The organism is Streptomyces sp. NPDC101178 (assembly GCF_044767965.1).
GTDB lineage: Bacteria > Actinomycetota > Actinomycetes > Streptomycetales > Streptomycetaceae > Streptomyces.
In genome coordinates, this window is sequence record NZ_JBIWOZ010000001.1 from 918,942 (window position 1) to 976,612 (window position 57,671).

Here is a 57,671-nt window from a genome sequence, read left to right on the forward strand (position 1 = left end):
GCCCTTGGCGGCTTCCTTGAGCTTCGAGCCCGCGGAGACCTTCACGCTGTAGCCGGCGGGGATGTTGATCGGGTCGCCGGTCTGCGGGTTGCGCGCGGTGCGAGCGGCACGGTGGGTGCGCTCGAAGGTCAGGAAGCCGGGGATGGTGACCTTCTCGTCGCCCTTGGCGACGATCTCACCGACGGTCTCGGCGAGCGCGGCCAGCACGGCGTCGGCGTCCTTGCGAGTCACCTCGGCGCGGTCGGCCAGGGCGGCCACCAGCTCACTGCGGTTCATGTTGTTACTCCCGTGTTCTTCTTGCCTGTGAGGCGTGAGATCGAAGCCGATGCTGCCAGGGCCCTCTGACAGTCCCCGGACCCGGGTCTGATGTCAGACCCTCGCGCCCGATTACGCATCCTGCCCCCACCTGCGGCGGGAAAGCCAATCCGGAACCCTTCAGGGTCAACGAAAAGCGCCACTGCCTGCTCGTGGTGACGTTCCGTCGGCTTCCCTTAGCGGTCCGCAGCGGATGCCGGGCCCTACAGGGCCCACTGCCCGCCCACCCTAAAGGGGCGTTTGGGGCGCCGCGACCCGCGACGCGCCGTACGGCACGGGCGGGTGCGGCCCGGGGTCTTCGGCGCGTACCCCTGATGGACCTCGCGAAACCGCGTGTCCTAGACGGTGTCGGAGGGTGCCGTTCCGGTGCCCGAGGCGGCCTTGGCGGCCGCGCGGACGGCTCCGGCGACCGCACCGGCCACCTTGTCGTTGAAGACCGACGGGATGATGTAGTTCGCGTTGACCTCGTCCTCTGCGACCACGTCGGCGAGGGCTCCGGCGGCGGCGAGCATCATCTCCGTGTTGACGGTGCGGGACTGAGCGTCCAGCAGGCCGCGGAAGACACCCGGGAAGACCAGCACGTTGTTGATCTGGTTGGGGAAATCGGAACGGCCGGTGGCCACGACCGCGGCCGTCTCGCGGGCGATCGCCGGGTCGACCTCGGGGTCCGGGTTCGCGAGCGCGAACACGATCGCGCCGTCCGCCATCGCCGCGACGTCGTCGCCGTTCAGGACGTTCGGGGCGGAGACGCCGATGAAGACGTCGGCGCCGACGACGGCCTCCTTGAGCGTGCCGGTGACGCCCTCCGGGTTGGTGTTGTCGGCGATCCAGCACAGCGGCGAGTCGGGGTCGGCGGCGACCAGGTCCTCACGTCCGGAGTGGACGACGCCGTGGATGTCGGCGACCACGGCGTGCTTGACACCGGCGGCGATCAGCAGCTTCAGGATGGCCGTACCGGCGGCTCCGGCACCGGACATGACGACCCGTACGTCCCCGATGCTCTTGCCGACCACGCGCAGGGCGTTGGTCAGGGCGGCCAGGACGACGATGGCGGTGCCGTGCTGGTCGTCGTGGAAGACGGGGATGTCCAGGGCCTCGCGCAGCCGGGCCTCGATCTCGAAGCAGCGGGGTGCGGAGATGTCCTCCAGGTTGATGCCCGCGAAGCCCGGGGCGATCGCACGGACGATGGCGACGATCTCATCGGTGTTCTGGGTGTCCAGGCAGATCGGCCAGGCGTCGATGCCGGCGAAGCGCTTGAAGAGGGCCGCCTTGCCCTCCATGACGGGCAGCGCGGCCATCGGGCCGATGTTGCCGAGGCCGAGCACCGCGGAGCCGTCCGTCACGACTGCGACGGAGTTGCGCTTGATGGTGAGGCGGCGCGCGTCCTCGGGGTTCTCGGCGATGGCCATGCAGACCCGGGCGACGCCGGGCGTGTAGATCATCGAGAGGTCGTCACGGTTGCGGATGGGGTGCTTGGACGCCATCTCGATCTTGCCACCGAGGTGCATGAGGAACGTACGGTCGGAGACCTTGCCCAGCACGACGCCCTCGATGCCGCGCAGACCTTCGACGATCTCGTCCGCGTGCGAGGTGGAGGAAGCGGCGATCGTGACGTCGATCCGCAGCTTCTCGTGGCCGGACGCGGTGACGTCGAGGCCGGTGACCGAACCCCCCGACGACTCCACGGCCGTGGTGAGGTGGGAGACCGCGGTGCCGCTCGCGGGCACCTCCAGCCTGACCGTCATCGAGTACGAGACGCTGGGCGCCGTTGCCATGGCCGAGTCCTTCACTTTCCTCAAGCTTCATTGCTTCGCATCCGGAACCCTCGTTCCGGTCACGCTTCCCGATCGTCGCACCTACCGACTGGTAGCCGGTAATGAGTGCCACCTTTCGGAAAGTATTTTCCACCATACGAGAAGTCACCCGTTCGGCGGAACCCCCAAGGGCCCTCAAGAACCCCCGAGAGCCTCAAGAACCCCGTGAACGAGAACAGACCCGCGCCACCATCAGGTGACACGGGTCTGTCTTCTTCACTTAGGTGGCACCGGCCCGCCATGCTCGCCTCGCGGCAAGTGGTCGCTCGAAGCGACGAAGGTTGGGCCCGGGGGCTTGGATCGAGCCGGTGCCAGTACCACGGTAACAAAGACCCCGGAAAAGTGATTCCCGTGCGCCGGGTTGACTCCCGAAAGCCTCCACCGTCACTCCCGCAGCAGGTCCGGCACCCCGTCCTCGTCCGGCATGTCCCGCTCGCCCGACACCACCGTCAGCTGCTGCGTGGCCCTTGTCAGCGCCACGTACAGCACCCGCAGCCCGGCCGGTGACTCGTCCGCGATCTCCGCCGGCGAGACGACCACCGTGGCGTCGTACTCCAGCCCCTTCGCCTCCAGGCTGCCCAGCGCCACCACCCGCTCCCCCAGCTCCGCGAGCCACTCGCGGGCCTGGGCGCGCCGGTCCATCGCCACGACCACGCCGACCGTGCCGTCCACCTCCGCCAGCAGCCGGCGCGCCTCCGCGCGGACCGTGGCGGCCAGGTCGCCGCCCGCCACCGGCACGAAGCGCGGCACCACACCGGTCGAACGCACCGCCGACGGCGACTCCATGCCCGGCATGGCGAGCGCCAGCACCTTCGCGGCCAGCTCCGCGATCTCGGCCGGGTTGCGGTAGTTGACGGTGAGGGTGAAGCGGCGGCGCGGCCGGGAGCCGAGGGCCTCGTCCCGGGCGGCGGACGCCTCGTCCGGGTCGGACCAGGAGGACTGCGCCGGGTCGCCGACGATCGTCCAGGTGGCGTGGCGGCCCCGGCGGCCCACCATCCGCCACTGCATGGGCGTCAGGTCCTGCGCCTCGTCGACGATGACGTGCGCGTACTCCGTACGCTCCGCCGCGAGCCGCTCGGCCCGCTCCCACTGGGTCTCCTCGCGCTGCGGCATCAGCTCCTCCAGCCCGGAGAGCTGGTCCAGCGGGTCCATCTCGCGCTTCCGCTTCGGCCGGACGACCGTGCCCAGCAGCGCCTGGAGCTCGTCCAGGAGCGCCACATCGTGTACGGAGACGGGGCCGCCGCCGTCCGCCGCGTCCAGCCGCCTGAGCGAGCGGGCCAGGCGGCGCGCCTCGCCCTGGTTGAGGATGCGCCGGGACCAGCGGGCCAGCCGCTTCTCGTCGGCCATCGCGGCCAGGACGCGGCGCGGGGTCAGCTCGGGCCACCAGGCGTTCAGGAACTCCAAAAACGGTGTCTCGGTGGAGACGTCCTCGTCGAAGGAGGACCGCAACTCCGCCACCAGCTGCGGGTCCGTGTAGCGGCCGCGCCCCGAGGACTTGCTCCACAGGGCGTCGAGCAGCAGCTTGCGGGCGCGCGGGCGCAGCAGGTTGACGGGAGCGGTGCCGCTGAGCACGTTGTGCCGGATGCGCTGGAGCTCGTCGGCCTCCAGCTCGACCCGGGCGCCGAAGGCGACGACGCGCAGCCTGGTCGGGGTGGTCCCCGAGCCGTTCTGTGCGGGTTCGTCGCCGAAGGGGAGCTGCCCGGCGCCGCTCGGCGGCTTCGGCGTCTCCAGGGCGCCCCGGGCCGCCTTGCGCAGCACGTGGAGCATCCGCGAGGAGCCCTTGATCCGGGCGATGGCCGGTTCGTCGTACGCCGTGGCGCCCTCCACGCCGGCCGCCTCATCCGACAGCGAGCCGATCGCGCGGATCGCGACCTGGCCCTCCTCGCCGAGCGAGGGCAGCACGCCTTCGGTGTACGCGACCAGGAGCGGGGTCGGCGAGACGATCAGGATGCCGCCCGCGTACCGCCGCCGGTCCTGGTAGAGGAGGTAGGCGGCCCGGTGCAGGGCGACGGCCGTCTTGCCGGTGCCGGGGCCGCCGGTGACCTCGGTGACCGAGGCGGCGGGTGCCCGGATCACCAGGTCCTGTTCGGCCTGGATGGAGGCGACGATGTCCCGCATGGTGTGGCTGCGGGCCTGGCCGAGCGCGGCCATCAGGGCGCCGTCGCCGATCACCGGGAGCTTCCCGCCGTCCAGGTACGCCGTCAGCTCGGGGCGCATCAGGTCGTCCTCGACGCCGAGGACCTTACGGCCCTTGGAGCGGATGACCCGGCGGCGTACGACGCGGCCCGGCTCCTTCGGCGTGGAGCGGTAGAACGGCGCGGCGGCCGGAGCCCGCCAGTCGATCACCAGCGGCGCGTAGTCGGAGTCCAGGACCCCGATCCGGCCGATGTGGAGCGTCTCGGCGATGTCGGCGGTGGCGTCGTCGCGTACGGCGTCGTCGGCCGGCTCGACGGAGGTGTAAGCGCCGTCCGGGCCGCGCTCACCGTCCTTGCCGAGGAGCAGGTCGATCCGGCCGAAGAGGAAGTCCTCGAACTCGTTGTTCAGCCGGTTGAGGTGGACGCCGGCCCGGAAGACCTGGGCGTCCCGTTCGGCGAGGGCGCCGGGCGTGCCGACCTGCCCGCGTTTGACGGCGTCGTGCATGAGAAATTCCGCCTCGTCGATCTTCTCTTCGAGACGGTGGTAAACGCGGTCCAGATGATCCTGCTCGACACCGATTTCCCGGTCCCGCAGCGAATCGACAGCGGCATCCTGCGCGGCCACCGAGGCCCCCTTCTGACGTGCATCGGGCAGCCGTCAACCCTATGCGAAGGGGGGCCCGGGCGCACCTGCCGTCCACCGTCACGCGTGTTGCGATTGCGCGTCGGAACCGTGGACGGCGGGTCCGCTCAGGTGCCGATCTCCACCAGCCGCTCCCCGTCGAACGTGCGCACCTCGAAGCGGTCGATGTCCGCACGGTCCATCGCCGCGCCGCCGTGCACGTACAGCGGGTTCTTCGCCGACTCGTGGGTCGAGCCCTCGATGCCGTACCCCCACTTCGGAACGGACCAGGAGGTGACGATCTCCTCCTCGCCGGTCTTGGAGACGGCGACGAGTGTGCACTTCTGCGGTCCTTTGACGTTCTTCAGCTCCAGGACCGTGTGCGTGCCCCACGCCTTCTCCTCCATGCCGACCGTCGCGCCGACCCGGGTGGTGGGGTCGGTCGCGGAGACCTTCTCCGTCATGTGCTGGAAGAAGGCGTCCTCGGCCGGGCTGGTGGGGTGCGGGTCGACGGCGGCGACGCTGCGGCCGCCCTCGTCGCCCGCCGTGACGGCGACGGCGGCGACCGGCCCGCCGATGATCAGGGCGGCGGCCGCGGCGATGAGGTACCGGCTCCGCTTCGTCCGCCGGTGGCGCCGGTGCGCCACCTCGTCCATCAGCCCGCCGAGCACCTTCGGCGCGGGCCGCTCGGGAACGTGCGGTACGGGACGGGCGCCGGGCGAGGCGGCCGGCGCCTCGGCCAGCATCGCGAGCATGGGCTCCATCCCGGCGAACTCGTCCAGATGCGCGGAGCACCGGGCGCAGCCCGCGAGATGGGCCTCGAAGGCGCTCGCCTGCGCGTCGTCCAGGATGCCCAGGACGTAGGCGGCGGCCGCGTCGTGCTCGCCGCCCTCGGGCCCACCGCCGGACGACGGCCCGGCCCCGCCGGGCCCGGCGGGGCCGACCGGATAGCCGTGGCCGTGGCCGTGGCCGGAGAGGTACGCGGGCCCTGAGGGGTGTGCAGGACCCGCGGGATAGGGGGAGTTGGAGGGGTGCGGGACGTTCGAGGGACCGGTGGACATGCGGGGTTCCGGAGGCCGGGGCCCGAAGGGCTGCCACTGCTGGTCGCTCATGCCGTGATCCCCCTCTCTTCGAGTGCGAGCTTCATCGAGCGGAGTGCGTAGAAGACCCGGGACCGCACCGTGCCGCTGGGGATGCCGAGCACCTCGGCCGCCTCGTTCACCGTACGTCCCCTGAAGTAGGTCTCGACCAATGCTTCCCGGTGCGCGGGCGTCAAATCGTCGAGCGCGTCCGACAACGTCATCAGCCACAGCGCCTTGTCGATCTCGTCCTCCGCGGGAATGACCTCCAGCGGCGACGGATCGACCTCGCGCGGCCGGGCCTGCCGGCTGCGGTGGCCGTCGATGACGATGCGCCGGGCGACCGTCACCAGCCAGGGGCGGACGGAGCCGGTGGCCCGGTTGAGCCGGCCGGCGTTCTTCCAGGCACGGATGAGCGTCTCCTGCACCACGTCCTCGGCCCGTTGGCGGTCGCCCGCCACGAGCCGGAGGACGTACGCGAGCAGCGGCCCGGCATGTTCGCGGTAGAGCGCCCGCATCAGCTCCTCGTCGGGTATCCCGTCAGGGGGCGTGGGCGGCTCACTGCGATGTCGAGCCCTGTGCGGACGGTCATCGGCCACGGCCGCATCCTTGCGCACCCGAACCTCCTGGTCGAGACCCTGAATGGAGCTCTTCGGGGAGGGATACGGGGAGGGGCGCCGGATCATTCAACGTCGCTTCATATTTCTTTCGCCGAGATCCTCCGGCGGCGGTGCCGGGCGACCCGTTCGCGGTTGCCGCAGACCTCGCCGGAGCACCAGCGGCGGCGTCCGCCGCGCGAGGTGTCCAGGTAGAGCCGGTGGCAGGCGCCGCCCGCGCACCGGCGCAGCGCCGCGCACGCCACCGGGTCGGTGAGCAGGTCCACCGCGTCCCTCGCCACGACCGCGAGGAGCCCCGCGCAGTCGGGTTCGGCGCTCAGGGTCCGTAGCAGCGCACCACCTTCGCCACGCACCGCACGCGGTCCCGGCGGGGCGTGCGCGGCAAGGGAGTTGATACGGTCCAGGGCCCTTCCGTAGGCAGAGCAGGTGAGTTGGGGTGACAGCGGGCCGATCTGCCCGCGCTCGTGGACCAGTTGGGCCGACATCAGCCGGTCCACGTCCGCCCGCAGCTCCCGGAACCGGGACAGCCAGGTGGTGTCCAGCGAGGTCAGTACGGTGCCGGGCGGGACGAGCCGGGCGGCGGTCAGCCAGTCGGCGAGCCGCGCCGGCCCTTCCAGCTGTTCCCGCGCACGCGGTGTGCCGCCGGCGGGCCCGGTGGCCACCAGGTCGAGACAGATCCGGCCGGAGTCGAACCGCCACACGTACGCGCCCCTGCCCGCTGCCATGCGCCTGTCACCGCCTCGGGGTCACCGGTCGGATGCCACCCTCCAGAGTGCCCCCGCCGGGCCCCGGCCGTAACCCCCGCTACCGTGACGGCCATGAACGATCACGGGGGAACGGCCGAAGGAACGCGGACAGGAACACACGGGGGGACACACGGGCCGGGCATCACGCTCACCGCCGGCCCGCTGCTGCTGCGGCCCTGGCACGCGAAGGACGTCCCGGCGCTGTTGGAGGCGTACGACGATCCGGCGATGCGGCAGTGGGTGCGGCTGCCCGTGTCCACGCCCGAAGAGGCCGCCCGCTGGCTGGAGTTGCAGAGCGAGGGGTGGCGGTCCGGGACCCGGTTCAGCTTCGCCGTGATCGACACCGGCCGGAGCGGGGAGCTGGTCGGCAACCTCGCGCTGAAGCGGCCGGACCCGGACGCCGGGCGGGCCGAGGTCGGCTACTGGACGGCGGCACGGGCGCGCGGGCGAGGGGTGGCGCCCCGGGCCCTGGAGGCGCTCACCGCCTGGACGTTCACGGCCTTCGCGGCAGAGGGGCTGGTCCGGCTGGAGCTGCTGCACCAGGTGGACAACGTGGCGTCGTGCCGGGTGGCGGAGAAGAGCGGCTACGCGTTCGCGGAGCTGCTGAGCGCACGGCCGCCGGAGTTCCCGCTCGACGGCCATCTGCACGTGCGCGAGGCGCCGTTGGCGCCGCTGACATCCGACGGCGCGGCCACCACTCAGTGCGCGCCCAGCGTGTCCCCCGTCGGGTCCAGCGAGAGCCGGTAGCCGCGTTTGACGACGGTCTGGATCAGGCGCGGGGCGCCCAGCGCGGAGCGCAGCCGGGCCATCGCCGTCTCCACCGCGTGCTCGTCGGTGCCGCTGCCGGGCAGGGCCCGCAGCAGGTCGGAGCGGGCCACCACCCAGCCGGGCCGGCGGGCCAGGGTGTGCAGGAGGGCCATGCCGGCGGGTGGGACGGTGCGGAGTTCGTCGTCGACCAGCACGGCGTGGCCGCGGATCTCGACGCGGTGGCCGGCGACGGGCAGGACCTTCGCGGTGGTGGGGAGTTGGGCGCAGACCAGCTGGACGAGCGGGCCGAGGCGGAAGCGTTCGGGCTGGACGGTGGGGATGGACCGGGCCTGGAGCGGGAGCGCGGTGACCGGTCCGACGCAGGCGGCCAGGACGTCGTCGCGCAGCGCGCCGAGGATCTCCGGCAGCAGTCCGCGTAGCTCCGCGCGGCCCAGGAACGAGGCGGCGGCGGGGGCGCTGGTGAAGGTGACGGCGTCCAGGGCGCGGGCGGCGGTGGCGTCGAGCATCCGGTCGAGCGGGGCGATGTCCTGCGGCGGCATCCAGCGGTAGACGGGGACGCCGACGACCTCCGCGCCCGCCGCCTGGAGGGACTCGATGAAGCCGGGCAGCGGTTCGCCGTGCAGCTGGACCGCGATGCGGCGGCCCGCGACGCCTTCGCCGAGGAGCCGGTCGAGCACTTCGGCCATCGATTCGGACCCGGGTGACCAGGCCTCGGTGAGCCCGGCGGCCCTCACCGCGCCCTTGACCTTGGGCCCGCGGGCGAGGAGTTCGACGCCGCGCAGCCGCTCCAGGAGCGCGTCACCGATGCCCCAGCCGTCGGCCGCCTCCACCCAGCCCCGGAAGCCGATCGCGGTGGTGGCGACCACCACGTCGGGCGCGTGATCGATCAACTCCTTCGTCGCGTCGAGAAGTTCGCTGTCGTCGGCGAGCGGGACGATCCGCAGGGCCGGGGCGTGCTGGACGGCGGCGCCGCGCCGCTTGAGGAGGGTGATGAGTTCCTCGGCGCGGCGGGCGGCGGTCACTCCGACCGTGAAGCCCGCGAGGGGGCCGTGCGTGGTGTCGTCGTCCTGCATGGCGTGTTCCCGGCTCTCGTGGTCCTGCTGGTACGCGATGTGCTGGTCCTGCTGGTAGGCGATGTGCGGAGGCCCGAGACTGCCAACGGTCCGTGACAGGCTCGGTTCCTCCGTATTTCCCGGCCGTTACGTCACACGTGGCCGGATCGTCGCCTTCCTGGCGGCGGCTACACCTCTGCGTAACCGACCTGGGCCTTCGCGGGTACGGGCGCGGGGCGCCGAAGGTATACCGCCCAGGTGAGCGCGGAGCACACGGCGTAGAAGGCGAGGAAGGACCAGAAGGCGGCGGTGCCGGTGCCGGTGGTCTGGAAGGACTGGCGGAACGCGAGGTTGATCGCGAGGCCACCGAGCGCGCCGACGGCCCCGATGAAGCCCATCGCGGCGCCGGAGAGCCGCCGTCCGTGCGTGGCGGCCGCCTCGCCGTCGAGGCCCTTCTCGACCGCCTGGGCGTGGAAGATGCCCGGGATCATCTTGTACGTCGATCCGTTGCCGAGCCCGCTCAGGACGAACAGGGCGGTGAAGCCGACGAGGAAGACGGGCAGGGACGCGGTGGCGGAGGCGCAGATGACGATCGCGGTGGCGGCGCCCATCGCGGCGAAGGCGGCCAGCGTGATCCGGGCTCCGCCGTGCCGGTCGGCGAGCCTGCCGCCGAAGGGCCGGATCAGGGAGCCGAGGAGCGGGCCAATGAAGGTGAGCGAGGCGGCCTGGAGCGGGGTGCGGCCGAACTGGGTCTGGAGGACCAGGCCGAAGGCGAAGCTGTAGCCGATGAACGAGCCGAACGTGCCGATGTAGAGCGTCGACATGATCCAGGTGTGCGGGTCGCGGGCGGCCTGACGCGCGGCGCCGGTGTCGTTGCGTACGGGCCGGAGGTTGTCCATGTACAGCGCGGCGCAGACGGCGGCCACCACGATCAGCGGGATGTAGACGCCGAGGACGAGGCGCGGGTGGGCGGCGCCGAGCGTGCCGATGACGAGGAGGCCGATGAGCTGGACGACGGGGACGCCGATGTTGCCGCCGCCCGCGTTGAGGCCGAGCGCCCAGCCCTTCTCGCGGAGCGGGAAGAAGGCGTTGATGTTGGTCATCGAGGAGGCGAAGTTGCCGCCGCCGATCCCGGTGAGCGCGGCGACCGCCACCAACGTGCCGTACGAGGTCCCCGGCTCCATCACCCAGAACGCGGCGAGCGTCGGGGCGAGCAGGCTCACCGCGGTGAAGATGGTCCAGTTGCGGCCGCCGAACCGGGCGACGGCGAAGGTGTACGGCACCCGCACCAGCGCTCCGACCAGGGTGGCGGTGGAGATCAGGAAGAACTTGCCGGCCGGGTCGACGCCGTACTCCGGTCCCATGAACAGGACCATCACCGACCAGAGCGTCCAGACGGAGAATCCGATGTGCTCGGAGAGCACGGAGAACCACAGGTTGCGGCGGGCCACGCGCTCGCCCTTCTCCCGCCAGAACGTCTCGTCCTCCGGCTCCCAGGTCTCGATCCAACGGCCTGCCATCACGCGCCTCCACAGGGGGTCGGGGTGGTGTCCCCGTCGCCGCGGGGTGTCGGTCCCGACGCTAGGGAGCGCGCGTTTCGGTGCGGTGCCGTGAGGTGACCGGTGGGCAACCTTGCTCTCACCGGGCAGGAGGCGGCCCGGTGAGGTGGTCCTCGGTCAGGAAGGGTTCCGCATCAGCGCCAGGTCGCCCTCCGGCAGCCAGCTGCCGGGGGGCCGTTCGAGCCACCGGTTCGCCGCGGCCAACTGGCCGACAGCGGTACGCAGCGCGTCCACACCGGGATGGTCCAGGCCCTTGCGCCGGACCAGCGCCAGCGGCGACAGCGGAACCGGATCGACGAGCGGACGCACCACCGCGCCCGGCAGTGGCGGGAAGTCCACCACCGCCAGGACCGGGTGGCCGGCCTTGGCCATGACCCGCTGGAATTCGGCCACGCCGACGGCGAGCGGAACGGGCGGTGCCAGCCGGATGTCCCACGCGGCGAAGAGCAGCGCCGCGAGCTCCGTCCACTCCCGCGTCCGCTCGTTGCCCGCACCCGCGTAGACCGTCGTCCCCGACAGCTCGGCCAGCGGGATGGCCGCGCGCCCGGCGAGCGGGTGCGTGGCGGGCAGCATCAGCGCCATCGGCTCGTACCGCACGGGCTGTACGGAGAGCCCGGCCCGCACCGCCGGAGCGAGCCCGGCGGCCCGGCCGAAGGAGACGTCCAGCCGGCCCGCCAGGATCTCGGAGGCGGCCCAGGTCAGCCCGGACTCGAACCGCGCCATCAGCTCGCACTCCGGAGCGAGCTGCCGGGCCCGCTCCAGCACCCGGGCGGCGGTCATCCCGTCCGAGTTCAGGTCGACGAGCAGCGGCCGCGCGGCCCCGCCGCCGAAGGCCGCGGCGAGCCCGGCGTGGGCGTCGAGCACGCGGCGCGCGTACGGCAGCAGACGCTCGCCGTCCGGCGTGAGCGTCACCTGCCGCGTGGTGCGGACGAACAACTCCGCGCCGAGCTCGCGCTCCAGCCGCCGGATGTCCCGGCTGAGCGCCTGCTGCGCGACGAAGAGACGAGCGGCGGCACGGGTGAAGTGCAACTCCTCGGCGACGGCGAGGAAGGCGCGCAGGAGTCGGGGGGCGGTGTCGGGGACGGGCACGCGGCGAATCTACAACGTGGCGGGCCATTCACAACAGGGGTGCGTGAATGGGCGGCGAGAAGGTGTTGGACCGGGGAGGCGGAGCGCGGCGAGGCTGGCCCCATGCCGAGATCACCCGCCCCCGCTCCCCCTGCCCGTACGACGTCCGCCCCGCTGCTGACGGTCGCCGGGAGCCAACTGGTGGCGGCCCCGCGGACGGCGCCCCGGGCCGCACGACGGCCGCCGTCCGCCAACCCCTACCTCCGGCTGCTCGCCACCCCCGGCGCCCGCGCGTTCACCACGGGCAACCTGATCGCGCGGCTCCCGATGGGAATGCTCGGCGTCAGCGCGATCATCATGATCGCCGGGTCCCGGGACTCGTACGCGCTCGCCGGAGCCGTCACCGCGACCGGCCTCGCCGCGACGGCTCTCGTCGCGCCCTTCACGGCCCGGCTGGTGGACCGCTACGGCCAGGCCAGGATCGCCGTGCCCGCGACCGCGCTCGCCGTGCTGGGATCGCTCACGCTGGTGCTCTGCGTACGGTACGAGGCACCGGCCTGGACGCTCTTCGCCGCGTACGCCGCCACCGCGACCACGCCCAACACCGGCGGGATGTCCCGGGCCCGCTGGGCCCACCTCCACCGGGGCGACCCGGCGGCCCTGCACACCGCGAACTCCTTCGAGCAGTCCGCCGACGAACTCTGCTTCATGCTCGGCCCGGTCCTCGCGGCGACGCTCTGCGGGGCGCTGTTCCCGGAGGCGGGCACGCTGGTGGGCGCGTTCCTGCTGCTGACCGGCGTCCTGATCTTCGCGGCCCAGCGCGCGACGGAACCGCCGCCGACTCCCCGTACGCGTACGGCCGTCTCCCCGCTCCGTGCGCCCGGCATGCCCGCGCTGCTGGCGGTCTTCCTCGCCACGGGCGCGGTGTTCGGAGCGCTGGAGGTCGTGTCGATCGCGCACGCCGGAGGCGCGATCCTGGCGCTCCAGGCGGCGGGGTCCGGTGCGGCCGGGCTGGTCTACGGCTCGCTGCGGCCCGCCCGGAACGTCCACGGCAGGCTCCTGCTGTGCCTGGCCGCCATGACCGCGCTGATGTCCCTGCCGCTGCTCGCCGCCACCTCCACCGCCTCGCTGCCCGTCCTGGCGCTCTGCCTGCTGCTGGCGGGCGCGGCGACGGCGCCCACCATGGTCACCGGCATGACGTTGGTCCAACGCGCCACGCCGCCTGGCCAGTTGAACGAGGGCATGACGCTCTCCGTCACCGCACTGCTGGGCGGAGTGGCGGCCGGGGCGGCGACGGGCGGCTGGCTGGTGGAACACGCGGGCACGGCCGCCGGCTACGCGGCCCCGATGGGCGCGGCGGCCCTGGCCCTGACCGTCGCGGCCGCGGGGACGGCGCTGCGGCGGCGGCCCGGTGTCAGCGGTGGCTCAGTACGTTGACCACGCGGCCGTTGGGGTCGCGGACCATGAACCGCCGCACCCCCCACTCCTCGTCCTGCAACGGATGGACGATATCCGCCCCGCTCTCCCGCACGACCGCGTACGCCGCGTCCACGTCATCGACCTCCACGCTCAGATCGGGGGTGACGGGAGCCGTGGCGTCGCTGGTGATGATGCTGATCTGTGCCGTCGGGCTGGACGGCGCGGCGAGCGTCATGATCCAGCCGTGGTTCATGACTTCCTCGAAGCCGAGCAGGCCGTAGAACTCCCGGCTCTCCTGCACGGCTTCGGACTGGACGAGGGGCATGACGCGGCGAACGGTCATCGGGACTCCCGGTGAGGCGGACAGAGATCCAGGCATGCCCACGCCTACCAGAACGCGCCCCCGGGGACCGGCATTTCAGGCCCGCTCCCGGATCCACGCGGTCAACTCGCGCACGAGTTCGGCAAAGGCGCCGCCGAGGTGGACGAGCGCCTTGTCGGTGATGGTGGGGAGGTCGCCGTAGAGGGACGGCAGGGAGAAGCCCGCCAGTTTCAGCGCGTCGGCGAGGTCATGGGCGGCCTGGCCGCCCTCCACGAGGACATCGGCGTACCGCGGTCGGTGATGCTGCACGGGGGATCAGCCTTTCGACGGTACACGGCCCCCGCCTCCACTTCGCCGCCGCCCAGTGGACCGCCTTCACCGACGGCGTGAAGAGCGACGCCTACAGGAGCTGAACCACCCCGCCCCCTGACCGGGCCGGGCCGCACGGAGCGCAGATCCGTGGGCCCGGCCCTTGTCATGGGCGGCCTTTAGGGTGAGCCGGTGGCCGCAGCGAAGAGAAGCCCGAAGAACCCGCTCGACGTCGACGCCGGCGCGATATTCGCGTTCCGTACGTCGCCGCTCCACCCCGACTCCCCGCCCGGGACGGGACGCTTCGGCGCTTTCGCGGTGGTCGGCCGGGCGCCGGAAGTGGTCGTCGTGGCGGTGTTCGACGGGGTGTGGGACCGGCTGCCGACGCTGGAGGAAGTACGGGAACACCCGGTGCTGCGGCGTCGGCGGTTCGCGCACACGGGGAGGCCGGCGGTGTTCGCGTGCGGGGTGGAGGACACGACCGGGCTGAGTGACCTCACCGCGCTGGGAGTCGCCCCTCTCACCGCCGAGCAGACGAAGCTGGCCGCCCCCTACCTCTCCCCCGGGAGCGTCGGCACGTCGTACTCCACCCCGGCCCTGGCCGACACCGACGTGGAGGGCGAGTGGCGCTGGGCGCACGACCGGGAGGCGCTGCTGCGGGAGCAGGAGGCGGTCGAGGAGCGGCGGCGGCTTGCGGTGGAGGCGGAGAAGAGACGGTACGCGGCGCGGCTGGCGAGGCTCACCTGGGAGCAGCTCCTGGCGGAGACCCCGTTCGAGCGGTGGACGCCGTCGCCGCCGTTTCCCCCGGCCGCGTTCCGGCGGGCGGCTGGGCGGCGGGTGCACAAGGCCTGCCGGGAGCTGCGGGACCTGGGGCCGAAGCCCCGGAAGCCGGCCGCGCGGAAGGTGCTGAAGTCGCTGGTGCTGTGGTTCAACACGGCCGACCAGGCGGCGGGCTGGGTCATCGAGACGGAGGAACGGGAGGACATCAGCCTCGTGCTCGAAGAGCTGGCGCATGTCGCCGGGCACCCGTCGCTCGTCATGGAGGCCGACGACTGGCGCGAGTGGTGAACGCCCGGAGCCGGAGAGCGTGAAAAAAGCCGCTGCCCCGTGAGCGAACTCACGGGGCAGCGGCCTACATGGGAATTGTGGAGATGGCGGGAATCGAACCCGCGTCCAACGGTGCGGAACCAGGGCTTCTCCGAGTGCAGTTCGCTACGCTTTTCTTGGCCCCGGAGGTCACGCGAACAAGCCTCCGACAGGCCCAGCCACTGTTTGATTTCCTTCCAGGCCCCGTGGCCGGGCCTAGAAGTTTAGATCCCTAGTTGATGCCAGGATCCGGGTCGGGATCACCCCCGGGCTGACACTCCGCAGAGTCTTCGCTTAGCTGCTAATTAGGCAGCGAGGGCGAAGGCGGAGGAATCGCGCTTGGAATTGGCGATTATTGTTTGCGACATATGGTTTACGAGATCATTGCCGCTTCCTCGACTCGCTTCCCCTGCTTCGACATCCGCTGTCGAAACCGATCATCCCCATGTTGATTTTTCAAAACGCGCACCTTCGCTGAGGTGCACGGCCCATCGTACGTGACCAACGCGGGACGATGCCAGCGTATTCCTCCGCAGGGGGCTCCTAGGCGCTGCGCTGCCGCCGGCGGGCCGCCGCGATGGCGCGGTTCGTCTCCCTCGTGTCCTGCTTCTCGCGGAGGGTCTGGCGCTTGTCGTACTCCTTCTTGCCCTTGGCGAGCGCGATCTCGACCTTGACCCGGCCGTCCTTGAAGTACAGGGCGAGCGGCACGATGGTGTGGCCGGTCTCCTGGGACTTGGACTCCAGCTTGTCGATCTCGGCGCGGTGGAGGAGCAGCTTGCGCTTGCGCTTGGCCGCGTGGTTGGTCCAGGTCCCCTGGACGTACTCGGGGACGTGGATGTTGTGCAGCCACGCCTCGTGGTCGTCGATCTGGACGAACCCGTCGACCAGGGAGGCCCGGCCCATGCGCAGGGACTTCACCTCGGTGCCCATGAGGACGAGGCCGCACTCGTAGGTGTCGAGGATGGTGTAGTCGTGCCGCGCCTTCTTGTTCTGCGCGATCATCTTGCGCCCGGTGTCTTTTTCCTTAGCCATAGTGCGGTCATTTTCGCACTACGACCCACCCCCGAGGCCACTCAATACCGTCTCGGCCCGCTGCTGGGCCCGATCCCCCGCCACCAGGTCGGGTGTGATGCCCGTGCCCTCGACGCTGCGGCCGGCCGGGGTGCGGTAGTGGCCGACGGTCAGCTCGGCCACCGAACCGCCCGGCAGCTCGCTGGGCATCTGGACCGAGCCCTTGCCGAAGGTGCGGGAGCCGACGGTGACCGCGCGGCCGCGGTCCTGGAGCGCGCCGGTCAGCAGCTCGGCCGCGCTCATCGTGCCGCCGTCGACCAGGACCACCACGGGCCGCTCGGTGTCGCCGCCCGGGTCGGCGTACAGGGCCTGCTCCTCGCCGCGTACGTCGTACGTGGCGACCAGGCCGCCGTCCAGGAAGGCGGAGGCGGCGGTGACGGCCTCGGCGACCAGGCCTCCGGAGTTGGCACGGAGGTCCAGGAGTATCCCGGCGTCCTCGGGGGCCTCGCGGACCGCGTCCCGTACGCCCTGTCCTGAGCCCTTGGTGAAGGCGGCGACCTTGACGAGGAGCGCCGAGGAGCGGCCGGTGCCCAGCCGGCTCACGGTGACCGCCTCAGAGGTCAGCCGGGCCCGCTTCAGGGTCCGCGTGGCGGGTTGTCCGTCCCGTACGAGACCGAGGACGACGCGGGTGCCTTCCCCGGCTCCCGTACCGTCACCGCGGAGTGAGGCGACGACCTCCGGGACCGGGCGCTTGTCGACGCGGCGGCCGTCGACCGTGCGGAGCAGGTCGCCCGCGCGGATGCCGGCCCGGTCGGCGGGACCGCCGGGCTGGACCCGGGAGACGGCGACGCCGCCGTCCGCGGTGCGGCGGGCGGAGAGGCCGACGCCGAGGTACGAGCCGTCGAGGGCCTGCTCGAACTCCTCGTACTCCCGCTCGTCGTACACCGCGCCCCACCGGTCCCCGCTGCGGCTGACGACCTCGCCCACCGCCTCCTTCACCGACTTCCCGTCGGCCTGCGCCTTCGCCGCCGCGTCCTCGATCTCCTCGCGGTCGACCGGGGCGTGGCGGGAGGCGACCGTACGCGCCGGGAGTTCGGGTACGGGGTCGGGGTCCTGGGGCAGCGAACCGGTCGCCGCGCCGGTGGCGAGGACACACCCGAAGACCAAAGTCAGGGTCACCCCGCGGCAGAGGCCGCGGGGCCGGAAGCGTTGCGAACAACCGGACATGGCGCCGAGTCTAGGACAAGCCTCCTGGGGCGCACGGGCAGTTGCCCGCGCGCCCCAGGAGGCATAAGTCATACCTTCAGATACTTGCGCAGCGCGAAGAGAGCGGCGACGGCCGGCATCAGGAGGCCGATCGCGAGCACCAGCGGAAGCTTCGTGAGGACCGCGTCCCAGCCGATGAAGTTGATCAGGTTCAGCTTCTCCTGGAGCGCGAGACCGCCGTCGATCAGGAAGTACCGGCCGCCGAGCAGCATCGCGCAGGCCAGCAGACCGCCGATGAGACCGGCGACGGCCGCCTCCATGATGAAGGGGGCCTGGATGTAGAAGCCGGAGGCCCCGACCAGGCGCATGATGCCCGTTTCACGTCTCCGGCTGAACGCGGAGACGCGCACGGTGTTGACGATCAGGATCAGCGCGATGACGAGCATGAGGATCATCACGTAGATCGCGACGACGTTCATGCCGTTCATCAGCTCGAAGAGGTTGTCCAGGATGGACCGCTGGTCCTGGACGGACTGCACCCCGTCCCGTCCCGCGAAGGCCGTGGCGACGACCTTGTACTTCTGCGGGTCCTTGAGCTTGACGCGGAACGACTCCTGCATCTGGTCGGGCGTGATGTTGCCCGCCATCGGGGAGTCGCCGAACTGCTCCTGGTAGTGCTTGTACGCCTCGTCGACCGTCTCGAAGTGGACCGGCTTCTGCACCGCCTCCATCTTCTCCAGATCGGCCTTGATCTGGGCCTTCTGCTCCGCCGTGACCGCGCCCTTCGCACACTTGGGCATGTCCTTGGCGTCGTTCTTGTTGCAGAGGAAGATCGAGACGTTGACCTTGTCGTACCAGTAGTCCTTCATCGTGCTGACCTGTTCACGCATCAGCAGCGCGCCGCCGAACAGGGCGAGCGAGAGGGCGACGGAGACCACGACGGCGAAGGTCATCGTGAGGTTGCGGCGGAGACCGACGCCGATCTCCGACAGGACGAACTGGGCGCGCATGGCGTCCTTTCAGTACTCGATGCTCGAAGTGCGCGAGGGGCCCGCGGGCCCCTCGGTCAGTGCTGGTAGCCGTAGACGCCGCGTGCCTGGTCGCGTACGAGACGGCCCGATTCGAGCTCGATGACGCGCTTGCGCATCTGGTCGACGATGTTCTGGTCGTGGGTCGCCATGATCACGGTGGTGCCGGTCCGGTTGATCCGGTCCAGCAGCTTCATGATGCCGACGGAGGTCTGCGGGTCGAGGTTGCCGGTCGGCTCGTCCGCGATCAGCAGCATCGGACGGTTGACGAAGGCCCGGGCGATCGCCACGCGCTGCTGCTCACCACCGGAGAGCTCGCCGGGCATCCGCTCCTCCTTGCCGCCGAGGCCGACGAGGTCGAGCACCTGGGGCACGGCCTTGCGGATCTCGCCGCGCGGTTTGCCGATGACCTCCTGCGCGAAGGCCACGTTCTGCGCGACGGTCTTGTTGGGCAGCAGGCGGAAGTCCTGGAAGACCGTCCCCAGCTGGCGGCGCATCTGCGGCACCTTCCAGTTGGAGAGCCGCGCGAGGTCCTTGCCGAGCACATGGACCATGCCCGTGCTGGCGCGCTCCTCGCGCAGGATCAGCCGCATGAAGGTCGACTTGCCGGAGCCGGAGGAGCCCACCAGGAAGACGAACTCACCCTTCTCGATGTCCAGCGAGACATCGCGCAGAGCCGGTCGGGTCTGCTTCGGGTAGGTCTTGGAGACGTTGTCGAATCGGATCACGGATGCACCACGGTCGGCCGGGAGTAGGTGAGCGTGACCATACGCGAACCGGGGTCAGGCGTGCAGGCGGCGTCCGGCAATGGGTGATTTATGGCGGATCGTCGTACGGAACGCATCGGGTCGGACCCTCCCTTGTCCGGCGGGCCGCGCCGAAACCGGCGGGAGCTGGCACAGTGGTGGGGGGAACGGTTGCGTTTCCCGGAGCGTTGTGCGGAGAGAGAGCAGTCAGCGGCTCCGCCGCGCGGGAGGAGGAATGCGCATGACCAATGACCGACTGGTGTGCGCGAACTGCGCGGCCCCCGTCAGTGAGGGGCGCTGCCGCGTCTGCCGTGCGGTCCGGCAGCAGATGCTGGAGGAGCAGGGGCAGGGCCCGCTGGCCGGAATGAATCCGGCCACGCTGATCGCGCTGATGGTCGTGCTGCTGGCGGCGCTCGCGCTGCTGGCCCACCAGACCGCGTAAGCCGGCCCGGGGCCGCCGCAGGCTCCACCGCGCCCTGAGAGGCGCCTCAGAACGTCCGCGTACGGCCGCCGGAGAGCCGGTTGGCGGTTCGGTGCGCGCAGAAGGGCCCGGGAGGCGTTGTCGGCCTCCCGGGCCCTTCCGTGTGTCACGCCGAGCCGTGTACGGGTTCAGCTGCGCCTGTACGCGGTGTTCAGCGGGTCCTGGCGGGACCCTAGGCGACCGTGCGTCCGCCGCCGACCAGACGCGGCAGGATGCGGAAGCCGATGCCGCCCGCGATCATCGTCGCGGCACCGATGACCAGGAAGCCGGTCTCGGCCGCACCGGTCTCGGCGAGCTCTTCCTTGCCCTTGCTCTGCTCGACCGGCTGGTTGCCGACGCTGTCGGTGTCCGTGTTGTCGGCGCACTCGACGACACCGGAGTCGACGGTGCAGGCGTCGTCGCCGCCACCGGTCCCCGGGACGGACGGGTCTGCCGGGTCCGACGGGTCACTCGGGTCCGACGGGTCGGTCGGGTCGGTCGGGTCGGTCGGGTCCGACGGGTCGGTCGGGTCACTCGGGTCGGTGGGCGGGTCCACCGGGTCCGTCGGCGGGTCGACCGGCGGGTCCACCGGCGGGTCAACCGGAGGGTCGACCGGCGGGTCAACGGGGGGATCGACCGGCGGGTCGACGGGCGGGTCAACGGGCGGGTCGACCGGGGGATCGACCGGTGGGTCCACCGGAGGATCGACGGGCGGGTCCACCGGAGGATCAACGGGCGGGTCGACCGGCGGGTCGAGCGGTCCGCCCGGGTTGTTCGGGTCCTCCGGGTTGGTCGGGTCGTCCTGACCGTCCTCCCCGTCGGTCGTCTGGGTCTGGACGTCGGCAACACCGGTGTCGCCACCGAAGTCCAGCGCCTGCGCCGCACCCGCGGCGGTCAGCGAGGCACCTGCGGCAATAACCGCACCAGCGGCTATCCGCGCGACGCGAATACGCGTCCTTTTCGTCATCTGTTGCTACCCCCAGTAGCCGATCTCGTCTTTGGAGCAGCCATATGCGGGCCGTGGCCCTGCGGGGAATCGCCTCGGTGCGGCCACGTCGTGTCGTGACCACCCCGCCAGCCCCCCGGTTCGCACCCGTCCCAGACATACGCATGCTGCTCCAGCACCCTTGCCAGAGTTAAGGATTCCGTCAAGGCCGTTGTGTGCAGTACGCACCCTTATAGATGCTCTTGACGACTATTCGGCAGCACGACTGTGACGCATCGGGCACAGCTCCCCCTCAACTCGCCGCAGGCGGGCACCGACGGAGAAGGGCCCGGACAGTTACCCGTCCGGGCCCAACCCTCGTACCGCTGTGGTTACTTCTCGCGCTGCTTGCGCCAGCGGATGCCCGCCTCGACGAAGCCGTCGATCTCGCCGTTGAAGACCGCTTCGGGGTTGCCCATCTCGAACTCCGTACGCAGGTCCTTGACCATCTGGTACGGGTGGAGGACGTACGAACGCATCTGGTTGCCCCAGGAGTTGCCGCCGTCGCCCTTGAGCGCGTTCATCTTGGCCTGCTCCTCCTGGCGGCGGCGCTCGAGGAGCTTGGCCTGGAGGACGTTCATCGCGGACGCCTTGTTCTGGATCTGCGAGCGCTCGTTCTGGCAGGAGACGACGATGCCGGTCGGCAGGTGGGTCAGACGGACCGCGGAGTCCGTGGTGTTGACGCCCTGTCCGCCGGGGCCCGAGGAGCGGTACACGTCGATGCGCAGCTCGGACTCGTCGATCTCGATGTGGTCGGTCTGCTCGACGACCGGGAGCACCTCGACGCCCGCGAAGGACGTCTGGCGGCGGCCCTGGTTGTCGAAGGGCGAGATCCGGACCAGGCGGTGCGTGCCCTGCTCGACGGAGAGTGTGCCGTAGGCGTACGGGACCTGGACGGAGAAGGTGGTCGACTTGATGCCGGCCTCTTCCGCGTACGCCGTCTCGTAGACCTCGGTCTTGTAGTTGTGCCGCTCGGCCCAGCGGAGGTACATGCGCTGGAGCTTCTCGGCGAAGTCGGCGGCGTCCACGCCACCGGCCTCGGCGCGGACGGTCACCAGCGCCTCACGCGCGTCGTACTCGCCGGACAGGAGGGTGCGGACCTCCATCTCGTCCAGCGCCTTGCGCACGGACTCCAGCTCGGCCTCGGCCTCGGCGAGCGCCTCTGCGTCGCCCTCGTCCTCGGCGAGCTCGAAGAGGACTCCGAGGTCGTCGATGCGGCCGCGCAGGGTCTCGGCCTTGCGGACCTCGGCCTGGAGGTGCGAAAGCTTGCTGGTGATCTTCTGGGCCGCGTCCGGGTCGTCCCAGAGGGACGGTGCCGCTGCCTGCTCCTCGAGCGCGGCGATGTCCGCCCTCAGCGCATCCAGGTCCAGGACGGCCTCGATCGACCCCATGGTCGAGGAGAGGGACTTCAGCTCTTCGGAAATATCGACGACTGCCACGGGTCCAGCGTAACGGCATGGCGGATGAAGCTTGCCCTCCCCCGGGAACCCGGCCGCGACCCGGCAGGCCTACGGGGTCGCCGGGGCCGAGTTCTCGCTGTCCTGCGGGCCCGCCGGGTCGCCGTCGCCTCCGCCGGTGGCCAGCCAGCCGCCGACCGCCACGGCTCCGCAGAGCAGGAGGGCCGCGGCGCCGAGCGTGATGCGGCGCTTGCGGACGGCCGCCGCCTTGTTACGGGCGGAGCCGGGGCGCGGCTTTCCGGGTGCGCGCGGGGCACGGGCGGTGCCGAGCGGGCCGCCGGCCAGCTCGTCCGGGGCCGGGACGCGCATGCTCGTGTGGGTGTCCCGGTTGGAGTCCGGGGCCGAGCCGGGCACCAGCGGGACGGCCCCGCGGCGGCGCGGCTCCTCGGCGGACGGCGTGTACTGCTGCTCGTCGTACGCGGCCGGCCGCTGCTCCGCCTCGTCGCCGCCGGGCTCGTCCACGTCCAGCGGCGGGATGCCGGCGAGGAGCGGGAGGAGGTCGCGGAGGCGTACGGCCAGCTCGGAGGCGCGCAGCCGGGAGGCCGGGGCCTTGGCCAGGCACTGCACCAGGAGCTGCCAGAGCTCCTCGGGGATGCCGGGGAGCGGGACGACGGTCTCGGTGACGTGGCGGCGCAGGACCGCGCCCGGGTGACCGCCGCCGAAGGGCGTGAACCCGGCGAGGAGCTCGTACAGCACGGTCGCGAGCGCGTAGATGTCGACGGCGGCGCGCGGCGGGAGGCCCTCGACGATCTCCGGGGCCAGGTAGTCCGGCGTTCCGATGATCTTGGTGGCCTTGGTGCGGCGCGGAGTGTCGATGAGCTTGGCGACGCCGAAGTCGGTGAGCAGCGCCGGGTGGGCGCCGCCGGGGCCGAGCGGGCCCTCCATGTCGAGCAGGATGTTCTCCGGCTTGACGTCCCGGTGGACCACTCCGGCCTTGTGCGCGGCGGCCAGGCCGTCGGCGACGTCCGCGATGATCGCGACGGCGGCCTCGGGCGCGAGGCGGCGTTCGCGGTCCAGGCGGGTGCGCAGATCGGTGCCGCGTACGAGGGTCATGACCAGGGCGAGGTCGTTGCCGTCCACCACGAGGTCCCGGACGGCGACCACGTGCGGGTGGTCGAGCCCGAGCAGGGCGGTGCGCTCCTGTACGAAGCGGCCCACGAGCTCCTGGTCGGACGCGAGGTCCTCACGGAGCAGCTTGATGGCGACCGGCCCCTCGGGCCCGTCGCCGAGCCACACCGTGCCGGCGCTGCCGCGCCCCAGGATCTGGTGGGCCGTGTACCGGCTGCCGATATTCCGTGCCAAGACTGCTCCCTCAGCGGCTGGCGGTGGACCCCCGGTCGACAAAGTTACGCGGCGTTCGGGGTGGTGCGTGCCCGGGATGGCGCCAACCTGCACTTCTCCGGGCCGATTCGGTCCGGAGAAGTCGACAAAGGGACAGAGTCGAGAGCGTTGGGACCTCTCGCCCGCGACCGTGCAGGGCCCGCCTGTGGCCGCCAGGCTCGCCTTCGGCCGTCAGGTCCGCCCTCGGCCGTCAGGCGCCGCTCGCGCCTCCGCCACCGGTGGTCTCGCCGATCTTGGAGATCCAGTCGGTGACCGTGCTGATCGCGTCACCGATCGCCTCCCAGTAGCCCTTGCCCTGGGCGACCCAGTCCTGGAGCGGGGTCAGCTCCCAGATGAGCCAGCCGGCGACGACCAGCAGCACGATGGTGAACAGGCAGCCCTTGAGGCAGCCGAGACCGGGGATGCGCATCGGGTTGGCGCCGCGCTGCCTCGGCGGACGCGGTTCGCGCGGCGGGCGCTGAGCGGGCCGCTGAGGTTGCTGGGGCTGCTGCGGCTGAGGCGCGTACTGCTGGCGCTGGGGCTGCTGCGGGCCCTGGTAGCGCTGAGGCTGCTGCTGCTGCTGTTGTTGCTGCGGGTACTGCTGCTGGAGGGGCTGCTGCCTGCGCTGCGGCTGCTGTTGGCGCTGCGGAGGCTGCTGGGGCGCCTGGCGCTGCGGGCGGCGGCGCAGCGGGTCCTGGCTCGGGTCCAGGTACTGCACCTGCGTCTGGTCGTTGCGGTCGCGGGCCGCCTGGAGCTGGGACTGCCAGGGGTGCGGGCCGTCCGGCTGCTGCTGCCCGTCGGGGTGGAGCGGCGGTACGGGCGGCATGACGGCGGTCGGGTCGGCGTGGCCCTGGTTGCCGTGGCCCTGGTGGGAGCCGGGGCCTCCGGTCTGCGGGAGCACGCTGGTCGCGGCGGCCGGGTCGTACGAGCCCGCGTTGCTCGGCAGCACCTGCGTGGGGTCCGCGGCGCCGGGGGTCTCCGGGACGGCCGTCGGCGCCGGGTCCGGGGCGAGCAGGGCGCCCACCCCGTCGGCGGCGGCGATCTGGGCCGAGTTCGCGTGGACGCCGATGCCGGCCGCGACCGTGCGCAGGCCACGGGCCAGGTTCTCGGCGCTGGGCCGGCGGTCCGGGTTCTTGCTCAGGCAGCGCTCTATGACCGTCCACAGCGGCTCGGGGACGGTGGAGGGGCGGCGGGGCTCCTCGCTGAGGTGGCGGTGCAGGACCTCCAGGGCGGTGCCGCCGGCGAACGGCGGGCGGCCGGTGACCAGCTCGTACAGCAGGATGCCCGCGCCGTAGATGTCCACGGCGGAGGTCTGCGGGCGGCCTTCGGCGGACTCCGGCGCCACATAGGCGGGCGTGCCGACGAACTCGTGCGTCCGGGTCAGCCCCGGGGAGTCGGCGAGCCGCGCGATGCCGAAGTCGGTGAGCATCGGGGTCATGCCGCCGTTCCGCTCGTCGAGCAGCACGTTGGCCGGCTTGAGGTCGCGGTGGACGACGCCGTCGGCGTGGCTGGCGGCGAGCGCGTCGGCGATCTGCGCGGTGAGCAGGGACGCGGCGACCGGCGTGAGCGGGCCGTTGGCGCGGAGGTAGCGGTGGAGGTCGGGACCGTCGATCAGGTCCATCACCAGCGCGAGCAGATCGCCTTCGACGACCAGGTCGCGGGTGCGCACGATGTTCGGGTGCGTGAGCCTCAGGAGGACCGAGCGCTCCCGCAGGAACCGCATCACGACGTCCGCGTCGTTGGCCAGCTCCTCCTTGAGGACCTTGATCGCCACGGTCTCGCCGGGCTGCCCGGCGACGGCCGCCTCGGCGCCCGCGGTCTCCCGCTGGCGGGCTCGCCAGACGGTGCCCGTGGCCCCGCGTCCGAGCGGCTCCTCCAGGAGGTACTTGCTGCCTACAGGCCGCACGTCTTGCACTCCCTGCTGATCGTGGTGCTTGCGGTCCCCCGGGCCCACCCGGATGCTCCGGGCCGACGCTCCGGCCCATGTTCCGGGCCACTCTAATGCCGCCGGACAAGAGGCCGGGGGATCGCGTTTCGGGGGAAGACGCGCACACCGGACAGATGGTTGCCGCACGCGGTTGACGCTCGGACATCCGAATGCCCGAACAGCAGTTCCGTACGCCTGCGCGGATTGCGGCAGGTAGCCCCCGCCACCAGGGTCCGAGTGGCGGGAACAGGACGCAAGCAGGCACTTTTGCGCCCACAGCCGACCATTCAAGATCATTTAAAGGTGACCGCCGGGCGTGTTGTCAGTGGCAGGTGCGAGGATGCCTCCAAGGACGGATCTGACGGGTCGGGAGCCCGGGGTCCGTGACGACCTGTACGGACGACCTGTCCGTGCCGGGCAGGGGGAATCACAGGGCGTTTCCCCTGCCGGGCACCCCGCGCAGAAGGGACCGCCGACGGCGATGCAGATCCGGCTGACCGTCCTCGCGCCGCGCAGCGGCCAGACCCCGGCGCGCGCCTGCGACGTGCTCGTCACCGCCCCCGCCGGGACGGCGCTGGCCGCGGTCGCCTCCGGCCTGGCCCAGGCCGTCTGTGGGCCCGAGGGGTCCCAGGGCGGCGGGGCCGTGGTGCTCTTCGCCGGGCGGGAGCGGCTGGACGCCCACCGCATCGCCCTGGGTGAGCCGCCGCTGGTGGACGGCGCGGTGCTCTCGCTCCAGGTCCCCGGCGAGGACGAGGCGACGGACGACACCGCTCCGGCCCAGCTCCATGTGGTCGCCGGGCCGGACGCGGGCGGGGTCCATCTGCTGCACGGCGGCCGGATCCGGATCGGCCGCTCCGCGGAGGCCGACGTCCCGCTGGACGATCCGGACGTGTCCCGGCTGCACTGCGCGGTGACGGTCTCCGAGGACGGCCGGGTCGCGGTCGCCGACCTCGGCTCGACCAACGGCACCTCTCTGGACGGTACGGAGGTCCGCGACCGGCCCGTCCCGTTCCCGTCCGGCGCCCTGCTGCGGCTCGGCGAATCGGCCCTGCGGCTCACGGCGGGCGCGCGTACGGTGAAGCTGCCGACGGCCCCGGACGGCGAGGGCCACCTGCGGGTGAGCCGCGCCGAGGTGGAGGCGTACGCGCCGGGCCGGACCCCCGTCTCCGCCGCCACCGCTCACGCGTACGGCGACGGGCCCGCGGCCTCGTACGCATCCCGCCCCGAGCCGGCGGCGTACGAGGCTCAGGAGGCCGGGTCCGGTCAGGGCGGGCCGGAGGCGGCCGCGCACCGGGGCACCCACGGCGTCCGGGAGCCGTTCGGTGGCGGCGAGGCGCCTCGGCGCGGCGGCATAGGCGCCTGGGCGCGGCGGCTGAAGGGCGGCGGGGGCAGGGGCGAGCAGGCCCCGGGCGCGGAGCGGCCGGGCCGGGAGGCGTGGCAGGAGGCGGGGAGCGCCTCGTCCGGACACCATCCGGAGGCCCCGGGCCCATCGTCGTACGGCTCCTCCGGTTCGGCCGGTTCGGCAGGCGACTCCGGTTCCGGCGGCTCCCACGGCTCGGCAGGCGACTTCGGGCACGCGCATCTCGCCTCCCCCACTTCACCGCTCTCTCCGTTCTCCGCCGTACCGTCCGCGCCCGAGGGCACCTGGCCGGATCCGGCGGCGGTGCTGCTGACCGCGCTGGGCCCGGGGCCCCGGCTGTGGGAGCGGCACGACGGGCATCCGGAGGCGCTGGTGGTGCGGCTCGGGACGACCGACCGGGCCGATGTGGAATCGGTGCCGGTGACGGTGGGGCTGCGCGAGGCCGGTTCGCTGGGCCTGGCCGGGCCGCGGGCCCGGCTGGCGGGGCTGGCCCGCGCCACGGTGGCGCAGCTCGCCGCGCTGCACTCGCCGTTCGACCTGGAGATCGTGCTCATCTCCACGGACCGCGCCCGCTCGCTGGAGGAGCGGCGGCGCGAGTGGTCCTGGCTGGGCTGGCTGCCGCATCTGCGCCCGATGCACGGGCAGGACTGCCGGCTCCTCCTCGCGTACGACCGTGAGCAGGCGGCCGCCCGGACGGCCGAGCTGGTCCGCCGCCTGGACGAGGGCCCGCTCGGCCCCGGCTGGCCGAACCTGGACCGTACGGAGGTGGCCGACGCGGCCCGCGCGCACAAGGGCCCGCACACGGTGGTCGTCGTGGACGGCGACCCCGGTACGGCGGCGCTGCGCGAGGCGACGGCCCGGCTGGCCGGTGCGGGGGCGGCGGCGGGTATCCACCTGATCTGCCTGGCCGAGACCCCGGCGGCCTCGCCGACCTCGCCGGTGGCCGCGACGTACGACGCCGCGTGCCGGGTCTCGATCGCCTTCCGCGAGTGCGGGGCGGTCGCGATGCTGAGCGGCGATGTGGCGACGGCGTTGCGCCTGCTGCGGACGGCGGGCGGTCAGGCGGCCGGTCACGGCACGGTGGCGGCGGTGGACGCGGTGTCGGCGGCCTGGGCCGAGCGGTTCGGCCGGGCGCTGGCCCCGCTGCGGGACGAGGGCTCGGCCGCACTGGCGGGCCGCCCGACGACGGCGGCGCTGCCGGCCTCGGCCCGCCTGCTGGACGAGCTGGGCCTGGCCCGCGCGACCCCGGCGTCACTGATGGCCCGCTGGGCCTCCACGGCGGAGGACCAACCGGGCGCCTCGCTCCCCCGGGCCGCAGCCGCGCCCCCGCCCCGGACAGACCTGGAGACCCCCGGCTCGGGCCGCACCTTGAGCGCGGGCCCGCGCGTGGGCCCCCAGCGCACGGCGTCACCGGGCGACCGGGACTCGACCCGTACGCCGTATCCGCCGGCCGGCGAGGGAAGGGACTCGGGGCGTACGCCGTACCCGGGCGCTTCGACCCAGGACCCCGGCCGCACGCCGTACCCGGCAGCCGACAGCCGGGACTCCAGCCGCACCCTGTATCCGGACGGCCGGGACTCCAGCCGTACGCCGTACCCGTCGGGCGAAGCCAGGGGCTCCGGCCGCACGCCGCACCCGGGCGCTTCGACCCAGGACCCCGGCCGCACGCCGTACCCCTCCGCCGAGCACCGGGACTCCGGCCACACGCCGCACCCCTCACGCGCCGCCCACCGGGTCGGCCCGCAAGGCGGCGAGGCCCACGGGCGGCCCGGCCACACCGCGCAGGCCGGCCGGCCCGTGCTCGTGCTCGGGGCCGGGCCCCGGGGTGCGCTCAGCGTCGATCTCGCCGACGAGGGCCCGCACCTCCTCATCGAAGGGCCCGCCGGCAGCGGGCGTACCGAACTGCTGCGGGCCATCGCCGCCTCGCTCGCCTCCTCCGCCCGGCCCGACCGGCTCGGCATCCTGCTCGTCGACGGCGCCGGCGGGAAGCCCGAGGAGCGCGACAGCTCCGCACCGGGACTGCTCCCCTGTACGGAGTTGCCGCACGTCTTCACCCATCTCGTCGCCTCCGACCCGGTCCGGATGCGGGAGTTCGCGCAGGCCCTCGGCGGCGAGCTGAAGCGCCGCGCCGAGCTGCTCGGCCCGCTGGACTTCGCCGCCTGGCACGCGGAGGCGGCCCAGCAGCAGGAGGAGTCCCGGCGGGTCGTGGGCCAGCGTCCGCCGAGCGGTGCCGAGCACCGGGGCGACCTGGAGTCCCCGGCCAGCGGCACGCTGCGGCTGCGCCAGGTCGCGCCGCGGGCGTCGGACCCGGGCCCCTCACCGCTGCCGCGCCTGGTCGTGCTGGCCGACGACTTCGACGCACTGGTCGCTCCGGGGCTCGGCAGCCCCGGCCGGCCCGCCGCCGGTTCCGTGGTGCGGGCGCTGGAGGCGGTGGCCCGGGACGGCGGCCGGCTCGGGGTGCACCTGGTCGCCACCTCGGCGCGCCCGGACCGCACGGAGGACACCGAGCTGGCCCGGGGGGCGAGGCTGCGCATCGTGCTGGACGCGCCGGTCCTGCCGCCCTCTCCGGACGAACCGGCGCCGGGCCGGGGCCGGTTGGGCCATCCGGACGGCCGGGTGACGCCGTTCCAGGGCGGCCGGGTCACGGGCCGCATTCCGCGTACGGCGACCCTGCGGCCCACCGTCGTACCGCTGGAATGGGAGCGGATGGGCGATCCGCCGACCCGCCGCCCGGTCCGTGAGCTGGGCAACGGCCCTACGGACCTGGCCTTGCTCGCCAGCGCCCTGGAACGCGCGGCCCGCTCGGTCAACGCCGAGCGCCTGCCTCCGTTGATCCCGTTCCCAACGTGAGGCCGCGAGCCTGATGCCGTTCCCGACGTGGGACCACGCGCCCGACAAGCTCCTGATCCCGTTCCCGAGGTGACGACGTGAGGCCGGCCTGCCACTGAAACCCCGTTTCCCCTGCCCCTGCCCGCCCGGCCCTCACCTCATTCCGCCACATCCGCGCACATCCGCTGACGCCACGTCACGAGGCGATCACGATCACCGTGTTGGGCCGGACGGCGGTATTGCGGGGCCCGTGCGCCGGGCGTAGGACTGTGCGCACGGACGACGCAGCCCGGGCGACGACAGCGAGGTCGGGCGCGTACGCAAGAGACGGGGCAGGAATGCGGACAACCCTTTCCATACGCAGGGCCGCTCTCGTCTTCACGGCGGTCGGCGCGCTGGCGCTGACCGGCTGCGGGGACGGCGGCGAGCCGAAGAAGTCGGGCGGCGGGACGGACCAGGGCACCGACAGCGCCCCCACCGTCACCCTGCCGAAGCTGGACGGCGAGAACATCTCCGTCGCTGCGGTCTGGACCGGACCCGAGCAGGCCAACTTCACCAAGGTGCTGGGCGAGTTCGAGAAGCGTACGGGCGCGAAGGTCACCTTCGTCCCGGCCCAGGACCCGATCGTGAACTTCCTCGGTACGAAGATCGCGGGCGGTCAGCCCCCGGACGTCGCGATGATCCCGCAGGTCGGCGCGATCCAGCAGGCGGTGGCCAAGAAGTGGGCCAAGCCGGTCGGTGCGGAGGCGAAGGCCCAGCTGACGAAGAACTACGCCAAGGTGTGGCAGGACCTGGGGGCGGTGGACGGCACCCAGTACGGCGTGTACTTCAAGGCCGCCAACAAGTCCCTGATCTGGTACAACGCGGCGGCCTTCGACAACGCGGGCGCGACCGAGCCGAAGACCTGGAAGGACTTCATCACCACCGCGGAGACCATCTCCGCCTCCGGCGTCACCCCGGTCTCCGTGGCGGGCGCCGACGGCTGGACGCTCACCGACTGGTTCGAGAACGTCTACCTCTCGCAGGCGGGCCCGGAGAAGTACGACCAGCTGGCCAAACACGAGATCCCGTGGACCGATCCGTCCGTCAAGGACGCGCTGACCACGCTCGCCGAACTGTTCGGCAAGCCGGAGCTGATCGCGGGCGGCGCGGACGGCGCGCTCCAGACGGAGTTCCCGGCCTCGGTGACCCAGACGTTCACCGGCGGCGACCAGCCCAAGGGCGCCATGGTCTTCGAGGGCGACTTCGTCTCCATCAACATCGCGCAGACAGAGGCGAAGATCGGTACGGACGCCAAGGTCTTCCCGTTCCCGGCGGTCGGCGCGGACTCCCCGGTGGTGACCGGTGGCGACGCCGCCGTGGCGCTGAAGGACAGCAAGGGCGCGCAGGCGCTGCTGACCTGGCTGGCCTCGGCGGACGCGGCGAAGATCTGGGCGGAGGCAGGCGGGTTCATCTCGCCGAACAAGACCCTGGACGTGGCCGCGTACCCCAACGACGTGCAGCGCACGATGGCCGAGGCGCTCGTCGCGGCCGGGGACGACGTCCGCTTCGACATGTCCGACCAGGCCCCGCAGTCGTTCGGCGGGACGCCCGGGAAGGGCGAGTGGAAGATCCTCCAGGACTTCCTGAAGAATCCGAAGGACATCGCGGGGGCCCAGCAGAAACTGGAGTCCGAAGCGGCCAAGGCGTACAAGAGCTGACGCGGTGGCCACCACGAACGCGGAGGGCGCCGGACCGGCGCCCTCCGCCTCCGCAGACACGGATCCTCCGACGCCGACGAAGAACAGGAGCGTGACCGGGACCCGACGCCTCATCGCGGCGGCGTTCCTGCTGCCCGCGCTGGTGCTGCTCGGCGCGCTGGTGGTCTATCCGATCGGCTACTCCGTCTACCGGTCGTTCTTCGACCAGGCCGGTACCGGCTTCGCCGGGTTCGACAACTACACGGCGCTCTTCACCGACGACACGATCCTCACCGCGGTGAAGAACAACGCGATCTGGGTGGTGTTCGCGCCGACCGTCGCCACCGCGCTGGGCCTGATCTTCGCGGTGCTGACCGAACGCATCCGCTGGGGTACGGCGTTCAAGCTGATCGTCTTCATGCCGATGGCGATCTCGATGCTGGCGGCGGGCATCATCTTCCGGCTCGTCTACGACCAGGCGCCCGAGCGCGGGGTGGCCAACGCGGTCGCGGTGAGCGTGCACGACACGTTCAACGAGTCGGCGGGCTTCCCGAAGGCGAAACCGTTGCCGGTCCATCCGCTGGAGAAGGGTGAGGGCGGGTCGTACGTCTCCAAGGAGCCGGTACGGGCCGGGCAGCCGGTCCGGGTGCCGCTGGTCGGCGTGGCCCCGGCCAAGATGCCCGGCGACGCCCGCCCGGCGCAGGCGGACCCGGCGGCGGACGGCGACCGGATCACCGGTACGGCCTGGCTGGACTTCACCCGGGGCGGCGGCGGAAAGCCCAATGTCGTCGACCCGGAGGAGCTGGGCCTGAAGGGCCTCAAGGTGGAGGCGGTCAAGGACGGCAAGGTGATCGCCACCGCGACCGCCGGCGCCGACGGCGTGTTCACGCTCCCCGCCTCGGCGGACGGAGCCCAACTCCGCCTGCCCGCCGACAACTTCCGCGAGCCCTACAACGGCGTCGACTGGCTCGGCCCGTCGCTCGTGACACCCGGGATCATCGGCAGTTACGTGTGGATGTGGGCCGGGTTCGCGATGGTGCTGATCGCCGCCGGGCTGGCCGGTCTGCCGCGCGAGCTCCTGGAGGCGGCCCGGGTGGACGGCGCCAACGAGTGGCAGGTGTTCCGCCGGATCACCGTGCCGATGCTGGCGCCGGTCCTGGCGGTGGTGCTGGTGACGCTGATGATCAACGTACTGAAGGTCTTCGACCTGGTCTTCATCATCGCGCCGGGCTCCAGCCAGGACGACGCGAACGTCCTGGCGCTCCAGCTGTACCGCTCCTCGTTCGGCACGGACGCCGATCTGGGCATCGGCAGCGCGATCGCGGTGCTTCTGCTGCTGCTGGTGCTGCCGGTGATGTTGTTCAACATCCGGCGTATGCGGAAGGAGGCGCAGCGATGAGCACACCGACCGAACTCAAAGCCAGGCAGTCACTCGGCGCCCGGATCGCCGCGCGTCTCGGCGGCGGGGTGATGCGGGTCTTCCTGATCCTCGTCGCGCTGTTCTGGATCATGCCGACCATCGGCCTGTTCCTCTCCTCGCTCCGCGGGCCCGAGGACATCGCGGCCACCGGCTGGTGGAAGATCTTCACCGCCCCGTCCGAGCTGACCTTCGACAACTACCAGCGCCTGCTGGACAATTCGACGATCACCGGCTCGCTCGTCTCCACCATCATGATCACCGTGCCGTCCACCGTCCTGGTGGTGGTGATCGGCTCGCTCGCCGGGTACGCCTTCGCGTGGATGGACTTTCCCGGCCGCGACTGGTGGTTCCTGCTGGTGGTCGGCCTGCTGGTGGTCCCCGTACAGGTCGCGCTGATCCCGGTCTCCGAACTCTTCGGCACCATCGGGATCTTCGAGACGACGCTCGGGGTGGTCCTCTTCCACACGGCCTTCGGGCTGCCCTTCGCGATCTTCCTGCTGCGGAACTTCTTCGCGGAGATCCCGCGCGAACTGCTGGAGGCCGCACGGCTGGACGGAGCCGGCGAGATCCGTCTCTTCACCCGGGTCGTGATGCCGCTCGGCGGTCCGGCGATCGCCTCGCTCGGGATCTTCCAGTTCCTGTGGGTGTGGAACGACATGCTGGTGGCGCTGATCTTCGCGGGTTCCGACTCGCCGCCGATCACCGTGGCGCTCCAGCAGCAGGTACGCCAGTTCGGCAACAACATCGACGTCCTGGCGCCCGGCGCCTTCGTATCGATGATCATCCCGCTGGTGGTGTTCTTCGCCTTCCAGCGGCAGTTCGTGTCCGGCGTCATGGCGGGTGCGGTCAAGTAACACCCGCAGCAAGCAACACCTGGGGCAACGCCCTCACGTACAGCCGTACGTCAACCCGGAGCGGCCCGGTTCCCCGGAACCGGGCCGCTTCGGCGCGCACATCGCCCGAATGCCACGCCCGGCGTAACCCTGTCATTCCATCCGACGTTTGCGGGCCACCTGGTTCCCGCGAACGACCCATGGATGTGTAGTGCCCCGGTTCTCCGTCATCGTGCCCGCATTCCGGGTCCAGGCGTATCTGCACGCGTGTCTGGACTCCGTGCTGAGCCAGTCCTTCAAGGACTTCGAGGTCGTCGTGGTCGACGACTGCTCCCCGGACACCTGCGGCCCGATCGCCGACGAGTACGCCCGCCGGGACCCCCGCGTCACCGCTCTCCACCTCCCCCGCAACGCCGGCCTCGGACCGGCCCGCAACGCCGGGATGGAGCGGGCCACCGGCGACTACCTGATCTTCCTGGACGGCGACGACACCCTCCTGCCCGACGCGCTCCAGACCATCGCGGACCGGCTCGGCACGACCGGCGACCCGGACGTCCTGATGTACGACTACACGCGGACGTACTGGTCGGGCCGGAGCGTACGCAACGTCCTCGCGGACCGGCTCGCGGAGCACGGCCCGGCCTCCTTCCGGCTGGCCGACCGTCCAGAGCTGCTCCAGCTCCTCATGGTCGTCTGGAACAAGGCGTACCGCCGTGCGTTCGTCGAGGCGGAAGCATTCACCTTCCCGCCCGGCTACTACGAGGACACCCCGTGGACCTATCCGGTGCTGATGTCCGCCGGGTCGATCGCGGTCCTGGACGCGGTCTGCGTCTCCTACCGGCAGCGGCGGCGCGGCAACATCCTCTCCACCACCAGCGAGAAGCACTTCGACATCTTCGACCAGTACGACCGGGTCTTCGCGTTCCTCGACGCGCGGCCCGAACTGGCCCCCTGGCGGCCGGTGTTGTTCCGCCGGATGGTCGACCACTTCTGCGCCGTGTACGCCTCCCGGGACCGTCTCCCGCACCCCAGCCGCGCCGCCTTCTTCCGCCGGGCCACCGCCTCCTGCCGCCGCCACGCCACCCCCGGCGCCCCGGTCCCCCGCCGCGCCCGGCTCCGCCACGGCCTGGTCCGGCTCGGCGCGCGCCGCACCTACCGGGCCCTGGCCGCGAGCCGGCGGATCGGCGAGGGGCTGCGGCGGAGCGCGGCCGGCCTGCGCGGGGCGGTCCGGGGCGCGGCGCTCCGGGCGCACTACCGCCTCCAGCGCCAACTGCCCCTGCGGCCCCGGGACGCGGTCTTCGCCACCGGCGGCGAGGGGCCGTACGCGGGCGAGCCGGCCGCGATCGAGGCGAAGGCGCGCGAACTGGTCCCGGGCCTGCGGACCGCGTGGATCTGCCGCCCGCTGCACGCCCACACCGTGCCGCCCGCCACCCGCACACCGGCGCCGGGCTCCTTCGCCTACTGGAGTGCCCTCGCCCGCTCCACGTACCTCGTGAACGACGGCGCCTTCGACCCGCGGCTGGTGAAGCGGCGCGGCCAGCTCCTCCTCCAGACCCACCGCGGCACCCCGCTCACGACCGTCGGCACCGATCTCCTGGACCGGCCCGCCGCCGCCCGGTCCACCGACTTCGAGCAGCTGCTGCGCGACGTCGACCGCTGGGACTTCGCGCTCTCCGCCAACCCGCACTCCACCCTCGTACGGGAGCGGGCCTACCCGTCCGGGTACACGACGCTCGAATACGGCTCCCCGCGCAACGACGTCCACCACCGCACCGGCCCCGCCGACGTGGCCCGCCTCCGCGAGACGCTCGCCGTCCCGGCCGGCGCCACGGCCCTCCTGTACGCCCCGGCCCACCGCGACTACCGCCGCGCCCAGCGGCCCGGCCTGGACCTGGAGCGGCTGATCCGGGTGCTGGGCCCGCAGTTCGTGATCCTGGACCTCGCTCCCGGCAGCGGTCGTCCGCGTACGCCCCACCCCCGGATCATCGACGTCACCGGCCACCCCTGCCCGGAGACGCTGGCGCTCGCCTCGGACGCGCTGATCACGGACTACGCGTCGCTGATGTTCGACTACGTCAACCTGGACCGCCCGGTCGTCCTGCATCTGGAGGACATCGAGGCGTACGAGGCCGCCCGGGGAACCTACTTCGACATCACGGCGTTCCCGCCCGGCGTCGTCGCGCGCGGCCAGGACGAACTGTTCGACATCTTCGCCACGGACCACTGGCGGGGTTCACGCTCGGCGCAGCTGCGCGCCGCGTTCCGGGCCCGGTTCTGTCCGTACGACGACGGGAACGCGGCCGAGCGCGTGGTGCGGCGGGTCTTCCTCGGCGAGACGGACGGACTGCCGCTGCCCGTCCCGCCGGCGGCCCGCCGGGCGGTTCTCCCGGCGCAGCAGAACCCGGCGGGCGCGCAGGTGTCCCGGGGCTGAGCCGGGCCGGGACGCGGCCCGTGAAGCACCCCGCCAGGCCCGGCTCACCGCTCCAGGAACGCGAACAGCTCCTCCCAGCGCCGTCCCACCTCCGGTTCGGAGAACCGCTGGGCGCCGCTGCGCGCCCGGCTCCCTAGCGCGTCGCGCAGCCGCGGGTTGCCGGTCAGCCGGAGCAGCCGGTCGGCGAGGGCGGCGACGTCCCCGGCGGGAGCGAGGAGCCCGTCCTCGCCGTCCCGGACGATCTCGCGGACCCCGGGCGCGCAGTCGAACGCGGCGCACGGCACACCGCTGGCCATCGCCTCCAGGAGCGCCAGCGGAAAGCCCTCGCCCCGGGAGGACTGGACGAAGACGGAGGCCTCCGCGAGAGCCGCCTCCACGTCGTCGGTCCGGCCCCTCCACTCCACGGACCCGTCGAGGCCGAGGCCCGTGCACCGCTCCCTCAGCGCGGCCTCGTCCTCGCCCGTCCCGTACACGCGCAGCCGCCAGTCCGGGCGCTGCGGGGCCACCAGGGCCCACGTGTCGAGCAGGAGGTCGATGCCTTTCTGGTCGCTGAGGCGGCCGATGCTGGCGACGGTCTTCGCGGTGCGCGGCGACGGCACGTGCGGCAGGCGGGCCAGCGCGTTCGGGAGGAAGCCGACGTTGTTCATGCCGTCGCCCGCCCACCGGTCGGCGTCCTCCTCGGTGAGGACGAGCCAGTGGTCGATGTCCTTGTAGTGGTTCATGATCCAGCGGTAGCGGTGGCTCGCGCGCGAGTAGTCGTAGGACTCGTGGCTCATTCCGATGGTCCGCAACCCGCTGGTGTCCGCCTCACCGACCCACTCCATCGCCCAGACCTGCGTGACCACGACGACCGCGCCGGGCCGGGCGGCGGCGAAGAGTTCGGAGAGCCGCGCGACCGCCCGCCGCTTCTCGACGACCCGGGCCGCCTCCCGGCGCCGGGCCGGGACGCGGAAGCGGTCCCGGAGGCCGTGAGGAGTCCAGGGGGTCGGCGGGTGGGCGGGATAGAGGGCGGTGACGGGGTGCGCGGGGTCGGCGGGCAGGGCCATCTTGCGGTCGGAGGCGTGGATGCCGATGGTGTGGACGCGGTGGCCGTGCTCGGTGAAGAGGCGGGCGGTCTGGTGCGTCCAGGCGGTGACACCGCCGAGTTCGTCGGTGCTGTTGGAGACGATGAAGATGTCACGGCTCATCGGCCGGCCCCCTGCTGGTGGTCGGTGGTGCGGTGGGCGCTCTGCGGGCCGAACACGGCGGCGACGGTACGACGGGCCGCGTCCCCGCGGTCGTAGCCGCCGAACTCCGCTGCGAACGCCGCGCGTCGGGGCGCGTAACGGATGTCGGACAGCTTCAGCTCGGCCAGTTCGGTGAAGAGTTCCTCCTGCGTGGCGGTCACCGGGCCCGGCGCCTTCTCCCGCAGGTCGAAGTAGCTGCCGCGATCGGCGGCGTACGCGTCGAGGTCGGGGGCGTACAGGAGGACGGGCCGGTCCAGCAGCGCGAAGTCGAACATGATCGACGAGTAGTCGGTGACCAGGACGTCGGCCAGCGCGAGGAGTTCGCTGACGTCGTGGTGGCGCGAGACGTCGATCACCGTGCCGGGCGAGCAGACCGGGAGCCGGGCGGACTCCAGGTAGTGCGCGCGGACGAGGAGCGTGTACGTGTCCCCGAACCGCTCCGCGAACTCCCGCACGTCCAGCAGCAGTCGGCGCCTGGCCCGCTTCCCGCCCGCTCCCGGCCCACCCCGGAACGTCGGCGCGTACAGGACCACCTTCTTGTGGTCGTCGATCCCCAGCGCCCCGGCCAGCGGTGGGCGCGGCAGCCGGCCCTCGGTCTCGGCCCGGACGCGCTCGGCGATCAGCGCGTCGTTGCGCGGGTAGCCGGTGCGCAGCAGCCGTTCCTCCGGGAGGCGGTAGGCGCGGGCGAGGGTGGCCACGTCGTGCTCGGAGCGGACGAGGAAGTGGTCGAAGCGGTGGACGGCCTGCTGGAGGCGTTCGCGCTGGGGTGCGTTCTGCAGCCGTACGCGGGTCTCGTCGAAGCCCATCCTCTTGTACGCGGAGCCGTGCCAGGTCTGGAGGTAGGTGGTGCGGGCGGGCTTGCGGAGGTGCTGGGGGAAGCCCTGGTTGTCGACCCAGTACTCCGCGCGGGCCAGCGCCCAGAGGTAGCGCCAGGACCAGCGGCGTACACGGCGGGCGTCGGCCGGGAAGCCGGCCGGTGAGGTGTCGTAGGACCAGGTGGCGTGGAGCTTCAGGCCCTGGCGGCGGATCTCCTCGTGGAGGGCGCGCGGGCTGTCGCCGTAGCAGCGGCCCATGTGGCTCTCGAAGACGACGGAGCCCTTGCGCACGGGGAGCCGGGTGAGCCAGGTGTTGTAGGCGGCCGCCTTGAAGGGCCGGGAGTGGTAGCGGTCGACGCGCTTGCGCAGGGCTCGGGCGAGGAGCCTGGCCTTGCGGGCCGGGCGGAAGTGGGTGGCGTACCGGACCAGGCGGCGGGTGGTGCGGGCCGGGCGGCGGCGGGCGGTGAGGCGGAGGGCCAGGTGGTCCTTGAGGGTGATGTAGGGCTCCCAGGTGTCTCCGGCGAGCTGCCCGAGCCGGGGCCGGGCGGCAAACCGGACCGGCCTTTCCACCAGGTCCTGCGGCCCGAACAGATCGCTGACGGACCGCACTCCTCCCGCCTCCACGATCAGCCGCGCGTCCCAGGCAGTGTCGCGGACTCCGACAGGGCGCAGGAGGCGGGTGACATCCGCGCACGCCCCCCACGTGATCCCGTTCCCGTCGCGGCGGACGTCCGCCACCGGAAACGCGACGGCGTGCGCCCCTCCGCGCGCCCGGAACTCCAGCGTGGCGGTGAACGGGCCGTCGGGTGCGGTGTGCGGCGGCAGCACGAGGTGGCCTTCCAGCAGCAGCCGGCCCTGCTCGGCGGTGCAGCGGGTGAGCCGGTTCATCAGCCGGGCCTCGCCGAACACCCGGTACTGGTGGCCGAGTTCGGTGACGTCGACCGGACAGTGCTCGTCCCACTCCACCCGCCCGTCCGCACCGGTGGTGACCGGTGCGCAGACGGTGGCGGGCCGGCTCAGCGCGTACGCCGCCGCCACCACGCCCTCCGCGTCCCCGCGCGCCAGCAGCGTGACCGCGACCCGCTCCAGCGGCGGCAGCTCCTGCGGTACGGGGACGGTCAGGACGCGGGCGGCCGTGGCGGCGGTCCGGGTCCGGCGGGCGGCGGGCAGGCGCGGGAAGGAGCGGGCCAGCGGCACCAGATGGTCGCGTACGAAGGCCCGCTCGCGCTCTTCGCTCAGTGCGGGCAGCCCGAGGGCGTCCAGGGTGGAGGCGACCCGGCGGTGGGCGGCGACCAGGGCGGTGAGGTCGCGGGGCCGGTCGGGTACGGCCCGGCCGGTCACGATGAGCCGCCGGACCAGTGCGATGCGGCCGACGGCCACCGCGGCGAGCGGGCCGAACAGGATCTCGCCGTGCGCCAGGTCCTCCTCGTACCGCAGCCCGTGGCGCCGGGCCGCCTCCCGCCGCAGACAGAATCCGGTCACCAGGGCGTCCCGGACGACGAGTTGGGATGCCTCGTCGAACCGGGCGACGGTACGTGAGCGGGCGTACAGCTCGTCCTGCCACGGCGGCTCCTGCTCCTTGCCGCTCTCCGCCACGGTCCGGCTCCACCGCCCGGCCACCAGGTCGGCGCGGCTGCGTTCGCCCGCCTGCCAGAGGTTGCGGCAGCCGTGGCGGTGGAGGCGTTCACCGGGCGCGAGGACCAGGACGTACCGGCCGGCCGCGGCGTCCAGGCCCGCGTTGCGCAGGGCGCCGGTGGTGCGGACGGCCGGGTCGGCGTGGATCAGGCGGACCCGGTCGGGGGCGCGGTCGGCCAGGGCGCGGGCGGCCGTGCGGGTGGGCGCGTCGGCGGCGGAGGCGAGGACGACGAGGGCCTCGGAGGCGTGCAGCGACTGGCCGAGGACGGAGTCGACGGAGGCGCGCAGGGCGTCGGCGGCGTCCCCGGCGGCCTCGCCTGCGGTGATCACACAGCTGAAGTCGGTCATGCCTGCGCCTCCTTAGCCATGGAGCCGTTCTCGGTCCCGGAGCCGTTCCCATTCCCCTGGCCGTTCTCGGTCCCGGAGCCGTCCTCGGTCCCGTAGCCGTCCTTGAGCATCCGGTCGACGACCTGAGCGGCCGCGCTCCCGTCGTCGAGATCGCAGAACGCCTCCCGGAACCGCTCGTACGCCTCCCGGTGCCCGGCGACGGCGGCCTCCGGGTCGCGCAAGGCGGCCACGATGCCGGCGGAGTCAGGGATCAGGGGCCCGGGGGCCCGGCGCTCGAAGTCGAAGCAGAAGCCGCGCAGGGTGTCGCGGTAGTGGGCCAGGTCGTAGGTGTGGAAGAGCATCGGGCGGCCGGTCTGCGCGAAGTCGAACATGATCGAGGAGTAGTCGGTGACCAGCACATCGCTGATCAGCAGGAGTTCGGCGACGTCCGGGTGGCGCGAGACGTCCCGGACGGTGTCGGTGTCCGGGACGCTGCCGCCGACGAGGTAGTGGCGGCGGACCAGGAGGACATGGTCGCCGTCGAGCGCCTCGCGGGCCTGGTCCAGGTCGAGTTGGTGGCCCGCATCGTACCTCCCGGCCCGTCGCGGCCGGTCCTCGCGCCAGGTCGGGGCGTACAGGACGACCCGCCGGCCCTCGGGGATCGCGAGCCGCTCCCGTACGGCGGTGGCGACCTTCGCCCGGTCGGGCGCGTACAGCAGGTCGTTGCGCGGGTAGCCGCACTCCAGCACCTCGCCCTGGTAGCCGAAGGCGCGGCGCAGGACGGGCGTGGAGAAGCTGTTCGGTGAGACGAGCACGCTCCACTGGGCGGACCGGCGTTCCATGGAGGCCATGTAGGCGGCGTCCGCGTGCGGGGTGCCGGCGAGGTCGCGGCCGATGCGCTTGAGCGGGGTGCCGTGCCAGGTCTGGACGACGCACTGGCCCTCGGCCCGCTCGAACCACTGCGGCAGGTGGGTGTTGGTGACGATCCAGCGGCTCCGGGCGAGCGCCTCGTACCACTCGGCGCTGTGCAGTGCGACGGCGCGGACGCCTTCGGGCACGGCCGTCTGCTGGTCGCGGACGGTCCAGAGGTGCTCGATGTCCGGTGCGCGGGATGCCAGTTCGCCGTGGATGGCGCGGGGCGAGTCGGAGAACTGGCGGCCGTCGAAGCTGGAGTAGAGGACGGCCGGACGCAGTCGGGCCCGGTCTGTGGTGTGCAGGCCGGCGTACCGCTCGCGCTGGGTCCGCTGCCCGTACGGACCTTGCTCGGCGGTCGGCAGAGCGCTGCCGGACTCCAGGACGAGCCGGTCGTGGTAGCGGCGCTGGAGGGTGAAAGGCCTCCCGCCTGAATCCTGTTGGCGGGGCAGTGTGGCGTGGAGCGCGGCGGTCAGGCGGAGCGGCCGGTACGCGTCGGGGTCGCGCTCGCCCGGCTCGCGGAGGAAGAGGTACCAGCGCCCTTCGGCGAGCGGCAGCGGCCCGGCGGGCCCGTCGACGGCGGCGGGGCGGACGACGGCCCGGAAGCGGCCGTCCACCTCCAGCTCCACCTCGCAAACCGCCTCTTCATGGTGGCCGCTGTGCCGCAGCACCAGCTCACCGATGGTGCCGGACGGCTCCGGGAAGGCCCCTTCGAGGACCAGCTCACCGTCCTTGGACCACTGCACGGAGGTGACGGCGGGCTGCACGGCCCGGTCGGTGAGGACGAGGTCGCCGGACGGGTTGGGCGCCACGTACAGCTCGCGCCCGCCCGGGAGCGGATAGCGGCCACCTTCGGCGTCGGTCCGGGCGGCCACCGTCAACCGCCTTTTTCCGCCCACCAGTTGTACGCCCCAGATGTCGTCGACACCCCGGAAGGCGCTGAGCGGGATGTCGGCCGACCGGGAGCCGAGCGAACCGCGCAGAGCGAACTCCTGGGTCTCCTTGGTGCGCCACTCGGTCAGCCGCAGCGCGACGGGCCCGTCGTCGTCGAGAACCTTCACGTCCAGGTGGAGGGAGTCGTCGGCCGCCGAGTGGCCGGTCAGGACGGCCGCGACCCGTTCGGTGCGCAGCTCCAGCTTGTTGCCGGCGAGGACGGGGACGACCCGGGTCCGCTCGTCGGTGTACAGGACGGCGGGCGGGGCCGGGGTGCCGGTGAGCCGCATCGGGCCCCGGCGGAGGCGGCCCGCGCCGAACAGGGCGGCCTCCAGCTTCCACGTCGTACGACCGGCCTTGGCCTTGGAGGCGATCGCGCGCGGGTCGACGACCGCCGTGAACCCGGCCCGTGCATAGCGGTGCAGGGAACGTCCGGAGCGGGCGGTGGCCTCGTCACCGGGGGCCGGCCGCAGCCGCAGCGGGATCAGCCGCTTCCCGGACCGCAGCCAGCCGAGGCGCGGCGGCCCGCCCGGCGCGTTCCGTACGTACGCGTACCCGGTCAGCCGCAGCAGCCCGTCCCGCCACACCGCCTCGGTGAGGTGGGCGTGGACGGGGAGGTCGGCCGAGGTGAGCGCGGTGGTGGCGGAGGGCAGCGGGTCGCGGACGGCGGGGTGGTGGGCGCGGGGGCGGAGGAGGCCGCGTACGTGGAAGGCGTCCCGGTCGCTCTTCTCCTCGCCGAGCAGCGCGAGGAGTTCGGCGGTCCGGCGCTCCCGGATGAGCTGCCACTTGACCCGCAGGTCCAGCGGCAGTCCGGCGAAGACAGCGGGATCGACGGTGTCGGCGAAGGCACCCGCGTGGTCGAGGAAGGCGGTGTGGAACTCCTCGTCGCCGTCCGGCAGCGCCGCGATGAACAGCCACAGGTCGCCGGAGAGCGCGTGCGCGTCGTAGCGCCGCTTGGCCTCGGCCATGCCCTCCCGGCCGGCGAGGAAGGTGCTGACGGTGGTGACGGCGGTGACCCGGTCGCGGATGCCCTTCGGGACGGCCCGGCGGGTGGTGATCGAGCCGTCCCGGTCGCGCCAGTGGTAGACGGGCTCCTCGACGACGTCGACCGAGCGGGCCAGGAAGTGCGCGGGCAGGACGACGGCGATGTCCTCGTACAGCACGCCGGTCGGGAAGGCGAAGGCGTGCTCGTCCCAGAAGGTGCGGCGGAACACCTTGTTGCACGCGATGCGGTCGCCCAACAGGATCCAGTCCCGGGTGACATGGGTGGCGCGGCGGGCCTTCTCCATCGGCTTGCGGAACATCGGCGACTGTTCGAGCAGACCGTTCGCGCGCAGCCGCAGTACGTTGCCGGTGGCGAAGTCGGAGCCGGAGCTGTCGAGTTCGGCGAGCATCCGTGCGTACGCGCCGGGCGGGACGACGTCGTCGCTGTCGACGAACGTGAGGAACTCGGCCTTCGGATCGGCCTCGCGGACCCCGGCGTTACGGGCCGCGCCGAGTCCGGCGTTCTCCTGCCGGACCAGCCGGAAGCGCGGGTCCCGGTCCGCGAACTCCTCCGCCAGAGCAGGCCCGTTGTCCGTGGAGCCGTCGTCGACGAGGACGGCCTCCAGGTCCGCCATGGTCTGTTCGGCGAGCGAGGTCAAGCAGGCACCGAGGTACTCCTCGACGTTGTAGAGGGGGACGACGACGGTGAGACGGGGTGCCATCGCAGCGCACGATCCTTCCGGGCGGACGACATCGGGGAGATGACCATCAAGAGGTATGAGGGGGCCACGGTGTACAACCCGCACCACCGGGGGCCGGTCACCCGACGCGAGCCATTCGAGTGACGGCGAGGGCGGGTTCAGGCGTGCGGGGGCGCGCCCGTGAGGCGGTCGAGCCCCACGACGTGATCGAGCCCCGTGCCGGGCGAGGGCACGGGGCTCGGGTCAGATGCGGCGGGTCAGGTGCGGCGGGTCAGGTGCGGCGGGTCAGGGCTTGACGGCGATCCGGCCCTCGTCCATGCGCAGCAGCAACAGCCGCTCGCCGGTCTTGTCGAGGAACTCGTCGACGGCCTGCCGCGAACCCTGCCAGTAGCCGTAGTCGTCGATCAGCAGCACACCGCCGCTGACCAGCCGCGAGTAGAGGTGCTCCAACTCGTGCCGGGTGGAGGCGTACCAGTCGGTGTCGAGCCGCAGGATGGCGATCTGTTCGGGCGCCCGCTCCGGGACGGTGTCCTCCACCCGGCCCCGCACGTAATGGATGCGCTCCTTCGGGTACGGCACGTCCGCGAACCCCGCCTGTACGTCCTCCAGCGAGGCGACCGCCCAGATCGGCCGGTCCTTGCCCTGGGCGTCCAGCAGCTCCTGCGCCGGGCGGCCGTCGCGCCGCAGGTCCTCGGCGGTGGGTGGGGTCATGCCCTCGTACGTGTCGAAGAGGTACAGGTCGCGCTCGGTCTCGCCGACGGAGAGCAGGGTCTTGGCGCAGGCCTGCATGGAACCGCCGCGCCAGACACCGCACTCGACGACGGCGCCCGGGATGTCGTGCCGGGCGATGTACCGGGTGGCGAGGATGAAGGCGTTGAGCCGCTCCGGCGAGGTCATCGAGTACGGCTTGACCGCCCGGATGATGTCCCTGGCCTCGTCGTCGTAGTCCTCCGGGAAGGCGGGGACGACCTTCTTCGCGGTGGGCTTCTCCGAGGTGGGCTTCGGGGCCGGCGCCGCCACAGGGGCAGGGGCAGGAGCAGGGGTCGAGGCCGCGAGGGATTCGGCCGGGGCCGTGCGGGCGGCGGGCACCGTCACGCGCCTGAGCTGGTAGCCGGTGAGCTGCTGAAGGACGCCGTTGACGGCGTTGCGCCAAGCCATGGACCGGGACAGTACGCGCGCTTTGTGGCGCATGTCACTTTTCGTCAACCTGTCATTGATCGGGCCGATTCCTGTTCGAGTGAAGGCGCCTGTACGGGGACGGCCTTCGGGCGTCCGCACTGCGCGCGGCCGTCCAGCGCCACGGGCAGCGGGACGGCGTCGACGCCGCCGACCCGGTTGGCCCACCAGACCGCCACCTCCCGTACGGCGAACATCGTCAGCCGCGGATAGCGCTGCGGCTTGCGGAAGACACCGACCGAGTCGCCCCAATAGGCGGCCTTCCTGTCGATCGCCCGGTAGTCGTGCCAGATGCCCTTCTGCGGCGGGAAGTCCGTGTAGGCCTCGCGGAGTTCGAGCCGGGAGTGAGCGGCAAGGGCGCGGAACCCGTCCGGGTAGTAGCGCCAGCAGTCCTGGGCATCGTGGACATGGCCGCGCGAGGGTGCGGTGATGAAGGCGTGGCCGCCGGGCTTCAGGACCCGGGCGATCTCCAGCATGGAGGCCCAGAAGAACGGAATGTGCTCGAACGCCTGCCCGGAGAGCACGACATCGGCGCTGTTGGAGCGGGCGGGGATGCGGTACGGCTTCCTCATCACCGCGTCCACGTTGGGCCCGTCCTGCACGTCGACGCCGAAGTAGTCGATGGGGTGGGCGGCGAGGAGCGCCCGGTGGGTGCGGGTCTGCTTGCCGGAGACACGGGAGCCGAGGTCGACGACCCGGTAGGTGCCGTTGCCGGACGCGGGCCCTTCGACCGGCAGATACTCCTGGACGCAGAGTTCCATCTGCTCGTAGGCGGACCGGTGCATGGACGTCTCCCAACCTGGCGGTGTGCGTGAGCTGTCGGAATCAACGACTGGGCGGGGCAAAGGGGACGCCGAAGAACCGCCGTACGACCCGTTCCGCCGCGTGCCCGTCGTCGTACGGGCAGAACCGCTCCCGGAACGCGGTGCGCAGCGCGGTCGACGCGGCCGAGCGCCACGCGCCGCTCCGGAACGCCTCGGCCAGCTCCTCCGGGGTGGTGGTGACGGTGCCGGGGGTGTCGCCGGGCCGGCCGGAGAGCAGGTCGAAGTACGTGCCCCGGGCCGTTCGGTAGGCGTCCCAGTCGGGGGCGTGGACGACGATCGGGCGGTCCAGGCAGGCGTAGTCGAAGGTCAGGGAGGAGTAGTCGGTGATCAACGCGTCGGCGGCCAGGCAGAGTTCTTCGACGCGGGGATGTGCGGTGACGTCGAGGACGCGGCCGTCCGATGCGCCGCCGATTCCGGCGGACCGCCCGTAGAAGTAGTGCGCGCGCATCAACACCACGTACTCCGGGCCGAGTTCGCGGGCGAGGTGCTCGGGGTCGAGATCGGGGACGAAGCCCTCGCGGTAGTCGCGGTGGGTCGGGGCGTAGAGGACGGCGATCTGGCCGGCGCTGATGCCGAGTTCGGCGCGGATCTTCGCGATGTCGTCGGCGGTGGCGGAGAAGTAGACGTCGTTACGGGGGTAGCCGAGGCCGAGGTGTGCGTACGAGCCCGGGTAGACGCGGTCCCAGACCTCGGTGCTGTGCGGGTTGGCGGAGAGGCTGACGTCCCACTGGTCCACGTGCGCAAGGATCTTGGCGAAGTCCGTCTTCCGTGCCAGATCGGGGTAGGCACGCTGGTCCAGGCCCATCGTCTTGAGCGGGGTGCCGTGGTGGGTCTGGAGGTAGCGCTGGCCGGGCCGCTTGGTGAAGCCGCCGGGGAAGCTGGAGTTGTTGACCAGGTACGTGGCGGTGGCCATGGCCCGCCAGTAGGGCCGCGAGCCCTCGATGACGTACGGCACACCCGGCGGCATCCGGTCGCGGTGCCGGGACGAGACGGCCCACACGCCCTTGATGTGCGGGGCGAGTTGGCGGGCCTTGGCGTGGATGGCGGCCGGGTTGCAGGCGACGCCGCGGTTCCAGTAGGCCCCGTAGACCGCGAGGTTCGGGTCGAGCGGGCGGCGGAGGTCGGTGCGGTAGGCGGCCCGCATGGCCTGCCGGCGGACGAACCGCTTCACGGACGCGGCGGAGGCTCTGGGGGGCATGGCAGCCGAGCGTAATCCCGGCGGCCGGGGACGGGCTCTCCGCGTTCACCCGTTCGGGTCAGCGCCGGTGACCCCGGGGGCCGCCCTCTGTTGACCAGAGCATGAAGCCACTCCTCAGCGTCGTCGTCCCGGTCCACAACGTCGAGGACTATCTGGAGGACTGCCTGCGCTCGGTGGCCGAACAGAGCCTCGGCGCGATCGAGGTGGTGATGGTCGACGACGGCTCGACGGACGGCAGTGCGGCGATCGCCGAGGACTTCGCCGCCCGGGACGGCCGCTTCCGGCTGGTCCGGCAGCCGAACGCCGGCCTGAGCGCGGCCCGCAACACCGGGGTCCGGCACACCGATCCGTCCGTGCCGTACCTGGCGTTCGCGGACAGCGACGATGTCGTCGTCCACGACGCGTACGAGCGGATGGTGGCCTCGCTGGAGTCGACCGGCTCCGATCTGGTGACCGGCAACGTTTGGCGGCTGACCGGTCAGGGGCGGCAGCAGGCGTGGCAGTACCGCTGGCTGACCGCCACCCGCGCCCGCACCCACATCACCCGGGATCCGCGCCTGCTGGCCGACCGGGTGGCGTGGAACAAGGTGTTCCGGCGTTCGTTCTGGGAACGGCACGCCTTCGCGTTCCCCGAAGGGAAGCTGTACGAGGACACGCCGGTGATGATCCCGGCGCACCACCTCGCCGGGACCGTCGACGTCCTGCGCGAGCACGTCTACTACTGGCGGGTGCGGGAGGGTTCGATCACCCGGCGGCGTACGGATGTCACCGGCGTACGGGACCGGATCGACGCGTGCGAGCAGGTCAGCGCGTTCCTCGGCGAGCACGGCGGCGCGCAGGAGCGGCGGGCGTACGACGCGTCCTGTCTGCGCGACGACTTCGGGTACTTCCTGGACGGGCTGCCGATGGGCGGCGAGGCGTACCGGTCGGCGTTCCTGGAGGGGGCCGGGGCGTTCGTGGACCGGGCCGGGACCGGGGTGCTGGAGGCGCTGCCGGTGGAGCTGCGCATCAAGTGGCGTCTGGTGCGGGAGCGGCGGATGGACGCGCTGCTGGCGGTCCTGGCCTTCGAACGGGCCAACGGGGTCGGGACGTTCGCGGTGGAGGGGCTTCCGGGGCGGCGGCGGGCATTCCACCCCGGCGTGCCCGGCGCGAGCGCCCGGCTCGCACGCACCGACGTACCGGCGGTCGCACGGCTCGTGGAGGCGCGGTGGGAGGAGGACGGAAAGCTCCGGCTGCGCGGGTACGCCTATCTGCGCAACCTGCCCGCCGACTCGTCGCGGCGGCAGCTGACGGTGGGGATGGTCCGGGCGGAGCGGGGTCGGCGGGTGCGGATCGTGCCGGTGCGGCCGGCGAGTGCGCCAGAGGCGACGGTGAACTCCGGTCAGGAGCTGCACGGTTACGACCACGCGGGCTTCGAGATGGTCCTCGATCCGGACCGGCTGCCCGCGACGGGTGCGGAGGGCGGCGGCTGGCTGGTCGGGCTGGTCGTAGCGGCGCACGGGACCGTACGGCGGGTCGCGGTGCGCGCGGCGGACGCGGGCGCGGACCAGCCGCTGGTGCACGACCTCGGCGACGGGCGGCGGGCGGTGCTGGACCACCGGGGCGGGCGGCTGCGGCTGACCGTGTCGCGGCTTCCGGCGCTGGTGGAGGCGCACGGTGGCAATCGCGAGGTCGGTGACGGCGGGGAGCGGCTGGAGTTGACGGGGCGGCTCTTCGGCGGGACCGCGCGGCCCGCAGCCGTGCTGCTGACGCGTGAGGGGGCCGAGGAGCGCTCGTGCCCGGTGGAGTACGGGGACGACGGCAGGTTCACGGTGTCCGTCCCGCTCGACGACCTCGCCGCCGTGCCGCCCGCCCCGCACCGGGCTCCGCGCGAGGTCGAGGCTGCCGGCGCGCGCTGGCGGGCCTGCCTGCTGCTGGCCGACGGGACCCGCACCCCGCTGCCCGCCGCCCCGGACCTGCCGCCGCCGGCGCGCGCGGACGCGGCGGGAGAGCTGGTGGTGGAGCTGGACGTGCTGCCGGTGGCGGATGAGGTGGAGCGGGTGGGGGACGGGGCGCTGCGGGTCTCGGGGACGTACGCGCCGAAGGCCTCCACGGCATCGGGGACGTACGCGCCGCAAGCCTCCACGGCCTTGGGCTCAGGCCCCGCGTCCGGTGCGGGCGCCCGGCTCGTCCTCCGGCACGAGACCCTGCACGAGGCCGTCCCGGTCACCGACCTCACCGTGGACCGTGCGGCCGGCCGGTTCTCCGCGCGGATCGCCCCGCCGCTTCCCGAAGGCCGCTGGACCCTCCACCTGGACGGCCACCGCGTCCGCGTCCTCACCTCCCTCGCCGGACACCTCCCCCGCGGTGACTCCGCCCTCGCTCTGGAGCGGCGGAACGGCGACCGGCTGACCGTGGTGGCGGGAGGGGCGCTCCCGGTCGCCGAGCGGAGCGCGTACAGCAGACGGCTCCTGCGCGACGCGCACCACCCCGCGCGGCGCACCACCGCGCACCTCCCGCGCCTCCCGCTCCTGGACACCGTCCTCTACGCCGGCGGCGACTCGCCGCGCGCCGTGCACGCCGAGCTCGTGCGCCGGGGTACGGGGGTCGAGCACCTGTGGGTCACCGGTATCGCTCCCGGCCGCTCGACCCATGTGCCGCCCGGCGCGCGGGCCGTCCCGGTGCACAGCGCCGCCTGGTACGAGGCGCTGGCCCGCTCCCGGCGGATCGTCACGGACGAGCAGCTGCCGGTGTGGTTCGAGCGGCGGCCCGGCCAGACCGTCGTCCAGACCTGGCACGGCACCCCGCTCGGCCGCTTCGGCACCGGCCTGGCGGAGACCCTCTACGCCGACCACCAGCATCTCGCCACCTTGGCGCACCGGTCGGCCCAATGGTCGGTACTGGTCTCGCCGAGCCGCTTCGGCACCCCGTTGCTGCGCAGCTCACTGGCGTACGCGGGTGAGGTCCTGGAAGCCGGGTCGCCGGCCAACGACGTGCTGTGCGCCCCCGACCGGGACAAGACCGCAGAAGAGCTCCGGCGCACGCTCGGCGTACCGGAGGACCACCGCGTCGTGCTGTACGCGCCCACCTACCGCGACCACCTGGCCCACGCTCCGTCCGCGACCCGCGACGCGCCCGACCGCACGGCCCCCGGCCCGTACCGCTGGGATCCGGCGCTCGACCCGCACGCGCTGGCCCGCTCGCTGGGCCCCGGCCACACCGTGCTGGTCCGCCGGCACCCCCGGGTCACCGGCGGGCTCCAGGACGGGCCCGGCGTGCTCGACGTCTCGCGCCATCCGGGCGCGGCCGGGCTGCTCCTGATCGCGGACGTCCTGGTCACGGACTACGCGGGGCTGATGTTCGACTTCGCGCTGACGGGCCGCCCGATGCTCTTCCACACCTACGACCTGGAGCACTACCGCGACACCGTGCGCGGCTTCTGCCTGGACTTCGAGACCCGGGCGCCCGGCCCGCTGCTGGTCACAACGGAGGAGGTGGCGCAGGCGCTGCGCGGCTTCGCGGCGGTGGCGGCCCGGCACGCCGACGCGTACGAGAGCTTCCGCCGCGACTACTGCGACCTGGACGACGGCGGGGCGGCGGGCCGGGTGGCGGACCGGCTGCTGGCGGACCCCGCACAGCGCTCTGCGTACGTCCCCCGGAAGAGTGGCGGGCGGGAGGGACGGTCCCGCGCACGGAACCCATGAGGTGTGTCCCTCTCCTCTCCCACACCCGCCCCGTCCGACACCCCTACCTCCGCCCCTCCTCCCACCCGGGCCGCGGACGACGAGCACGTCGTAGCGCCCCGGTGGCTGCCCTCGCCGTACGTCCTGCTCGGCGGGCTGCTGTGGGCGGTGCTGTCGGCGGCCGCCTGGAACGTGCCGATGTGCTGCGAGGCCGGGCTCAACGCGGCCGTCGTCGAGCGGCTGCGGACCAGCCTGCTGCATCCGGCGTTCCCGATGACGGACCTGCCCGCCGTGGCCAGCGCGCACTACTCGCCGTATGCCGTGCTCCAGGGCCTGACCGCACGGGCCAGCGGGCTCTCCGGACAGCCGGTGCTGGCGCTGTCGGCCGCCGTGAACCTGGCGCTGCTGCTGACCGGGATCGGCCGGCTGGCCCGGCTGCTGACCCCGAACCGCTGGGTGCCGGTCCTCGCACTGGTCCCGCTCGCGCTGATCCACTGGGCGGATCCCGGCCGGTGGAGCGCGCCGAGCACGTTCGCCGTCGCGGTCACCCTGCATCTGTGGGCGTGGACCGGCCACGCGGTCACCCGGCTCCCGCGCGCGAGCTCCGGGCGGCCGCCGGGGAGGGCGCCGCGGTGGGCGGAGGCGGCCGGGATCGGCGTCCTGCTCGGGCTCGTCCTGCTGGTCCATCCGCCGACGGCGCTGGGTGCGGCGCTGGGCGTGGTCGCGCTGGTCGCGGTGAAGCAGCGGACCCGGATCCGGCCGACGCTGCGGCGGTGGGCGCTGGCCGGGCTGTGCGCGGTGGCCGTGGCGGCGGTGTGGCCGTACTACAACGGGCTCACCGCCGCGCAGCCCCCCTTGTCCGCCGGGACCACGAGCGGCCCGGAGTCCGGCGGGAAGCCGACGACCGGCGAGCCGTACACCTGGGCCACCGCGCACGTGCCGCCCGGCGAGGTGGTGCTGACGGACAGCGTCCCGGCGATGTACGCGCTGGCCGGGCACGGGGCGTTCATCCTGGCCGAGGCGGTGCCGGACGCGGGACTTCCGGCGGCGGAGCGGCGCGCGCGGAGCCGGGCGGTCACCGCCTACCTGGACGCGGCGACCGGCCAGGAGGAACGGGACCGGATCAGCGCGCGGTACGGGGTGCGGTGGGTGCTGCTGACCCGGTTCCAGAAGCTGCCGGCGGACGCGTCGGTGCTGGCGTACAGCCCGCGTACGGGCGAGGTGCTGGCGCGCGTACCGGAGCGGTGAGGTTGCGGGTCAGCGGTTACGGGGCACGCCTCAGCCGCCGTGGCGCAGCGCCGCGACCGCCGAGGCGGCCAGGTCGTCGAGGTACCCGTCGGGCAGCTCGCTGCGGACCACGACGAGCCGCCAGTACAGCGGCCCCACGATGAGGTCGAGCGCCCGGTCCGGATCGCTCCCCTCCGGCAGCTCGCCCCGCGCCACCGCCTCCCGCACCACCACGGCCGCCACGCCCTGCTGCTGGTCGAGAAGGGCGCCCTTGATCGCCTCTGAGATCTCCGGATTGCGGGCCGACTCCACCAGCAGGTCAGGGATGACCTGCGAGGCGACCGGGTGGCGCAGGGCGTAGGCGGCGAGTTCGAGGACCGCGCGCACATCCCCGTACAGCGAACCGGTGGCCGGTGCGGGCATGCCCTGCGCGGCGACGGCCGCGACCAGGTCGAGGACGAGCGCGAGCTTGGACTTCCAGCGGCGGTAGACGGCGGTCTTGCCGACCCCGGCGCGCCGCGCGATGCCCTCGATGGACATCCGGGCGAACCCCACCGCGGCCAGCTCCTCGAAGACGGCCGCGCGGATGGCGTCGGTGACGTCCTCGCGCAGGACGGCGGCGCCTGCGGGGGCGCGGCGGCGGGTTCCCCGTTCGGTGGTCATGGCCCGAATGATAGTCGGCAACGACGGAACGGTTGCGTTGCGACGTACAAGCGTCCTACTCTCGTCGTTACGACGGTACGGTCCCGTCCCAACGAGGGCGTCCCTACGGGACCGTACCGTTCCCGCCCTTCCGTCCCTCCGCCCCTGAACCTCCCACCCCGTCCGTCGTCCGCCTTCCGCCTTCCGCCTTCCGTCGAAAGTGATCGTTCGTGGTGAGCCAGACAGCAGCCCCGCCACCTCCGGTGAGCTCCCCGGTCCCGGCCGTCCCCGCCTACGCACCCGGTGAGCTGGCCGCCCTCGCCGCCCGGCACGGCCTGAAGGTCAGCGGCGCCCGGCCCTCGCTGCCCGCGTACGTCCGGCAGCTCTGGGGCCGGCGGCACTTCATCTCCGCGTTCGCGACGGCCAAGCTGACGGCCCAGTACAGCCAGGCGAAGCTCGGCCAGATCTGGCAGATCGCGACGCCGCTGCTGAACGCGGCGGTCTACTACTTCATCTTCGGCGTCCTGCTGGACACCAAGCGAGGGGTGGAGGACTTCGTTCCGTTCCTGGTGACCGGGGTCTTCATCTGGACCTTCACCAGCAGCTCGATCACCGCGGGGACGCGGGCGATCAGCGGCAACATCGGGCTGGTGCGGGCCCTGCACTTCCCGCGCGCCTCACTGCCGGTGGCGCTGGCGCTCCAGCAGTTGCAGCAACTGCTGTTCTCGCTGGGCGCGCTGACTCTGATCCTGCTGGTGTTCGGCCAGTTCCCGCGCCCGTCCTGGCTGCTGGCGGTCCCGGCGCTCGCGCTCCAGGCGGTGTTCAACACCGGCGTGTCGATGGCCGTGGCCCGGCTGACGGCGAAGACCCCGGACATCGCGCAGCTGATGCCGTTCGTGCTGCGGACCTGGATGTACTCGTCCGGCGTGATGTGGAGCCTGGACCACCTGCTCCAGGGCGAGCGGGTGCCGCACGCGGTGATGGTGGTACTGGAGTACAACCCGGCGGCGATCTACATCAACCTCATGCGGTACGCGCTCATCGACAGCTACAGCGCGGCGCAGCTGCCGCCGCACGTGTGGGCGGCCGCGGCCGGCTGGGCGCTGCTGTGCGGCGCGGCGGGATTCGTGTACTTCTGGAAGGCCGAGGAGACGTACGGACGTGGCTGACATCACCGATTCCTCCGACCACCGAGTACCGACGGCCGACCTCCGGGTACCGACCGTCGTCGTGGACGACGTCCACATCACGTACACCGTCAACGGCGCTCGTACGGGCAAGGGGAGCGCGACCTCGGCGCTCAGCCGGATCACCTCGCGCCGCCGCACCCCCGGCGCACGCCAGGTGCACGCCGTGAAGGGGGTCAGCTTCGCCGCGTACAAGGGCGAGGCGATCGGCCTGATCGGCTCCAACGGCTCCGGCAAATCAACCCTGCTCAAGGCCATCACGGGCCTGCTCCCGCCGGCCCACGGCAAGATCCACACGCAGGGCCAGCCGTCGCTGCTCGGGGTGAACGCGGCACTGATGAGCGACCTGACCGGCGAGCGCAACGTGGTGCTCGGCGGGCTGGCGATGGGCATGACGCGCGAGCAGATCCGCGAACGCTACGACGACATCGTCGACTTCTCCGGCATCAACGAGAAGGGCGACTTCATCACGCTGCCGATGCGCACGTACTCCTCCGGCATGGGCGCCCGGCTCCGCTTCTCCATCGCGGCCGCAAAAAGCCACGACGTCCTCCTGATCGACGAGGCTCTCTCCACGGGCGACGCGAAGTTCCAGCGCCGTAGCAAGGCCCGCATCCAGGAGCTGCGCGCGGAGGCGGGCACGGTCTTCCTGGTCAGCCACAGCAACAAGTCCATCACGGAGACGTGCGACCGGGCGCTGTGGCTGGAGGCGGGCACGCTGAGGATGGACGGCCCGGCGGAGGAAGTAGTGGCGGAATACGCAAGGTTCACGAAGCGCAAGTAGCTCATTCACCCCGCCAAGCCACACCGAGCCCGTCCAGCCGCACCCAGCCCGTCCGGCGCTTGAGGACGTCTTTCAGCCCGTCCGGCGCTTGAGGACGGCACCCCACGTCGAGGGGGCCGGCGCCGCCAACGGCACCGGCCCCCACAGACGTACGGCCTAGGCGTGCGTACGCAACAACGTCCGCATCGTCCGCATGGCCACCGACAGATTCGCCAGATCGAACGCGTCCGACCCCTGGATCTCCTCCAGCGTCGCCCGCGACCGGGCAAGAATCGCCGCGTTCTTCTCCTCCCACGCCCGGAACCGCTCCTCCGGCGTGGACGCCCCGTTCCCCACGCTCAGCACGTCCGACGTGAGCGCCGCGTGCGCCGCGTACAGGTCCTCGCGGATGGAGGCGCGGGCCATGGACTGCCAGCGGTCGGCCCGCGGCAGCTCGATGATCCGGTCCATCAGCTGGGTGATCCGCAGCCGGTCCGCCAGGTCGTAGTAGACCTCGGCGACCTCCAGCGGGTCCTTGCCCGTCCGGTCCGCGATGGCGACGATGTCCAGCGCCGGGAAGGCGGAGGAGAACCCGGCGACCCGGCCCGCCAGCTCGCTCGGGACACCCGCGGCGGTCAGCTCGTCCAGGATCGAGTGGTACCAGTCCAGGTCGGCACCGCGCACCAGCTTGGGCAGCTCGTTCCAGACCTGCTCGACGCCGTCCCGGAACATCGCGATGGTCTCCGCGATGGCGACGGGCTGCGGCCGGTTGCCCAGCAGCCAGCGCGAACCGCGCTCCACCAGCCGCCGCGAGTGCAGCCGGATCCGGGTCTGGACATCGGCGGCGACCTGGTTGTCGAGCGCCTCGACCGCGTCCCACACCGAGGAGAGCCCGAAGATCTCGCGGGCCGTGAACTGGGCCCGCACGATCTCCTCGATCGACGCCCCGGTCTCCTCCCGCAGCCGGTGCAGGAAGGTCGACCCTGCGGTGTTCACCGTGTCGTTGACCAGCACCGTCGTGATGATCTCGCGCCGCAGCGCGTGCCCGTCGACCGCCTCCGGGAACCGCTCGCGCAGCTGGCTCGGGAAGTAGGCGTGCACCAGCTTCTGGAGGTGCGGGTCATCGGGCAGGACAGTCGAGATCAGCTCATCCGCCGTCGTGATCTTGGTGTAGGCGATCAGCACCGCCAGCTCGGGCTGGCTGAGCCCCGTCTCGTTGCTGAGCAGCTCACGAATCTGCCGGTCGGCGGGGAGGAACTCCAGCGCCCGGTCCAGCGCACCGTCCCGCTCCAGGCGCCGCATGAAGCGCTGCTGGGCGTGGAGCAGGGAGGGGGCCTGGGCGGAGGCGTTGGAGAGGGCGACGTTCTGTGCGTAGTTGTTGCGCAGGACGAGCGCGCCGACCTCGTCGGTCATGTCCGCGAGCAGCTTGTTGCGCTGCTTGACGGTCATGTCGCCGTCCCGGACGAGCCCGTTGAGCAGGATCTTGATGTTCACCTCGTGGTCGGAGGTGTCCACCCCGGCGCTGTTGTCGATCGCGTCGGTGTTGATCCGGCCGCCGTTGCGGGCGAACTCGATGCGGCCGAGCTGGGTGGCGCCGAGGTTGCCGCCCTCGCCGACGACCTTGGCCCGCAGGTCCTCGCCGTTGACGCGGATCGCGTCGTTGGCCTTGTCGCCGACGTCGGCGTTCGACTCGGAGACGGCCTTGATGTACGTGCCGATGCCGCCGTTCCACACCAGGTCGACGGGGGCCTTGAGGATGGTCTGCATCAGGTCGGCGGGCGTCATCTTGCTCACCGACGCGTCGATGCCGAGCGCCTCACGGATGTGGTTGTTCAGCGGGATCGACTTGGCGCTGCGCGGGTGGATGCCGCCGCCCGCGGAGAGCAGCCCGGTGTCGTAGTCGGCCCAGGAGCTGCGCGGCAGGTCGAAGAGGCGGCGGCGCTCGGCGTACGAGGTGGCCGCGTCCGGGGCCGGGTCGATGAAGATGTGCCGGTGGTCGAAGGCGGCGACCAGGCGGATGTGCTCGGAGAGCAGCATCCCGTTGCCGAACACGTCACCGGACATGTCCCCGACGCCGACGACGGTGAAGTCCTCGGTCTGGGTGTCGTGGCCCAGCTCGCGGAAGTGCCGCTTGACGGACTCCCAGGCGCCGCGCGCGGTGATGCCCATGCCCTTGTGGTCGTAGCCGGCCGAACCGCCGGAGGCGAAGGCGTCGCCGAGCCAGAAGCCGTACGCGACGGCGACCTCGTTGGCGATGTCGGAGAAGCTCGCGGTGCCCTTGTCGGCGGCGACGACGAGGTAGGTGTCGTCCTCGTCGTGGCGGACGACGTCGGCGGGCGGCACGACCTCGCCGGCCACCATGTTGTCGGTGATGTCCAGGAGCGCCGAGATGAAGGTGCGGTAGGCGGCGATGCCTTCGGCGAACCAGGCGTCGCGGTCCAGGGACGGGTCCGGGAGCTGCTTGGCGACGAAGCCGCCCTTGGCGCCGACGGGGACGATGACGGTGTTCTTCACCATCTGCGCCTTGACCAGGCCGAGCACCTCCGTACGGAAGTCCTCCCGCCGGTCCGACCAGCGCAGCCCGCCGCGGGCGACCTTGCCGAAGCGCAGGTGGACGCCCTCCACACGCGGTGAGTAGACCCAGATCTCGTACGCCGGGCGGGGCGCGGGCAGGTCCGGGATGGCCTGCGGGTCGAACTTCATCGAGACGTAGCTGTGCGGGGTGCCGTCGTCCGCGTTCTGGAAGAAGTTGGTGCGCAGGGTCGCCTTGATGACGGTGAGGAAGGACCGCAGGATCCGGTCCTCGTCGAGCGAGGCGACCTGGTCGAGCGCTCCGTCCAGCTCCTCCAGGAGCCCGTCGGTCAGCTCCAGACCCGCGCTCTGGCGGCCGGGCGACATCCGGGCCTCGAAGAGCGAGACGAGCAGCCGGGTGGTGTGGACGTTGTTGCGGAGCGTGGACTCCATGTAGTCCTGGCTGAACGTCGAACCGGCCTGCCGCAGGTACTTCGCGTAAGTGCGCAGCACCATGGCCTGGCGCCAGTTCAGCCCGGCGCCCAGCACCAGCGCGTTGAAGCCGTCGTTCTCCGCCTGGCCCTTCCAGACGGCGGCGAACGCCTCCTGGAAGCGGGCGCGGGCGTCGTCGGCGAGGTAGCCGGTGTGCCCGTCGGCCTGCGGCATCCGCAGACCGAAGTCGTAGATCCAGGCGTGCGTGCGGTCCGCGCAGCGCAGCTCGTACGGACGCTCGTCGACGACCTCGACACCGAGCTGCTGGAGGGCCGGGAGGACGGCGGAGAGGGAGACCTGCTCGCCGGTCCGGTAGATCTTGAAGCGGCGTTCGCCGGGGCCCGCGCCGACCGGCTCGTACAGGCTGAGCGCGAAGTCCTTCTCGCCCTCCTTGAGGGTCTCCAGGTGGACCAGGTCGGCCACGGCGGCGCGCGGCGAGTGGTCGGCCTTGTAGCCCTCGGGGAAGGAGTGGCCGTACTGGCGGCTGAGTTCGGCGGCGCGCTCCTCGCCCAGCTCGGCGTTGAGCGCCTCTCCGAAGCCGTCGGCCCAGGAGCGGGCGGCCTCGACGAGGCGGGCCTCGATGCGGTCGGCGTCGGCGTCGGTGAGGTGCGGCAGCTCGGTGCCCGGCGGGACCCGGATGACGAAGTGCAGCCGGGAGAGGATCGACTCGGTGTTCCAGGCGGTGAAGTCGACGCTGGTGCCGCCGAGCTCCTCCTTCAGGATGTCGATCAGCCGCAGGCGTACGCCGGTGGTGTACCGGTCGCGCGGGAGGTAGACGATCGCGGAGTAGTAGCGCCCGTACTCGTCCTGGCGCAGGTAGAGCCGGAGCCGGCGGCGCTCCTGGAGGTAGAGG

The 57,671-nt window shown here is 72.4% G+C and carries 40 protein-coding genes and 1 other RNA gene (2 of these 41 cut by a window edge); 13 read left to right on the plus strand and 28 right to left on the minus strand.

The annotated features are described in order from the left end of the window. The 6 genes from ACIRR8_RS03945 to ACIRR8_RS03970 all read right to left on the minus strand — a co-directional run. Positions 1 to 276 carry the 5' portion of an HU family DNA-binding protein gene (locus tag ACIRR8_RS03945; RefSeq protein ID WP_003968811.1) on the minus strand. The gene continues 6 nt to the left of window position 1, outside the view, so the window shows 276 of its 282 coding nt (coding positions 1-276); it begins with the start codon at positions 274 to 276; its stop codon lies off the left edge, out of view. Positions 277 to 653: 377 nt separating this feature from the next. Beyond that, on the minus strand, positions 654 to 2,090 hold the full coding sequence (locus ACIRR8_RS03950; protein WP_404058574.1) for an NAD-dependent malic enzyme: 1,437 nt from the start codon (positions 2,088 to 2,090) through the stop codon (positions 654 to 656). 423 nt (positions 2,091 to 2,513) lie between these two features. Further along, on the minus strand, positions 2,514 to 4,889 hold the full coding sequence (locus ACIRR8_RS03955) for a HelD family protein (RefSeq protein ID WP_404058576.1): 2,376 nt from the start codon (positions 4,887 to 4,889) through the stop codon (positions 2,514 to 2,516). Positions 4,890 to 5,014: 125 nt separating this feature from the next. Continuing rightward, entirely contained in the window at positions 5,015 to 5,998 is a 984-nt protein-coding gene (locus ACIRR8_RS03960) for an anti-sigma factor family protein (RefSeq protein ID WP_404058578.1), read from the minus strand. Continuing rightward, positions 5,995 to 6,582: a sigma-70 family RNA polymerase sigma factor gene (locus tag ACIRR8_RS03965; RefSeq protein WP_076966337.1), complete on the minus strand. Its 588-nt coding sequence runs from the start codon at positions 6,580 to 6,582 to the stop codon at positions 5,995 to 5,997. The genes ACIRR8_RS03960 and ACIRR8_RS03965 overlap by 4 nt, the downstream gene beginning before the upstream one ends. An 80-nt stretch (positions 6,583 to 6,662) precedes the next feature. Next, positions 6,663 to 7,307, minus strand: coding sequence for a CGNR zinc finger domain-containing protein (locus ACIRR8_RS03970; protein ID WP_404058580.1), 645 nt, complete (start codon positions 7,305 to 7,307; stop codon positions 6,663 to 6,665). Between the two features lie 93 nt (positions 7,308 to 7,400). Here ACIRR8_RS03970 and ACIRR8_RS03975 point away from each other — a divergent pair, with 93 nt between their 5' ends. Then, the gene (locus ACIRR8_RS03975; protein WP_404058582.1) at positions 7,401 to 8,075 is read left to right on the plus strand and encodes a GNAT family N-acetyltransferase; all 675 of its coding nucleotides are present in this window, start codon (positions 7,401 to 7,403) and stop codon (positions 8,073 to 8,075) included. Here ACIRR8_RS03975 and ACIRR8_RS03980 read toward each other — a convergent pair. The 3 genes from ACIRR8_RS03980 to ACIRR8_RS03990 form a co-directional block, all read right to left on the minus strand. Next, positions 8,027 to 9,169 carry a uroporphyrinogen-III synthase gene (locus tag ACIRR8_RS03980; RefSeq protein ID WP_404058584.1) on the minus strand — a complete coding sequence of 381 codons (1,143 nt, stop codon included), beginning with the start codon at positions 9,167 to 9,169 and terminating at the stop codon, positions 8,027 to 8,029. The two genes, ACIRR8_RS03975 and ACIRR8_RS03980, sit on opposite strands and share 49 nt — an antisense overlap. A gap of 167 nt (positions 9,170 to 9,336) precedes the next feature. After that, entirely contained in the window at positions 9,337 to 10,668 is a 1,332-nt protein-coding gene (locus ACIRR8_RS03985; protein WP_404058586.1) for a nitrate/nitrite transporter, read from the minus strand. 156 nt (positions 10,669 to 10,824) lie between these two features. After that, on the minus strand, positions 10,825 to 11,796 hold the full coding sequence (locus ACIRR8_RS03990) for a LysR family transcriptional regulator (RefSeq protein ID WP_404058588.1): 972 nt from the start codon (positions 11,794 to 11,796) through the stop codon (positions 10,825 to 10,827). A gap of 102 nt (positions 11,797 to 11,898) precedes the next feature. On the opposite strand from ACIRR8_RS03990, the gene ACIRR8_RS03995 reads away from it, so the two are divergent. Continuing rightward, positions 11,899 to 13,212: an MFS transporter gene (locus ACIRR8_RS03995; protein ID WP_404058590.1), complete on the plus strand. Its 1,314-nt coding sequence runs from the start codon at positions 11,899 to 11,901 to the stop codon at positions 13,210 to 13,212. Here the strand turns inward: ACIRR8_RS03995 and ACIRR8_RS04000 are convergent. Together ACIRR8_RS04000 and ACIRR8_RS04005 are read right to left on the minus strand one after the other, a co-directional pair. Continuing rightward, positions 13,190 to 13,537 carry a VOC family protein gene (locus ACIRR8_RS04000; RefSeq protein WP_404058591.1) on the minus strand — a complete coding sequence of 116 codons (348 nt, stop codon included), beginning with the start codon at positions 13,535 to 13,537 and terminating at the stop codon, positions 13,190 to 13,192. The genes ACIRR8_RS03995 and ACIRR8_RS04000 overlap by 23 nt on opposite strands. Positions 13,538 to 13,612: 75 nt before the next feature. Beyond that, positions 13,613 to 13,825: a hypothetical protein gene (locus tag ACIRR8_RS04005; RefSeq protein ID WP_404058593.1), complete on the minus strand. Its 213-nt coding sequence runs from the start codon at positions 13,823 to 13,825 to the stop codon at positions 13,613 to 13,615. A gap of 192 nt (positions 13,826 to 14,017) precedes the next feature. Here ACIRR8_RS04005 and ACIRR8_RS04010 point away from each other — a divergent pair, with 192 nt between their 5' ends. Further along, entirely contained in the window at positions 14,018 to 14,893 is an 876-nt protein-coding gene (locus ACIRR8_RS04010; RefSeq protein ID WP_404058595.1) for a hypothetical protein, read from the plus strand. Positions 14,894 to 14,968: 75 nt separating this feature from the next. Here the strand turns inward: ACIRR8_RS04010 and ssrA are convergent. From ssrA to ftsE, 5 genes are all read right to left on the minus strand, one after another. Further along, positions 14,969 to 15,356: a transfer-messenger RNA gene (gene ssrA, locus ACIRR8_RS04015) on the minus strand. A 98-nt stretch (positions 15,357 to 15,454) separates the two neighbouring features. Further along, entirely contained in the window at positions 15,455 to 15,943 is a 489-nt protein-coding gene (smpB, locus tag ACIRR8_RS04020; protein WP_003968790.1) for an SsrA-binding protein SmpB, read from the minus strand. 18 nt (positions 15,944 to 15,961) lie between these two features. Further along, positions 15,962 to 17,149, minus strand: a complete 1,188-nt coding sequence (locus ACIRR8_RS04025) for a S41 family peptidase (protein ID WP_404058597.1) — start codon at positions 17,147 to 17,149, stop codon at positions 15,962 to 15,964. Between the two features lie 68 nt (positions 17,150 to 17,217). Further along, on the minus strand, positions 17,218 to 18,138 hold the full coding sequence (gene ftsX, locus ACIRR8_RS04030; protein ID WP_018512317.1) for a permease-like cell division protein FtsX: 921 nt from the start codon (positions 18,136 to 18,138) through the stop codon (positions 17,218 to 17,220). A gap of 56 nt (positions 18,139 to 18,194) precedes the next feature. After that, entirely contained in the window at positions 18,195 to 18,884 is a 690-nt protein-coding gene (gene ftsE / locus ACIRR8_RS04035; RefSeq protein ID WP_015608884.1) for a cell division ATP-binding protein FtsE, read from the minus strand. A gap of 259 nt (positions 18,885 to 19,143) precedes the next feature. On the opposite strand from ftsE, the gene ACIRR8_RS04040 reads away from it, so the two are divergent. Further along, positions 19,144 to 19,344, plus strand: coding sequence for a hypothetical protein (locus ACIRR8_RS04040; protein ID WP_404058600.1), 201 nt, complete (start codon positions 19,144 to 19,146; stop codon positions 19,342 to 19,344). Positions 19,345 to 19,555: 211 nt separating this feature from the next. Here ACIRR8_RS04040 and ACIRR8_RS04045 read toward each other — a convergent pair whose 3' ends face one another. The 4 genes from ACIRR8_RS04045 to ACIRR8_RS04060 form a co-directional block, all read right to left on the minus strand. Further along, positions 19,556 to 20,329 (minus strand): hypothetical protein, encoded by a 774-nt coding sequence (locus tag ACIRR8_RS04045; protein ID WP_404058602.1) that lies wholly within the window; start codon positions 20,327 to 20,329, stop codon positions 19,556 to 19,558. A 350-nt stretch (positions 20,330 to 20,679) separates the two neighbouring features. Continuing rightward, entirely contained in the window at positions 20,680 to 21,786 is a 1,107-nt protein-coding gene (gene prfB / locus ACIRR8_RS04050; protein WP_404058604.1) for a peptide chain release factor 2, read from the minus strand. Between the two features lie 69 nt (positions 21,787 to 21,855). Then, on the minus strand, positions 21,856 to 23,106 hold the full coding sequence (locus ACIRR8_RS04055) for a serine/threonine-protein kinase (RefSeq protein ID WP_404058606.1): 1,251 nt from the start codon (positions 23,104 to 23,106) through the stop codon (positions 21,856 to 21,858). Between the two features lie 229 nt (positions 23,107 to 23,335). Next, the gene (locus ACIRR8_RS04060) at positions 23,336 to 25,030 is read right to left on the minus strand and encodes a protein kinase (protein WP_404058608.1); all 1,695 of its coding nucleotides are present in this window, start codon (positions 25,028 to 25,030) and stop codon (positions 23,336 to 23,338) included. Between the two features lie 502 nt (positions 25,031 to 25,532). Between ACIRR8_RS04060 and ACIRR8_RS04065 the strand changes: the two genes are divergently transcribed. The 5 genes from ACIRR8_RS04065 to ACIRR8_RS04085 all read left to right on the plus strand — a co-directional run bounded on the left by ACIRR8_RS04065 (position 25,533) and on the right by ACIRR8_RS04085 (position 35,603). Then, complete coding sequence (locus tag ACIRR8_RS04065; RefSeq protein WP_404058610.1) at positions 25,533 to 29,261, plus strand: FHA domain-containing protein; 3,729 nt, start codon at positions 25,533 to 25,535, stop codon at positions 29,259 to 29,261. Between the two features lie 317 nt (positions 29,262 to 29,578). Beyond that, positions 29,579 to 30,940 (plus strand): ABC transporter substrate-binding protein, encoded by a 1,362-nt coding sequence (locus tag ACIRR8_RS04070; protein ID WP_404058612.1) that lies wholly within the window; start codon positions 29,579 to 29,581, stop codon positions 30,938 to 30,940. Positions 30,941 to 31,031: 91 nt separating this feature from the next. Continuing rightward, on the plus strand, positions 31,032 to 32,318 hold the full coding sequence (locus ACIRR8_RS04075; protein WP_404058614.1) for an ABC transporter permease subunit: 1,287 nt from the start codon (positions 31,032 to 31,034) through the stop codon (positions 32,316 to 32,318). After that, positions 32,315 to 33,193 carry a carbohydrate ABC transporter permease gene (locus tag ACIRR8_RS04080; RefSeq protein WP_404058616.1) on the plus strand — a complete coding sequence of 293 codons (879 nt, stop codon included), beginning with the start codon at positions 32,315 to 32,317 and terminating at the stop codon, positions 33,191 to 33,193. Before ACIRR8_RS04075 ends, ACIRR8_RS04080 begins: the two co-directional genes overlap by 4 nt. Positions 33,194 to 33,383: 190 nt before the next feature. Next, entirely contained in the window at positions 33,384 to 35,603 is a 2,220-nt protein-coding gene (locus ACIRR8_RS04085) for a CDP-glycerol glycerophosphotransferase family protein (RefSeq protein ID WP_404058618.1), read from the plus strand. A gap of 44 nt (positions 35,604 to 35,647) precedes the next feature. On the opposite strand, the gene ACIRR8_RS04090 is transcribed toward ACIRR8_RS04085, so the two are convergent. The 6 genes from ACIRR8_RS04090 to ACIRR8_RS04115 all read right to left on the minus strand — a co-directional run bounded on the left by ACIRR8_RS04090 (position 35,648) and on the right by ACIRR8_RS04115 (position 46,334). Continuing rightward, positions 35,648 to 36,790: a glycosyltransferase gene (locus ACIRR8_RS04090; RefSeq protein ID WP_404058620.1), complete on the minus strand. Its 1,143-nt coding sequence runs from the start codon at positions 36,788 to 36,790 to the stop codon at positions 35,648 to 35,650. Further along, on the minus strand, positions 36,787 to 39,627 hold the full coding sequence (locus ACIRR8_RS04095) for a CDP-glycerol glycerophosphotransferase family protein (RefSeq protein ID WP_404058622.1): 2,841 nt from the start codon (positions 39,625 to 39,627) through the stop codon (positions 36,787 to 36,789). Before ACIRR8_RS04095 ends, ACIRR8_RS04090 begins: the two co-directional genes overlap by 4 nt. After that, positions 39,624 to 43,157, minus strand: coding sequence for a CDP-glycerol glycerophosphotransferase family protein (locus ACIRR8_RS04100; RefSeq protein ID WP_404058624.1), 3,534 nt, complete (start codon positions 43,155 to 43,157; stop codon positions 39,624 to 39,626). Before ACIRR8_RS04100 ends, ACIRR8_RS04095 begins: the two co-directional genes overlap by 4 nt. A gap of 264 nt (positions 43,158 to 43,421) precedes the next feature. Beyond that, positions 43,422 to 44,327, minus strand: coding sequence for a TylF/MycF/NovP-related O-methyltransferase (locus ACIRR8_RS04105; RefSeq protein WP_404058626.1), 906 nt, complete (start codon positions 44,325 to 44,327; stop codon positions 43,422 to 43,424). Positions 44,328 to 44,338: 11 nt separating this feature from the next. Next, positions 44,339 to 45,097 (minus strand): methyltransferase domain-containing protein, encoded by a 759-nt coding sequence (locus ACIRR8_RS04110; RefSeq protein ID WP_404058628.1) that lies wholly within the window; start codon positions 45,095 to 45,097, stop codon positions 44,339 to 44,341. Between the two features lie 40 nt (positions 45,098 to 45,137). Further along, positions 45,138 to 46,334, minus strand: coding sequence for a CDP-glycerol glycerophosphotransferase family protein (locus ACIRR8_RS04115; protein ID WP_404058630.1), 1,197 nt, complete (start codon positions 46,332 to 46,334; stop codon positions 45,138 to 45,140). 101 nt (positions 46,335 to 46,435) lie between these two features. Between ACIRR8_RS04115 and ACIRR8_RS04120 the strand changes: the two genes are divergently transcribed. Continuing rightward, a complete protein-coding gene (locus tag ACIRR8_RS04120) occupies positions 46,436 to 50,017 on the plus strand; it encodes a CDP-glycerol glycerophosphotransferase family protein (protein ID WP_404058632.1) in 3,582 nt (1,193 codons plus the stop codon). A 3-nt stretch (positions 50,018 to 50,020) separates the two neighbouring features. Next, a complete protein-coding gene (locus ACIRR8_RS04125; protein WP_404058634.1) occupies positions 50,021 to 51,244 on the plus strand; it encodes a hypothetical protein in 1,224 nt (407 codons plus the stop codon). Positions 51,245 to 51,274: 30 nt separating this feature from the next. On the opposite strand, the gene ACIRR8_RS04130 is transcribed toward ACIRR8_RS04125, so the two are convergent. Next, positions 51,275 to 51,886, minus strand: coding sequence for a TetR/AcrR family transcriptional regulator (locus ACIRR8_RS04130; protein WP_404058636.1), 612 nt, complete (start codon positions 51,884 to 51,886; stop codon positions 51,275 to 51,277). Between the two features lie 209 nt (positions 51,887 to 52,095). Between ACIRR8_RS04130 and ACIRR8_RS04135 the strand changes: the two genes are divergently transcribed. Both ACIRR8_RS04135 and ACIRR8_RS04140 read left to right on the plus strand, forming a co-directional pair. After that, on the plus strand, positions 52,096 to 53,034 hold the full coding sequence (locus ACIRR8_RS04135) for an ABC transporter permease (protein WP_404058638.1): 939 nt from the start codon (positions 52,096 to 52,098) through the stop codon (positions 53,032 to 53,034). After that, positions 53,027 to 53,836: an ABC transporter ATP-binding protein gene (locus ACIRR8_RS04140; protein ID WP_404058640.1), complete on the plus strand. Its 810-nt coding sequence runs from the start codon at positions 53,027 to 53,029 to the stop codon at positions 53,834 to 53,836. Before ACIRR8_RS04135 ends, ACIRR8_RS04140 begins: the two co-directional genes overlap by 8 nt. Positions 53,837 to 53,992: 156 nt before the next feature. Here the strand turns inward: ACIRR8_RS04140 and ACIRR8_RS04145 are convergent, their stop codons facing one another. Beyond that, a protein-coding gene (locus tag ACIRR8_RS04145) for an NAD-glutamate dehydrogenase (protein WP_404058642.1) crosses the window boundary here: on the minus strand, positions 53,993 to 57,671 show its 3' portion. Its footprint extends 1,304 nt past the window's final position; the window shows 3,679 of its 4,983 coding nt (coding positions 1,305-4,983); the start codon falls outside the window, past its right edge — the gene reads right to left on this strand; the stop codon is at positions 53,993 to 53,995.

What these genes read in the sequence shown, in the direction of transcription:
- ACIRR8_RS04130 (WP_404058636.1), bottom strand. Translation starts at nt 51,886, where the DNA reads ATGACCACCGAACGGGGAACCCGCCGCCGCGCCCCCGCAGGCGCCGCC.
- ACIRR8_RS04100 (WP_404058624.1), bottom strand. Translation starts at nt 43,157, where the DNA reads ATGGCACCCCGTCTCACCGTCGTCGTCCCCCTCTACAACGTCGAGGAG.
- ACIRR8_RS04065 (WP_404058610.1), top strand. Translation starts at nt 25,533, where the DNA reads ATGCAGATCCGGCTGACCGTCCTCGCGCCGCGCAGCGGCCAGACCCCG.
- ACIRR8_RS04095 (WP_404058622.1), bottom strand. Translation starts at nt 39,627, where the DNA reads ATGACCGACTTCAGCTGTGTGATCACCGCAGGCGAGGCCGCCGGGGAC.
- ACIRR8_RS04000 (WP_404058591.1), bottom strand. Translation starts at nt 13,537, where the DNA reads ATGACCGTTCGCCGCGTCATGCCCCTCGTCCAGTCCGAAGCCGTGCAG.
- ACIRR8_RS03975 (WP_404058582.1), top strand. Translation starts at nt 7,401, where the DNA reads ATGAACGATCACGGGGGAACGGCCGAAGGAACGCGGACAGGAACACAC.
- ACIRR8_RS03995 (WP_404058590.1), top strand. Translation starts at nt 11,899, where the DNA reads ATGCCGAGATCACCCGCCCCCGCTCCCCCTGCCCGTACGACGTCCGCC.
- ACIRR8_RS03985 (WP_404058586.1), bottom strand. Translation starts at nt 10,668, where the DNA reads ATGGCAGGCCGTTGGATCGAGACCTGGGAGCCGGAGGACGAGACGTTC.
- ACIRR8_RS03980 (WP_404058584.1), bottom strand. Translation starts at nt 9,169, where the DNA reads ATGCAGGACGACGACACCACGCACGGCCCCCTCGCGGGCTTCACGGTC.
- ACIRR8_RS03950 (WP_404058574.1), bottom strand. Translation starts at nt 2,090, where the DNA reads ATGGCAACGGCGCCCAGCGTCTCGTACTCGATGACGGTCAGGCTGGAG.
- ACIRR8_RS04070 (WP_404058612.1), top strand. Translation starts at nt 29,579, where the DNA reads ATGCGGACAACCCTTTCCATACGCAGGGCCGCTCTCGTCTTCACGGCG.
- ACIRR8_RS04045 (WP_404058602.1), bottom strand. Translation starts at nt 20,329, where the DNA reads ATGACGAAAAGGACGCGTATTCGCGTCGCGCGGATAGCCGCTGGTGCG.
- smpB (WP_003968790.1), bottom strand. Translation starts at nt 15,943, where the DNA reads ATGGCTAAGGAAAAAGACACCGGGCGCAAGATGATCGCGCAGAACAAG.
- ACIRR8_RS03970 (WP_404058580.1), bottom strand. Translation starts at nt 7,307, where the DNA reads ATGGCAGCGGGCAGGGGCGCGTACGTGTGGCGGTTCGACTCCGGCCGG.
- ACIRR8_RS04080 (WP_404058616.1), top strand. Translation starts at nt 32,315, where the DNA reads ATGAGCACACCGACCGAACTCAAAGCCAGGCAGTCACTCGGCGCCCGG.
- ACIRR8_RS04040 (WP_404058600.1), top strand. Translation starts at nt 19,144, where the DNA reads ATGACCAATGACCGACTGGTGTGCGCGAACTGCGCGGCCCCCGTCAGT.
- ACIRR8_RS04115 (WP_404058630.1), bottom strand. Translation starts at nt 46,334, where the DNA reads ATGCCCCCCAGAGCCTCCGCCGCGTCCGTGAAGCGGTTCGTCCGCCGG.
- ACIRR8_RS04110 (WP_404058628.1), bottom strand. Translation starts at nt 45,097, where the DNA reads ATGCACCGGTCCGCCTACGAGCAGATGGAACTCTGCGTCCAGGAGTAT.
- ACIRR8_RS04120 (WP_404058632.1), top strand. Translation starts at nt 46,436, where the DNA reads ATGAAGCCACTCCTCAGCGTCGTCGTCCCGGTCCACAACGTCGAGGAC.
- ACIRR8_RS04025 (WP_404058597.1), bottom strand. Translation starts at nt 17,149, where the DNA reads ATGTCCGGTTGTTCGCAACGCTTCCGGCCCCGCGGCCTCTGCCGCGGG.
- ACIRR8_RS03960 (WP_404058578.1), bottom strand. Translation starts at nt 5,998, where the DNA reads ATGAGCGACCAGCAGTGGCAGCCCTTCGGGCCCCGGCCTCCGGAACCC.
- ACIRR8_RS04105 (WP_404058626.1), bottom strand. Translation starts at nt 44,327, where the DNA reads ATGCGCCACAAAGCGCGCGTACTGTCCCGGTCCATGGCTTGGCGCAAC.
- ACIRR8_RS04090 (WP_404058620.1), bottom strand. Translation starts at nt 36,790, where the DNA reads ATGAGCCGTGACATCTTCATCGTCTCCAACAGCACCGACGAACTCGGC.
- ftsX (WP_018512317.1), bottom strand. Translation starts at nt 18,138, where the DNA reads ATGCGCGCCCAGTTCGTCCTGTCGGAGATCGGCGTCGGTCTCCGCCGC.